Genomic DNA, 57671 nt, shown 5'->3' with positions numbered 1-57671 from the left:
CGGTGACCCTGGGACTGTTCCTGCTCGGCTGGCGGGGCGTCGCCGCCTACGCACTTCGGCGCAGCGATTCACACTGCCCCACCACCGACGCCGCCTGACATCGGCCGGTCACCGACACCGGGCGGCCACCTGGTGCGGAGCGGTCATTTGATGCGGAAGTACTTCTGCGCCACCTGAAGTGCCGCGGTCCCCGATTTCGGGCCCTCGGTGTAGATCACGATGACCTTCCCGCCCTGTACGCCGACGAACCATCCGGGTCCCTCGGGACCGTTGGTTCCGACCAGAGCGCGCAGGCCGGGCGCCCCGGTGAGATCGCTGGCGTCGCCGGTCTTGGCCGTGGTGGTCATGGCCTGCCAGATCGGCTTCGTCAGGTCGGCACCGAGGTCACCGAGCGCGCCACCGACGACCTTCGTCGGAACACCCTTGATGACGAACGGTGCGACCGAACTCCGCGTTCCGGTGGAACTACGCGCCATCGCCACGCCGAGCGCCGCCATGTTGGTCATCGACATCTTGGACGTCTCGGACTGCAGGTCGATGGTCGCGACACCCGGCCCGGAGGTCGGCGTACTTGCTCCCGGCACGGTGAACTGCACACCGAGGCCGAGCCGGTCGAGGACCGCCTGCGGGGTCTCCTGCGCGTCGCGGGCCGAACGGTCGACGGCCGTGAGCACCGGATCGAGTGTCGTACCGACCGGGTATGCGGTGTCGAGGGTGATCGCCCGGTCTGCTGCGTAGGAGTTTTGCGCCACGCCGAGGATGCCACCGGTGGTCGCATCGAGCGCCATGATGGTGGCAGGCTGTCCCACCTCGACCGCGGCGTCGCCCAGTGACAGCTGCACCCCCTGATCGACGGTGGTCTCGACGTCCGCGCCGGGCGGCCCCTGCTCGCCGTCGAGGCGTCGCGGCGCCATCCCCGGCCCGACCATCTGGACCTGCCATCCGGCGGTGGCGTCCCGGATCGCCTGCCAGTAGTTGGTGAGGCCGGCCTCCAGCGGAGAGTTGAGACGACGGTCGGCCATCACGAGCATGCCCGCCTTGCGGACGGTCACGCCGGGCACCGACGACGGGTTCCGGGTCATCACACCCATATCCGAGTCACGCAGGGTGACGGCGGTGATGGCCTTGCCCGGCGTCTCGGCCAGCTTCTGGTTGATCACATCCGCGGTGACCAGCGGCGCGATCGGTTGGAGGGTGACCGCCAACTGCCGCGCGGAGGCCGCGACATTTCGTGTCTGGGTGGGATCGAGAATGATCTCGTTGACCGGCTGCAGGTAGAGCAATGTCTTGCCCGAGCGGCTGTTGACCGTGGGAGCCGGAGTCGCCTCGGTACGGACCTCCCGAATCGACCCGCCGATGGGCAGGCCGGGGGCGATCACCGCCGGCTCCCAGGTGATCTTCCAGCCGGTCGACAGGTTCCGGGCGCCGGCGTTGCTGGTCGAGGTGAAGGTGTGGTCCTTGTCGAAGGTCCAGGTGGTGCGCAGGGAGAACGACGCGGTGCCGTCGCTGTACTCGACGGGCTTCTCGACGACCACGTCGACCTGCCGGGCGTTCATCCCCTGGAAGGTCTGGGTCAACGCCTCACTCGCCTGTCCCGGTGCGGTGGTGTAGGACGCCGCGGTCGCGGCGTCCTGCTTGCTCCACGCTGCCGCGAACGCATTCATCGCGGCCGTCGAACCGGTATCGGGATGGTTGGACACCAACTGTTTGATCCCGAACGCGGCGGCACACGCCACCACCACGCACGCGGCGAGTGCCGCCCATTTCACCCGAGAACCCATAGTCACAATTTTCACTCTAGTCACACGCGATTTCGATCCCGAACGCTTGCGGTCGGGATTCAGACCGGTCACGATCTCATCTCGCGCCGACGAATCGTCGGCTGTGACGTCGGTGTCGGGGTCGGTGACACCCGAATCGGCGGCGGGCTCCGGGTTGTCGGCGTCTGCCGGTTGCGACGCGGCCGCGTGCGTGGGCTTGCCCGAGGCGCCGGACTTGGACTTGCCCGAGGCGCCGGACTTGGACTTGCCCGGGGTGGCGGACTTGGCCGCTGCGGCGGCCCCGGCTTTGCCGGACGCGCCAAGTGTGGGCTTGCCCGACGCGGCGACCTCGGTCGTGCCCGATGCGGTGGTCTCGGCGTCGTCGGCGGCGGCAGGTCCTGGCCCGGTGACCGCGGGTTCGTCCGAACCCACCGGGCGTCGACCCGGCCGCACTGCGGGTCGGACGGTCGGTCGCTGGACGTCACCGGCGCGGACACGCGTTCTCACCACGCGTGGTCCCTGCGGGGTGGCCGGGATCGCGTCGGCCTCGCCGGTGCGCGAAGGGACCCACGGTGGGATCGACCCCGTGCGGGGTTGCGGCGCTTGCCCACCCCGGTTCGCCTGGCCTCGGTTCCGCTGCTCTCGACTCAGCGGAGCTCGATCGACCTCGGCGGGTCCTGGTTGTGGACGCGGCGCTTCTCGGTGTGGCGCTTCTCGGTGTGGCGCTTCTCGTCGTGGGGGTTGTCGGCGCGGCGGCGGGAACGTCGCGTCGGGCGGCTGCGGGCGTCCTCGGACCGGGGATCCTGGAAGGTCGCCGCGGGGACCCATCTGCGTTCTCGGCGTCTCGCGTCGGGCGGGGTCGGCGCGCCGTCCGAGACCGCGGGGGCGCGGCGGTAGGGTCGGCGGGGTGTTGCCGGCGGCACGTGGCGTCGGCGACGAAGATGGCGCCGGTGGCGGCCGTTCGGCCTCGTCGTCACGTGCACGATGCCGCCCTGAACTGGGATTTTGCACAGCAGAAGACCGGCCCGAAACCTCACCGTCCGCCGATGGCCATAATGGGTCATGGGCTTTTCGGTTACCCGGGCCGGAGACAGGAGCCTGACGACGACGGCCTGGCTCACCTCCTACCATTGCTTCTCCTTCGGCGATCACTACGATCCAGCCAACACCCATCATGGTGCATTAATTGCATCGAATGAGGAATTTCTTCCACCGAACTGTGGATTCGAATCACATCATCACCAGGAATCCGAGATCGTCACATGGGTGAGTTCGGGGACTCTCGTCCACCGCGATTCGTCCGGACACGCCGGAGTCGTCTACCCGGGACTGGCACAACGCATGAGCGCCGGCAGCGGTATCGACCATTCCGAGCGCAACGATCCGTGGCGCGACCTGCCCGGTTCCGGTACCGAGACCGTCCACTACGTGCAGATGTGGGTACTCCCCGATCGTCACGGAACCGAACCCTCCTACGCGCAGTGCGACATCTCGACGGAGCTGGCCGCCGGTTCACTCGTCACGGTCGCCTCCGGCGACCCGGATCGTCATGCCGCGATATCCATCGCCAATTCCGGGGCCACGCTGTATGCCGCGCGACCCTCTGGCAAGCAGACGCTGACGATGCCGTCGGCGCGCTTCACTCATCTCTTCGTCGTCCATGGCGCGGTGGTCGTTACCGATGACGAGGGCAACCGCCTCGAACTGGCCGCCGGCGACGCGGCTCGTGGCGTCGACACCGGCGGCGAAAGCCTCACCGCCCGGGAACCGTCGGAGATCCTGATCTGGGCGATGGAGCGCGCGCTGGGCGAGTTCTGACGCGGGATTGCCACAGGCCAACGCAGCGGAGGTCAGTAGCGGAGGATGCCTGCCCGAAGTCGATTGTTGTGTTCACTCGCCGCATTGCACGACCACACGATGCACCCGATCCAGATGAGGAACGAGGGGACCCCGAGAAGGAAGAAAGACAGGAACAGCCCGACCACGCTGACCCCAAGCATCACCAGCGCACCGGTCACCGTGGAGTAGAACATCCCCAGCGGGCCGAAGAAGAAGGCGAGCACGAATGCCAGCCCGACACTCTTCTCGCTGCCGACCACGACGACCGGCTGGTATGCCACACCGGGTTGCGCGACGGGATAGGGCCACGACGCCTGGGGTACGGGGAGCGGTGGTTGCTGCTGATAGGGAGCATGCAACGGCGCCGACGAGGGCTGTGACCACTGCTGCTGCGGCGGCGGCCACTGCTGCTGCGACCACTGCTGCTGCGGCAGCCACTGCTGCGGCGCAGGCGGACGACGATCGGGCGTCTCGGGGTACATGGCCGGGAATGTACCCGTCCGCGCCACCGGTGTCCCCGGCATTCGCCGACAACTCCTCCGACAACGTTCCGCGGGAGACACCGGCCGGCTGACGGATCGCTCCGGCGATGACAGGATGGACGACGTGACCGTGTCGAATACCGCAACGTCGAATACCGCAACACCCGCCTCCGGACTCGACCTCGACTGGGTCGATGATGCCGTCCGCATCCAGGATGACCTGTTCAGCCACGTCAACGGCAAATGGCTGGCCTCGCACGTCATTCCCGAGGACCGCTCGGTCGACGGCGCCTTCCACGTCCTGCGCGACCGCGCCGAGGAGAACGTCCGCGACCTCATCGCCGAGGCGGCCGCGGCGACGCCGCCGAGCGGCAGCGACGCCGCCAAGATCGGTGATCTGTACGGATCGTTCATGGACACCGACCACGTCGAGGCCCTCGGCATCGGGCCGATCACCGGCGAGTTGGAGAAGATCGCCGCCATCGCCGACACCACCGGGCTCGCGACCCGGATCGGACGGTTGCAGCGCCACGGAGTCGGTGGACTGTTCGGTTTCTACGTCGACACCGATGCCCGGGCGTCGGATCGCTACCTCGTGCACGTGATGCAGTCCGGCCTGGGACTGCCCGACGAGTCGTATTACCGCGACGACAAGCACGCCGAAACACGGCACGCATACCTCGCCCACATGGCACGGATGTTCACCCTGGCCGGCGTCGACGACCCCGAGGGCCGCGCGGCCACGGTCCTGCGGTTGGAGACGGCGATCGCCGGCCATCACTGGGATGTGGTCCGCCGCCGCGACGCGGAGTTGACCTACAACCTGATGACCCTCGACGAGTTCGGGGCGGCGGCGGCCGGCTTCGACCTGCATGCGTGGTTCGGCGGACTCGGCACCGTGGGTGAAACCACCTTCGCCGAGGTCGTCGTCGGGCAGCCGTCGTTCATCACCGACGTCTCGACCCTGGTCACCGAGTCTCCCCTGGAGGATTGGAAGACCTGGCTGACCTGGCGTCTGCTGCGCAGCGCGGCACCGTATCTGTCGTCGGCCTTCGTGGAGGAGAACTTCGACTTCTACGGCCGCACACTGACCGGGGCCGAGACCAATCGGGACCGCTGGAAGCGGGCGGTGGGTTTCGTCGAGGGCGCGATGGGGTTCGCCGTCGGAAAGCTCTACGTCGACAAGCACTTTCCGCCCGAGGCCAAGGCTCGGATGGACGAACTCATCGCCAATCTCGTCGAGGCCTACCGCCGCAACATCTCCGATCTGGAGTGGATGACCCCGGAGACCCGGCGCAAGGCACTGACCAAACTCGACAAGTTCACCCCGAAGATCGGGTACCCGGCCCGCTGGCGTGACTACAGCGCGCTGGCGGTCGATCGTGGTGATCTGATCGGCAATGTGGCCCGCGCGTCGTCGTTCGAGCAGGACCGCGAGTTCGCCAAGATCGGCGCGCCGGTCGACCGGGACGAGTGGTTCATGACCCCGCAGACCGTGAACGCCTACTACAACCCCGGCATGAACGAGATCGTCTTCCCGGCGGCGATCCTGCAGCCCCCGTTCTTCGACCCGGACGCCGACGACGCGGCCAACTACGGCGGCATCGGCGCGGTGATCGGTCACGAGATCGGACACGGCTTCGACGATCAGGGCGCCAAGTACGACGGCGACGGCAACCTCGTCAACTGGTGGAGCGACGACGATCGCAGTGAATTCTCGTCCCGGACACGCAAACTCATCGAGCAGTACAACGAGTTCACCCCCGACGGACTGGATGAGCAGTACAAGGTCAACGGCGAGTTCACCATCGGGGAGAACATCGGCGATCTCGGCGGCCTGTCGATCGCACTGGTCGCCTACCGACTCGCCACCGAGGGCACCGAGCCGCCGGTGATCGACGGCCTGACCGGCATCCAGCGGGTGTTCTTCAGCTGGGCGCAGATCTGGCGCACCAAAACCCGTGACGCCGAGGCGATCCGACGCCTGTCGATCGACCCGCATTCGCCGCCGGAGTTCCGGTGCAACGGCGTCATCCGCAACATCGACGCCTTCTACGAGGCGTTCGGCGTCTCCGCCGGGGACGACCTCTATCTGCCGGACGACGAGCGTGTCCGAATCTGGTGAGCACACCCGGCGGATGGTGGGAGGCGTAGAGGTCTCCACCCGGGAGATGGTCACCGCGCTGCTGCGCCCGATTGCGGCCGGAACCATTCTCCTGGTGGGCTACTTCCTGCTGCCGATCAACGCCGACAGCGACTTCAAGATGATCGGGTTCCTCTGCGGCTCACTGCTTCTCGTCGCATTCGTGGGTTACGAGATCCGGCACTTCATGCACTCGAAGTACCCGGTGCCCACCGCCCTGGAGATGCTCGTCGCGGTCGCGACCTTCTACATCGTCGCCTTCGCGACGCTGTACTTCATGTTCTCCGACTACGACCACGGGAGCATGAACGAGAGGCTGAGCCGCGTCGACGCCCTCTACTTCAGCCTGACCGTGTTCACCACAACGGGTTTCGGGGACATCGCACCCGACTCCCAAGGTGCCCGGGTCGCCGTGTCGGTCCAGATGATCAGCAGTTTCATCCTGCTGGGCCTCGGCATCCGCTTCCTCACCCTGCTCGTCGACCTCCGGCGCAAGCAGGTCTAGAACCGCGAGAACACATCGAGACCCTTTCCGGCGGAAAGGGTCTCGATGTGTTCAGCGATGGTCGCGAACGGCCGCGGCTCAGTAGTCGTCGTCGCCGTAAACGATCATGCCGCGAATGTTGCGGCCGGCCAGCATGTCGTCGTAGGCCTCGTTGATCTGATCGTGACGGTAGGTGGTGGTGATCAGATCCGACAGGTTGAGCCGCCCGGAACGATACTCGCGCAACAGGTTCGGAATCTGGATGCGCGGTCCGGTACCGCCGAAGATCGCACCCTGGACCCGCTTCTGCAGCAGGGTGAGTTCGAACAAGTTGAGCTTGACGTCCATGGACGAGAAGTTGCCCATGCCAGTGACGACGACCTGTCCCCCCTTGCCGGTGAGGCTCAGCGCGGGAGCAATGATGTCGCCGAAGATCTCACCGACGGTGATCACGGTGGTGTTGGCCATCTTGCCCCAGGTGATCTCGCCGATCACCGGTAACGCCTCGTCGATCGAGGCGAAGGTGTGTGTGGCACCGAGCTTTTCGGCCATCTGCAGCTTGAACGGCACCGGATCGATCGCGATGACGTGGCGCGCGCCGGCGGCCGCGGCACCCTGCACCGAGTTGATGCCGACGCCGCCGATGCCGATCACCACGACGGTGTCGCCGGTGTGGGTGTCACCGATCTCGACGGCCGATCCCCAGCCCGTCGCGACACCACAGCCGAGCAGCGCGGCCTCGCGCAGCGGGATGTCGTCCTCGATCTTCACCAGCGACGCCTCGTTGACGGTGATGTACGGGGCGAACGTACCCAGCAGGCACATGGTGGTCAGTGGCGTGCCGTCGGAGGTGTGCACCCGGTGGGTGTCGTCGGCGATGGACAGCCCGGTCAGCAGGCGGGCACCCTCGTCGCAGATGTTCTGCAGGCCCGACGAGCAGGGTTCACACACACCACACGCCGGGATGAAGGCGGTGACGACATGATCACCCTCCTTGAGGCGGGTGACGCCCGGTCCCACCTTGGTGACGACACCGGCACCCTCATGGCCACCGAGAACCGGCATCGGTGCGGGAGAGTCGCCGGTACGGAGATGATGGTCGGAGTGACACAGCCCGGATGCGGCCAGGCGGACCTGCACCTCGCCGGCCACCGGATCGCCGACCTCGATCTCCTCGATCTGCCACGGCTGTCCGGGCTCGCGCAGGATTGCACCTTTGGTCTTCATGGAGAGATACACCTTTCTCGGCACACCGCGTGCCCCCACGACCCATCGTGGAACATCCATGCGGCCGACCGCATGGAAATGCGCATCTTCCTTCTGGCACAACATCTTCGAGATCCTGGCAACACCCTCGCCCTGTCGCCATCCGCCGGCGCCGACGGCCGCGGCGTGCTGCTCACCGGCGACACCATCTTGCCCATTCCCGATCGCCGCTCGGTGGCATACATGCGCAGTTATCCCAATCATCTGCCCCCCAATCATCTGCCGCTGTCGGCCGCCGTCGTCGCCCGGATCGCCGACGATGACGGCACCCTGCACCTCGACCGCATCGTCGGCAACTTCGCGAACACGATCGACACCGACGGCGCGCGCGTCGTCGCCGACTCGGCCCGCCTGCACATAGCCTGGTCCGCGGAGACCACGACGATCAGACCTGAACCATCCGATCATCGGACGGCTACGAAGTGCCCGCGAGCCTCGGCACGCCGCTGGACGAAACCGGTTGGAGACAACCGGTTGGAGACAACCGTCTGGAGACCACACCGCCACCGACGACACGCCCCACCCGGCGAAGAATCAGGAAAGGAACCCACCAATGGCGACGCCCGCGCCGTCTCACCCGTCCCCCACTCGGCGCCGGCTCCGCTGGTTGATCCCCGCGCTGTTGTTGCTGGCCTGGGTGATCATCGGCGGGATCACCGGGCCGTTCGCCGGCAAACTGTCGTCGGTCTCCACCAACGACAACAGCGCGTTCCTTCCCGCCTCCGCGGAGTCCACCCAGGTCAACGACGTCCTCGGTCAGTTCCAGGATACCAGTGAGGTGCCGGCGATCGTCGTCGCCGAACGCCGGTCGGGTGTCACCGACGCCGACCGCGAGTACCTCGCCTCGGCCACCGGGGCGTTCGCCGGCAAGCCCGGATTCGGTGCGGCGATGTCCCCCGCCATTCCGTCGCAGGACGGCCAAGCCCTCGTCGTGTACATGCCGATCTCCACCGCGGGCGAACCCGGCGACACCGTCGAGACCCTGCGCGACGGCCTGGAGAATCCACCGGCGGGGCTGACGGTCAAGGTCACCGGGCCGGCCGGACAGATCGCCGACCTGAGCGAGGCCTTCGCCGGCATCGACGGTTTGCTGCTCGTCGTCGCCGGGTCGGTGGTGATCCTGATCCTGATCGTCGTTTACCGCAGTCCGATCCTGCCGTTCGTCGTCGTCATCTCCGCAGTGTTCGCCCTCGCTCTGGCCTCCGGTGCGGTCTACCTGTTGGCCGAGAACGACATCCTGGAACTCAACGGTCAGAGTCAGGGCATCCTGTTCATCCTGGTCTTCGGCGCCGCCACCGACTACGCACTACTGTTGGTGTCCCGTTTCCGGGAGGAACTGACCCACACCGAGGACAAATATCTCGCGATCCGGCGGGCCTGGCGGGCCACCATCGAACCGGTCGGTGCGTCTGCCGGAACGGTCATCCTGGGCGTGCTGTGCCTGCTGTTCAGTGACCTCAACTCCAACCGCAGCCTCGGACCGGTCGCGGCGCTGGGTATCGTCGCATCCTTCCTCGCGTCGATGACCTTCCTTCCCGCGGTCGTCGCCCTGCTCGGCCGGGCTGCGTTCTGGCCGTACCGGCCGGCGTTGTCGACCACAAGCGCCGAGGACGACGACGAGTCCGGGGCGACGCATCGCCTCTGGCACACGATCGCCGAGAAGGTCGCCGCCCGGCCCCGCGCGATCTGGATCGGCACCCTCGTGGTGCTCTTGATCGGCGCGTCGTTCGCACCGCTGTTCCGCTCCGACGGCATCGCCCAGACCGACTACTTCCTCGGCACCGTCGACTCGGTGACCGGTGCCCAGATCCAGGCCCGCCACTTCGACGCCGGTAGCGGCACCCCCACCTGGGTCATCACCGACGCCGATCGGGCCGACGAGGTACTCGCGGCGGTCACCTCCACCGACGGTGTGGCCTCGGCCGGTGTGCTCACCGCCGACGGTGCACCCGTCGTCCGGGACGGCCGGGTGGCCGTGCAGGCGACGCTGTCGGACAACGCCGAATCGCTCGCCGCGCAGGACACCGTGCAACGTATCCGGGACAAGGTGCATGCGATACCCGACGCGGATGCCGAGGTCGGCGGGACGACGGCGATCGACCTGGACACCCGCACCACCGCCATTCACGATCGCAACCTGATCATCCCGATCGTGTTGGTCGTCGTCTTCGCGGTCCTGGTGTTGCTGCTGCGCAGCCTGCTCGCCCCCGCACTGCTGCTGGCCACCACGGTGGTGTCGTTCGCCGCCACGCTCGGCGTCGCGGCACTGCTGTTCAACGGGCCCTTCGGTTTTGCCGGCGCCGACCCGGTGGTGCCGTTGTTCGCCTTCGTCTTCCTGGTGGCCCTGGGAATCGACTACAACATCTTCCTGATGACGCGTGTGCGCGAGGAATCGATCCGCCACGGCACCCGTGCCGGCGTAATCCGAGGGCTGACCTCCACCGGTGGCGTCATCACCTCGGCCGGCGTGGTCCTCGCGGCCACCTTCGCCGCGCTCGCGGTGATCCCACTGCTGTTCCTGGCCCAGGTCGCCTTCCTCGTCGCCTTCGGTGTCCTGCTGGACACCCTGGTCGTGCGGACGTTGCTGGTGCCGGCCCTCACCCTCGACATCGGCCGGCGCATCTGGTGGCCAAGTGCGTTGTCGCGCAAGAATACTGGCTCCGACGGCACCGACGAGATCACCGATCGACCCGCCGCAGATGTTTGATGTTTCCTGTGCGTTACGCCGATCGGGCCACAACCGACGGGTAACCGGATAGCGTCACCATCACCTGAGAAGGGACGGGTGGCCGACATGACTCTAGCCGAACACCGCCCGACGATCCGCGAGGATTTCTCCTCGCTGCGTCGCGGCGGATTGAACTGGAACGCACTTCCGTTGCGCCTCTTCGTCAAAGGCAACTCCCGATTCTGGGATCCGGCCGCCATCGACTTTCGCACGGACGCTCAGGACTGGGCCGAGCTGACCGACGAGCAACGACGGTCGGCGACCTTCCTGGTCTCCCAATTCGTCGCCGGCGAGGAGGCCGTCACCTCCGACATCCAGCCGTTCATGTCGGCGATGGCGGCCGAGGGGCGCTTCGGCGACGAGATGTATCTGACGCAGTTCTGCTTCGAGGAGGCCAAGCACACCCAGGTCTTCCGGATGTGGATGGACGCGGTCGGCCTGACCGCCGACCTCAACTCCTTCGTCTCCGAGAACCCCTACTACCGGCAACTGTTCTACGAGGAGTTGCCGCATTCCCTGCACCTGCTCGACTCCGATCCGTCACCGCTCAATCAGATCCGGGCCAGCGTCACCTACAACCACGTCGTCGAGGGGTCGCTGGCGCTGACCGGCTACTACGCGTGGCACACCGTGTGCACGATCCACGACATCCTGCCCGGAATGCGCCGGCTCATCGGGTTCATCAGCGACGACGAGCGACGTCATATGGCGTGGGGCACCTTCACGTGTCGTCGTCATGTGGCCGCCGACGATTCCCTGTGGGAGGCCGTCACCACCCGCATGGGCGAGTTGATGCCCCTGGCCCTGGGCCTGATCTCGTGGGTCAACGAACAGTTCGACGAACAGCCCTTCGGCCTCGACAACGACATGTTCCTCTCCTACGCCGCCGACCGCGCCACCCGACGACTCAACGCGATCGAGTCCGCCCGTGGCCGCGACGTCGCCGAGATCGATCTGGACTACTCCACCGCCGAACTCGAGGAGCGGTTCGGCGAGGAGGATGCGGCGTCGATGGGGGCGTGAGCGCCGGTTCAGGCAATCCCGACACCGACGCCGAGCTCGACGACATCGGCACAGCGTGCCTCGATCAGGGCGCGCTGATGACTCACCAGCACCATCGCCGCGCCCCGGTCGACGATCGACGCCAGGATCTCGATGACCACCCGTGCGGCCACCGGATCGAGCATGGCGGTCGGCTCATCGCAGAGAACGATGCTCGGCGACCCCACCACGAGCCGGCCCAGGCACGCCCGCTGGAGTTGCCCGTCGCTGACCTCGGCGGGAAACCGATCGAGCAGCTCCCGATCGAGGCCCACCTCGTCGGCGACCTCCGACACATCGATGTCCCGACCGGCGATGGTTGCCGGTTCGGCGACGATCCGCCGCAATGTCCAGCGCGGGTTGGCGACAAGGCGAGGATGCTGCGCGAGCATCCCGATCTCGCCGGGACGCCGATTCGGTTGTCCCCCATGGTCGATGGTCCCGGCGCACAGCGGTACCAGCCCGGCCAGAGCCCGAAGCAGGGTGGTCTTTCCCGCTCCGGACGGTCCGCTGACCCCGGTCATCCGGCCCGAGCGCGCCGTCAACGACACATCGTCGAGTACTCGTACACCCGCGAGTTCGACGCCGATACCGCTGGCACGCAACATGATCGGTGCAGTCACATCCTGGGCCACCGGGTCACCGCCTTCCTCATCGGACCGGCTCGAAGAAGGCACGAACGTAGGCGTCGTCGGCGGTCATGCAGTCGTCGGGTGACCCGTGGGCCACCAACGCACCTCGTCGCATCACCACGATGGACGAACACCTCTCGGCCCGGCGCAGGGCATCCATGTCGTGGGTGATCACCAGCACCGCGGCACCGTCGTCGGCGAGCTCACCCAGCAGATCCCAGATCCCCTGCGCCAGATCCGGATCGAGGGCGGAGGTGGGTTCGTCGGCGACGATCACCCTGGGGCTGCCGGTGATCGCTGCGGCGAGGGCCGCACGTTGCGCCATCCCGCCGGACAACTCGTGCGGATAGCATCCCAGCGCGTCGGCGGGCAATCGGACGCGGTCACACAGCTGCGCCGGGGTGCAGGTCGCGCGGTGGACCGAGATCACCTCGGCCAGTTGCGATTCGAGTGTTCTGACCGGGGTGAAGGAGGTGGCCGGGGATTGCGGAACCAGCCCGACGTGCCGACCGCGGAGATCCCGCCATCGCGGGTCACGCACCGACAGGACCTGATCGCCCACCCGGACCGTCCCGGTCACCGCCGAGCCCGGTGGGAGCAAACCCACCAGTGCGGAGGCAAGCATCGATTTGCCGCAACCGGACTCGCCGATCAGCGCGGTGATCTCGCCCTGCCGCAGCTCGAGGGTCACCTCGTCGAGAACCCGCACCACGTGGGGTTGCCACCGCCGGCGTCCGGCGATGTCCACGGTGAGACCGTCGACCGCAGCCGCGGATACACTACTGCGCGTATATGATTCGCGGGTATCCATCACCACACCTGCCCGGTCGGCGGTCTCGAGACGCGGCGCAGCGACGAGCCGGCCGCGGCACACGCGAGTGCCGTGACGATCAGCGCCAGGCCGGGAACCACCAGTGTCCACCACGCGCCGGTCAAAACGTCACCCCGCGCCTGCCCGAGCAGTGTCCCGAGACTGGCCTGGTCCGGCGACAGACCGACGCCCAGGAACGACAGGGTCGTCTCGTGCCAGACCGCGTGGGGCAACAGGATGGTCATGGCCACCAGCGCCTGACCGGTCACCGCGGGCAACAGGTGGCGTCGGGCGATGAACCAGCGGGAGGCGCCGGCCAGACGGGCGGTCTCGATCCAGCCGGCCCGCACATTGTCGAGGAGTTCGGCCCGGACCACACGTGCCACCGCGGGCCAGTGGGTGAGTCCGATCGAGGCGATGATCGCCACCGGGTCACCGCGCCACATCGCGGCGATCACCACCCCCACCACCAGATGCGGCAGCGCATTGACGCCATCGACGACCCGCATCACCAGGGCGTCGAACCACCCACCGATGGTCGCGGCGGCAAGCCCGACGACAAGTCCGATCACCGTGGAGACCACCGCGCAGATCGCCGCGATCACCAGTGAGATCCGCAGCCCCTGGGCGGTCCGTACGCCGAGGTCGTAGCCGGAGTGATCACTGCCGAACAGAAAGCCGTCGCCGGGTGCGCGGAGTGCCGAGGCGAAGTCGGCCGACTGGGGACCGGCGACGATCGGGACGAGAACTGCGCCGAGCGCTATCACCCCGAGAACAATCCACGGCCACGCGAACCCGAGGATGGCGGCGACTCGCGCCCATCGGGCCGCCGACGCAATGGGCATCGATACCGTACCGGTGGTGCTCAGGTCGGCGCTCATGCGGTCATTCCGATCCGCGGGTCGATCCACACCGCGGCCGCATCGGACAGCGCCGAACCGGCAAGCACCAGGGCGGCCGATCCCACCGACAACGCGGCCAGCAACGAGAAGTCCAGTGCCACCGCCGAATCCACCAGCGCCTGCGCCAGTCCGGGCCAACCGAAGACGGTTTCGACGATCGCCGCGCCGGCGATGAGTTCGGGAAGGCGCGTGCCGAGTAGCGCCAGCGTCGGCAGCACCGACATCGGCGCCACGTGTCCGCGCATCAGACGAGCGCCGCCGATGCCGCGCGCCCGGCCCGCCCGGACCGCGTCGGAGTCGACGGCCTCGATCACCGAGGCCCGCATCGACAGCAGCAGCCACGGAATCAACGACACGGTCAACGCGATGAACGGGAGCACCGCGTGCGTGGCGATGCCCTCGAGGGTGTAGGGGTCACCGGGCCGGCGTGCACCCGACGTCGGGAACCAGCCGAGTCCCACCGCGACCACGCTCACCAGCAGCAGCGACACCACGAACGGCGGAGTCGAGGCGAGAACCGCTGCCAGCGCGGCACATCCGCGATCGAGGATCCCGCCGCGACGCATACCGATGATGGCGCCCAACACAATTGAGATCAGGGCCGCGGCCACCAGCGCCGCGAGGGACATCAGCAGCGTGAACGGCATCCGGGCGGCGAGCACGTCGACGACCGGTTGGGACTGGGTCGACGACCAGCCCAGGTCACCGTGGAACATCTCGCGCCACCATCCCCACCATGCCGAGATCCAACTCTGGTCGAGCCCATAGGCGTCGGTCACGGCGTCTCGCTGCGATTGCGTCGCGGACTGGAATCGGTCACCCAGGTAGGCGGTGAGCGGGTCGAACGGTGACAGTGCCGCTATTCCGAAGATGCCCAACGACACCAGGATCAGGGTCGGGATCGCGATCAGCAGACGCCGCCCCAGCAGCGTCAGAGCCGCCCGGCCACGGGATCGCTCGCGACGTTTCACCTGAGCCGCCCCCGGTTCCGAGGCGGCCACGGCGGTCCGGTCGTCGACCGAGGTCATGACGTCGGCGCCCCGCCACCTGTCCTCCAGGACGGCAGATTCCACCACGGCCCCCACGACACCCCGTGCGAGTGCGGTTCCAGGATCGGGGCGTCATGTGTCCACTCGCCGCCACCGGGGTTACGGGAGGCGTAGGTGTGGTGCAGGAAGGTCAGGAACACCGACGACGGCTGCGCCGCGTAGACGCGCTGGATCTCGCGGTAGCGCTCCGTGTTCTCCGGCGACGGTGCACTCGCCCGGGTCTCGTCGAGCAGCTGATCGAGTCCGGGAGCGGTGAAGTTGCCCGGGTTCGAGTACGGCGACGAGTCGGCCACCCGGGTGTGCAGGGTGTCATACACCTGAGAATCGATGCTGTACGGCGTCGATCCACCACCGAGCAGTACGGCGTCCTGACCGAGTCGGGTGTCGATGTCATCCCAGCTCGTTCCGCGTGTGTTCACCTCGATACCAAGGCTTTTCATCTCGGTTGCGAAGGCCACCGCCAGGTCTCTGCGCAGCGTGTCGGCGGCGTTGTAGAGCAGCGCGAACGACGCCCGGTTGCCATCCTTGACGCGGATTCCGTCGGCGCCCGGCACCCATCCCGCCCGGTCGAGAATGGCCGCGGCCGCACCGGCGTCGAAGGTGAACGAGGCCGCGGCGTCGTAGGCGTCGCCGTAGACCGGGGCGATCGGGGTGCTCGCCGGTTCGCCGTTGCCCGCGAGAACGTCGGTGACCATGGCCTCGCGATCGACGCCGCGGTTCATCGCCAGGCGCGCCTGCGGATCGGAGGTGAAGGCATTGGCCGCCGGCAGCGACACCGCACGCCAGTCCGCCGATCGCACCGCCACCACCTCGACACCGTCACGATCACGCAGCGAATTGGCCAGCCGGGGAGGCAGATTGGCTCCGTCGACCTCATCGGCGGTGACCCGCTGCGCACGGGTGTTGTCGTCGGGCACATAGCTGTAGACGATGCGCCTCAGTTGCGGGGTGCCGCCCCAATAGTCGTCACGGGCCACCAGGACCGCCTGATCGGGGGAGAGTGTGTCCAGCTGGTAGGGACCGGTGCCCACCGGCTCGGTGTTGAGCGTCCATTCCGCGGCGGGAGCATCCTGCACCTTCTCCGAGGGCACGATGCCCAGGAGCAGATAGGGCGAGGGGTCGGCGGCCGTGTTCATCTGCACGGTCACCGCGAGCGGGCCGTCTGCGGTCATCTCGGCGATCGGCGCGGTGTCGGTGGAGATCTCGGAGGCCACCCGGGGATCACGCACCGCCCGGTAGGTGGCGACCACGTCGGCGGAATCGAAGGCGGTGCCATCGGAGAAGGTGACGCCCTCGCGCAGGGTGACCCGCCAGCGATTGGTGCCGTCGATGCGTTCCGGTTCCGAATCTGCCAGCGAGGGAACGAGGTCGGGAACGCGATCATCCGAATCGGCCTGCGGTCGGAGGAGGCCCTCATAGATCGGCGAGACACCGAGCTGCCCGTAACCCATCATCGGGCTGAAGTCGCCGAGCTCCTGGCCTTCGGCCAGCACCAGCTGGTCGTCCGCCTGCTCCGAACCGCCCGCACAACCGGCAATCACCACCGCGGCCGTCACGGCCGCTGCCACCACCGGCGTCACACGACGCAACATCTCTACCCCTGCCCCTGATTCGTGGACCATTTAGCTGATTACCTGAACATATGACCAGGTACTCAGCACAGTCTCCAATCCTCGCAATTCGGGCACCAGATGGGAAGGCCGACGGCTCAAGACTGCCCACCCGGACAGGGCCTGGCCAAGAATTAGAACAGGTTCTAATCTGATGGGGTGGATGTCACCTTCGATGCGACCCGACGAGAACTCGCCACCGAGCAGGGCGTGCTGCGCTATCACTTCACCGCACCCGGTGGTGACGACGACACCACCTCGCCACCGCTGATCCTGCTGCACGGTTCCGGCCCCGGGGTCACCGGCTGGCGCAATTACCGCGGCAACCTGGGCTTCTTCGCGCAGACGCACCGCTGCTACGTCGTCGAATTCCCCGGTTTTGGGGTCAGCGATCCGGTCGAGGGTCATCCGGTCCTGACTGCCGGCTCGTCGGTGATCCGCTTCATGGACGCCCTCGGCATCGAGCGGGCACCGATGATCGGCAACTCCATGGGCGGTGTCGTCGGCGTCAATCTCGCGATCAAGAAACCCGACCGTGTCGAGAAGCTCGTGACCATCGGCGGCGTCGGACCCAACGTCTTCAGCCCCAGCCCGAGCGAGGGTCTGCGTCTGCTGCAGGAGTTCACCGATGATCCCGACCGCGACAAGCTGATCCGCTGGCTGAACTCGATGGTCTTCGACCGTTCGCTGGTGACCGAGGAACTGATCGAGGAGAGGTGGGAGGCCGCGATCAACCCGGACGCGCAGAAGACCGCCCAGATGATGTATGGCTCAGCGGCTTTCGAGATGCAACAGCAGTTCATGGCCGCCTCCGACACCCCGCCGTACTGGTCGATGATGCACAAGATCTCCTGCCCCACCCTGCTCACCTGGGGCCGCGACGACCGCGTCAGCCCACCGGACATGGCGATGATCCCGATGCGGCTCATCCCCGACGCACAGCTGCACATCTTCCCGCGGTGCGGACACTGGGTGATGATCGAGGCCAAGGCGGCCTTCGAGTCGACGGTGGCGGCGTTCTTGGCGGGGTGATCTGGCGCGGCGGGCGGCGTTCCGGCATGTCACGATCCCGCTCGATCCAGCCCGGCCGCAACGTCCTGCAACCCTGTCGCCCGATGTGACCCACGCCATACTCTGCGGTCGTACCCACCCGCCTGGGCACATCCCCTGGGCACATCCAAGGAGTTCATTCATGAGCAACGACAGCACGATTCGCCCTCTCGACGGAAAGGTCGCCCTGATCACCGGAGCCGGCCGCGGGATCGGCCGAGGGATCGCCCTACGCCTGGCCCGCGACGGCGCAGACGTCTGTCTCGTCGACCTCGGTGCCGACGGCATCGCTTCGGTCGCCGCGGAGGTCGGCGAGATCGGTTCCAAAGCAACCACGTTCGTCGCCGACGTCAGTAAGCGCGACGAGGTGTTCGCTGCTGTGGAGCACGCGTCCTCGGCGTTGAGCGGTCTCGACATCATGGTGAACAACGCAGGCATCGCGTTGGTGGCACCAATCGCCGAGTCGACCGAAGACCAGGTCACCACACTGTGGAATGTCAACGTCAACGGGGTGCTGTGGGGAATCCAGGCGGCCGCCGCCAAGTTCCTCGAACTCGACCGTCCCGGCAAGATCATCAACGCCTCCTCTATCGCCGGCCACGACGGCTTCCCGATGCTCGGCGTATACAGCGCAAGCAAATTCGCGGTCCGGGCACTGACACAGGCGGCCGCCCGGGAACTCGCCGACAAGCAGATCACCGTCAACGCCTACTGCCCCGGCGTCGTCGGCACCGACATGTGGGTGGAGATCGATCAACGTTTCGCCGACCTGACCGGCGCCGAGGTGGGCGCGACCTACGACAAGTTCGTCTCCGGTATCGCACTCGGCCGCGCCGAAACCCCGGATGACGTCGCGGGTTTCGTCTCGTATCTCGCCGGGCCGGATTCCGACTACATGACCGGCCAGGCCGGCCTGATCGACGGCGGTCTGGTGTTCCGCTGAACGCCGGGATCACCTCCCGCTCAACCAATTGCTTCCCGCGCACTCATATGAGTACGCGGGAAGCAAACGAGTGCGCGGGAAATTCGATTGTGCAAACCGCTCCACCCTGGCAGAGTCTGTCCTCGCACGAGGAAGCAGCCGGTCGCGGGGTACCGCCGATCATGTTCTGCGCGTTGTATTCTCGTGCATCCATTTCAGGTATGGCTGCTGCTAACGGCTGAGGTTCGACTCCTCGACACGGCACCGCCCCCGGGATCACGGGTGGCGTCGGTCCTGCGGTCATGCGTGCGTTCGCCGTGCGTGCGACCCCACCGGCGCGCCCGCCCGCGGGCGGTGTCAGCGGAGCCATCGACGAAGTGGGACAACCGAACACACCACAGACATGTGCGCCCACGACCGGAAGGAGGTTCGCCATGTCCCTGATTCCCAAGCTCGAGAAGATCGTCGTCCCCGTCGGCAACTGTGCCCTCGAATACCGCAACGGGCAACTGACGCGGCCCCTCTCGCCCGGCACGCACCTGCGGCGTCGTCACGCGACCTACAGCTGGGTCGATCTGCGTGAACAGGTGATCGCGGTGGCGACACAGGAGATCCTGACCGCCGACACCGTCTCGGTGCGCATCACGATGGCGTTGCGCGTCAACGTCGTCGACGCGGTGGCCTTCGTCGAGCGCAGTCGCGATCCGTGGTCGGCGATCTATCTCGCGGCCCAGGTCGCATTGCGTGAGGTGTGCGCGTCGATCACCGTCGAGGACCTCCTGCGTCGCGGTGGCGTCGTCGACGTCGAGGCCATCCTCGGTGCGACGCGGGCGATCGCCGACGGCGTCGGCGTGGCCGTGCACGAGGTGTTCGTCAAGGACATCATCGCACCTGCTGAGATCCGCTCGGCTGCAACTGAGTTGGTTGTGGCGAAGGCGCGCGGTCTGGCGAAGCTGGAGACCGCCCGCGCCGAGACCGCGGCACTGCGCTCGCTGGCGAACGCCGGCCGACTGCTCGACGCCCACCCGGCGTTGGCGCAGCTTCGTCTGGTGCAGGAGGCGCCGTACGGCACGAAGGTGGTGCTGTCGGTGGGTGATTCCGCCGCGGCGTCCACCGAGCCGGCTGCCGAGGACTGACGAAACCGGGGGAAGAGTGGTTCTTCCCCCGGCCTTCGGTTCCTCCTACAGAAGCTGCTGGGGAGCGAAAGGGAAAGTGGGGGAGGAACATTCCTCCCCCATTTTCAGCAGGTAGCCTCGACGGGGTGAGTTACGACCACTGCATCCTGCCGGCCGAGTACTGCGCCGATGGAGGAACCGCCCAACAGCACATGTCCGAGCAGTTCGGCAAACAACCTCAGCCGGAGGCCGAGGCCATCGCCGAGCGGATCAGCGCGCGGGATCCCGAGCTCGATGAGGACGGATTCCTTTCGGCATCACCGCTCGACGCGGAGGGTGATTGCGTCTACGTCCCATCGCCGTTCCCCCGGATCCAACAGGCTCGTGACGTCGTGATCGAGGAGTCTCTACGGGACGGTTACGGCGTCTACGACCCCCAGTACGGGTTCGTGCTCGGTCCGCGCGAGATGGTCGACGGCGCGATGATCTCGTCGACGCACGGAACATTTCCGGCAGTCTGGTGGTCAACCGCAGAGAAGTTCGTCAACGATCTGAAGGTCGACAGCTTCCTCGTCGTCGAGACCGGTCCCGAGATCTACGTTCAGACAAAACGACTCGACGAGGACATGTTCGACGTCGAGTACCGCGACGGTTCCGCGGACCGACATTTCGCAACCCAGGTGACGTCGGCGGACGACGTCGTGCAGATCATGCGCGACTGGCGTGACGGGGATCGAGAAGCGTTGCAGCGCCGCGCATGGGACAAGCTGGAGCTCGGCTGACACCACGGCACCCGCCGAGACCGACGAAAAGTGGGGGAAGAACACTCTTCCCCCGGTTTCTGTTTCGCTCCCCAGAAACTCCTGTAGAGCGAAAAGAAAAGTGGGGGAGGAACATTCCTCCCCCACTTTCAGTAGGTCAGCAACTCAGCAGACTCAGTACTTCTCGCCCTTGGCGGCCTTCTCGACGAGCGAGGCCGGCGGCTCGAACTGCGGGCCGTACTTCGAGGCCAGATCCTTCGAGCGGTCGACGAAGCCCTGCAGGCCACCCTCGTACTGGTTGATGTACTGGATGACACCACCGGTCCAGGCCGGGAAGCCGATACCGAAGATCGAACCGATGTTGGCGTCGGGCACGGAGGTGAGCACACCCTCGTCGAAGCACTTCACGGTTTCGAGGGCCTCGGCGAAGAGCATGCGCTCCTTCATGTCCTCGAGCGGGATCTTCTTGCTGCCCGACTTGAACTGCTCACGCAGACCCGGCCACAGCTCGGTGCGCTTGCCGTCGGCGTCGTAATCGTAGAAGCCGGAGCCCTCCTTCTTGCCCGGACGGCCCGAGTCCACCAGAAAGTCGATGACGTCGAAGGAACCGTGGTGCGGGAACTCCGAGCCCTCGGCGGCGGCGGCATCCTGGCCCGACTTGCGAATCTTCTGCATCAGCACGAGATTCAGCTCGTCGGACAGCTGCAGCGGCGCGGCCGGGTAACCGGCCTGGGTGCCCGCGTGCTCGATGAACGCCGGCTCGATACCCTCACCGACGGCCGCGATGGCCTCGTTGATGAAGGTGCCGATGACACGGCTGGTGAAGAAGCCACGGCTGTCGTTGACGACGATCGGGGTCTTGCGGATCTGCAACGTGTAGTCGATCACCTTGGCCAGCACCTCATCGGAGGTCTTCTCACCACGGATGATCTCGACCAGCGGCATCTTGTCGACCGGCGAGAAGAAGTGGATTCCGATGAAATCTTCCTGCCGCTTCACACCCTGAGCCAGGATCGTGATCGGCAGCGTCGAGGTATTGGAACCGAGGATCGCATTCGGCTCGACGATGTCCTCGATCTCCTGGAACACCTTGTTCTTGACCTCAACCGACTCGAACGCGGCCTCGATCACCAGGTCGACACCCTTGAAGTCGGCGGCGTCGACGGTCGGATGAATCCGGCCCAGCAGCGCGTCGCTCTTCTCCTTGGTGGTCTTGCCACGCGAGAGAGCCTTCTCCTCGAGCTTCTCCGAGTAACCCTTGCCTCGCTTGGCGGCGTCGAGGTCGATGTCCTTGAGGACGACCTCCATGCCGGCCTTGGCCGAGACGTAGGCGATGGCCGCACCCATCATGCCGGCGCCGATGACGCCGACCTTCTTGGCGGTGTACTTCGGGATGCCCTCGGGACGCGAGCCACCGTTGTTGATGTGCTGCAGATCAAAGAAGAACGCCTTGATCATGTTCTGCGCGACCTGACCGGTCACCAGATCCACGAAGTAGCGGGTCTCGATGATGTCGGCGGTGTCGACGTCGACGTAGGCGCCCTCGACCGCGGCCGCGAGGATGTTGCGCGGTGCCGGCATGTTGGCGCCCTTGATCTGCTTACGCAGCAACGACGGCAGGGCCGGCAGGTTCGCGGCGAACTTCGGGTTCTTCGGGTCACCACCGGGGATCTTGTAGCCCTTGACATCCCACGGCTGCACGGCCTCGGGGTTGGCCTTGATCCACACCTTGGCGGCGGGCACGAGCTCGTCGACCGATGCGACGACCTCGTCGACGAGGCCGATCTCCTTGGCCTTGGTCGGGTTCAGGCGCGGGCCCTGCAGCAGCACACCCATCAGGGCGTTCTGGATACCGAGCAGACGGACGGTACGGACTACGCCGCCACCGCCGGGGAGCAGGCCGAGGGTGACCTCGGGCAGACCGAGGACGTTGCCCTTGACGTCGGCCGCGATGCGGTGGTGGGTGTGCAGCGCCAGTTCCAGGCCGCCACCGAGGGCGGCACCGTTGATGGCCGCCACGACTGGGCGACCCAGCGTCTCGAGGCGACGCAGCACCTTCTTCATCCCGTTGGTGCGCTCGGTGATCGCGGTGGCGATCTCCTCACGGGTCTGGGTGCGCTCGGCCGTCATGTCCTTGAGGTCGCCGCCGGCGAAGAAGGTCTTCTTCGCCGAGGTGATGACGACACCGGTGATGTCGTCGCGCTCCGCCTCGAGGCGGTCGACGATGGCCGCGACCGATTCCATGAACAGATCGTTCATGGTGTTGGCGCCCTGGTTGGGGTCGTCCATGGTGAGGACGACGATTCCGTCGCCGTCCTTCTCCCAGTTGAACATGTTGTCACTCATTGTTTTTCGAATGTCTTTCTGTAAGGAGGTTCGGTCCCTGAGGTGCGCCCTTCGATACGCTCGCAGGCTCGCTACTTCAGGACCTGCGGAGCGATCTTCGAAGGGTCAGACGCGCTCGATGACGGTGGCGATGCCCATGCCGCCGCCGATGCACAGGGTCACCAGGCCGTAGCGGCCGCCGGTGCGCTCGAGCTCGTCGAGGCAGGTACCGAGGATCATCGCGCCGGTCGCGCCGAGCGGGTGGCCCATCGCGATGGCGCCGCCGTTGACGTTGACCTTCTCGTGCGGAACCTTGAGGTCCTTCATCCACTTCATGACGACCGACGCGAACGCCTCATTCAGCTCGAAGACGTCGATGTCGTCGACGGTCAGGCCGGCACGCTTGAGGGCCAGTTCGGTGGCCGGGGTCGGGCCGGTGAGCATGATCGACGGCTCGGAACCGACCTGCGCGAACGACACGAAGCGGGCGCGCGGGGTCAGGCCGTTGCGCTTGCCCGCCTCCTCGCTACCGATCAGGACCGCAGCGGCACCGTCGACGATGCCGGAGCTGTTACCACCGGTGTGCACGTGGTTGACGCGCTCGACCTCGGGGTAGCGCTGCAGGATGACGTCGTCGAAGCCGGCCATCTCGGCCAGCCCGGCGAACGCCGGCTTGAGCTTGCCGAGCTGTTCGGCGGAGGTGCCGGGGCGGCGGTGCTCGTCGTGGTCGAGCACGATGACGCCGTTCATGTCCCGGACCGGAACCACGGACTTGGCGAAGAATCCACTGGTCCAAGCCTTTTCGGCGCGGGCCTGCGACTCGGCGGCGTAGGTGTCGACGTCCTCGCGGGAGAATCCCTCCATGGTGGCGATCAGGTCGGCGCCGATGCCCTGCGGGACGATGTAGTTCTCGTAGGCGGTCATCGGGTCGGTGAACAGTGCGCCGCCGTCGGAGCCCATCGGCACGCGCGACATCGACTCGACACCACCGGCGATCACCAGGTCGTCGAAGCCGGAGGCGACCTTCGCCGCGGCCAGGTTGGTGGCCTCCAGGCCCGACGCGCAGAAGCGGTCGATCTGGGTGCCGGGGACGTTTTCGGGCAGGCCGCTGTTGAGGGCTGCGGTGCGGGCGATCACGCCGCCCTGCTCGCCGACCGGCGAGACGACACCCAGGATGACGTCGTTGACCTGCGAGGCATCGAGGCTGCCGTGACGCGACAGGACCTCATTGATGATGCCGCTGGCCAAGTCGACCGGCTTGACACTGTGCAGCGCTCCACCGCGCTGCTTACCACGGGGCGTACGCAGCGCCTCGTAGATGAATGCTTGATCGGCCACGAGTGTGTTCCTTTCACATGAACCATCAGACGGTTACCCAGACAGGCTAACGCGGAATAACTTGTTTGACCATACCCCGAGTTCAAGACTTGATCTGATCCGGGGAACGTGCGCTATGGTCGATTCACCATGTCACCCTCCAGATCACCCCGACGCGCCCGCCCGGCCGATCGTAAGCAGCAGCTGGTCGACCACGCGGCGACGCTGTTCACCGAGCGCGGCTACGCCCAGGTCTCGCTGGCCGACATCGCGCGCGCGGCCGGGGTGACCGCGCCGAGCGTGTACCGGCACTTCGCCGACAAACACGCGCTGCTTGCGGCCGCGGTGATGGGCGGGGTCGACGAACTCGAATCCTGCACCGACCGCGTCCTGGCCGACGACACCGCGACCCTCGACGATCTGATCTCAACGGTCTGCGCCCTCGGCGTGCGCAATCCCGCCTCGACATCGCTGTGGCGTTCGGCGAGCCAGCATCTCGACGACGACGAGAACCGTGAGGTGGTGCTGCGCATCCGCGGCGTGGTGCACCGATGGGCCGGTGTCCTCGCCACCACCACCGCGATACCCGACCGCGACGCCGTCGAGGTGTGCTGGGCGACGCTGTCGATCGTGGGCAGCCTCGGTGTGCACAGAACCCGGCTGTCCACCACCCGCGCCCTGGCGAGCATCGAATCCCTTGTGCACCAACTGATCACCCTGCGTCCGGATACCGCACCGCCGCTGGCGCCGACACCCTCGATGGGCATCGGCGAGCGAACCCGACGCGACGAGATCCTCGACGCCGCGGCCGATCTGTTCGCCCGGCGGGGTTACACCGGAGTCGGCGTCGACGACATCGGCGCGGCCGTGGGGATCACCGGCCCGAGCGTGTACCGGCATTTCAGCTCCAAACTCGCCATCCTGCTCGGCATAGGTCAGCGCAGCGCCACCCGGCTGGAGGCCGGTGCCATGGCGGCGTACGGCACCACCTCCGACCCGGCCAAAATACTTGCACTGCTGGTGGATTCGTACGTCGGCGTGATCACCTCCAGCCCGGATCTGTCGGTCGCGTTCAACACCGCCGCCGTCCTCGCCGGCCAATCGAGCGCCAACGACCTCCTCGATGTGCAACGCCGCTACGTCGCGCGCTGGGTGGAACTGATGACCCAAACCCATCCCGACATCCCCCGCGAACAGGCCACGGTCGCCGTGCATGCCGCGTTGTCGATCGTCAACGACGCCGTACGCGTCCGCCGCGGCACGTCGCGGCCCGAATTCCCGGGCCGGATGGCGTATCTGATGAAGGGCGTGTTGGGGATCTGAGGCTCGGCGCGAGTCCCGCATGCCGTCCCCGTGGGCTTGCTAAACTCACCCGCGACCACGACGACGGGAGACCGCCCACGATGAGTACCGCGGACGACGAGCCCCGCTACTCCCGCGACGAGCTGATCGACTACCTCGGCGTCTCCCCCGAGTACGCACAAAAACTGTGGAACGCTTTCGGTTTCGCTCATCGTCACACCGACGACAAGATCTTCACCGAGAACGAGGCCGCGGCGCTACGGCTGTTCGCGAGCTCCGAGGAGACCCTGCCCGAGGGCGCCCAGATCGCCACCGCGCGGGCGATCGGCCAGACGATGGCACGCCTGACCGATTGGCAGGCCGATCAACTCCTCGAACTCGACCGCAACCCCGATGTCCCGTGGTCGCAGGAGCAGATGATCACGGCGATGGACGCGATCCAGCGCCTCATCTGGCGACGCCATCTGAAGCTCGCGCTCGAGGCCGACATCGCACGCGAGTCCGACGAGGAACTCGACCTCGTCGTCGGCTTCGTCGACATCGTCGGCTACACCAGCCTGTCCCGCCGCATCGGGATGAGTGAGCTCGAGAAGCTCCTCGAGACCTTCGAGTCCCGAGTGTTCGACATCGTCACCGATCGTGACGGTCACGTCATCAAGACCCTCGGGGACGCGGTGATGTTCAGCTTCTCCGGCGGCGTCGACGCCGCCGACGCCGCGCTGGAGATCCAGAAGCTCAGCGACCACGACCCCATTCCCCCGTTGCGGGTCGGGTTGGCCAAGGGGGCCGTCCTGACCCGTCTCGGCGATCTGTTCGGCGAGCCGGTGAACATCGCTGCGCGGCTGTGCGGTTCGGCCCGCCCCGGTACCGTGCTGGTCGACGAGGCACTCGCCGGGCACCTCGTCGACGCCGAGCCGTTCTATCTGAAATCGATGTCGTCGCTGTCGGTCCGCGGATACCGTCGCCTCAAGGCATATGTGTTGGAGGCCAACAAGTATTACTCACCGGACGGTTCCGCGAAGCCCGGCCCGGTCGCCGGTGACGCACCCACCGCGCCGTAGACCCGCACCTCGGTCGCCTTCACCGTCAGGTACACCGGCACGCTGGGCCCGAGGCCCAGTTCGGCAACCGACTCCCAGGTGACCTCCGCGGCGATGACGTGCCCGTCGCACCGTGCACGGACCACCGCCCGATCACCGCGCGGTGCGACCTCGTCGATCTCCGCGCGCCAGGTGTTGCGCGGACTCCCGTGTGGTTCGTGCGGATACAGCGCCACCGCGCGGGGGGAGAACGCGGCGGCCGCGGGAGAACCGGCGTCGAGGTCATCGATCGCGGTGCCGACCACCCGCAAACCCTCTGCGCCGACGACGGTGGCCGGCTCGGTGAACCGTCCGGTCACCAGGTTGACGCCGGACAGGGTTGCGGCGAAATGTGTTTCGGGATGAGCGAGGACCGTCGTCGTCGGCCCGGATTGCACGATCGCGCCGTGATCGATGACCGCCAGCCGATCGGCCAGACCGACGGCATCGACGAGATCATGGGTGACCAGCAGCGTCGCTCCCGCCCGTTCGGCGATCAGCCCCCGCATGAGTGATCGCATCTGTTGGGCCACATCCACATCCAATGCAGCGAACGGCTCGTCGAGGAGGAGCACATCGGGTTCGGTGGCCAGTGCTCGCGCGATCGCGACGCGTTGTGCCTGCCCTCCGGACAATCCGGCGGGCATGCGGTCGGCAAGGTCGGCGACGCCGACCGCTGTCATCCACCGCCATGCCCGCTCCCGCACCGCGGGTTTCGGTAATCCCCGTGCTGCCGGGCCGAATTCGACGTTGCGACGCACCGACAGGTGCGGGAACAGCCGGGCTTTCTGCTCCAGCAGCACCACGTTACGACGGTGCGGCGCGACAAACACACCGTCGCCCTGCAGGATTCGATCGCCGAAGTACACCGTGGAGCCGGGGGTGCGACGCAATCCGGCCAGCACCGACAGCAACGTCGACTTCCCGGCGCCATTCGGCCCGAGGATACCGAGCGTGGTTCCGGGAGCCACCTCGATGTCGGCGGTCAGATGCGGGATATCGCAGCGCACTCGGGCCCGAAGAACCGGCCCGGTACCATCGGGATCATCTGAGCTGAAATCCTTCTCGCTCAAGCGAATCGCCCCGATCCGCGTCGCAGGTGAACCCCGATCACCACCAGCAGTGCCACCACCATCAACACCAGCGCCAGCGGCAGCGCCTCGAGCGGGTCGTTGATCGAGTCGAGGTAGATCTTCAACGGCGCGGTCTGCGTGGTTCCCGGCAGGTTGCCCGCGAAGGTGATGGTGGCCCCGAACTCGCCGAGGGCACGGGCGAAGGCGAGCACACCGCCGGCGATCAGCGCCGGCACCACCAAGGGCAACGTCACCCGCCACAGGGTTCTCGTCGGCGAGGCCCCCAGCGTGGCGGCGACCTTCTCGAAATCGTCGCCGGCACTGCGTAATGCGCCCTCCACACTGATCACCAGGAAGGGCAGCGAGACGAAGGTCTGGGCGATGACGACGGCGGGTGTGGTGAAGGCGATGGTGATCCCGGCCCGGTCGAGGTACTGCCCGACGAGTCCGTATCGGCCCAGCGCATAGAGCAGCGCGATACCACCGACGACCGGCGGTAACACCAACGGCAGCAACACCAGGGCGCGGACGATGCGCACCACCATCGAGTCATATCGGGCGAACACGATGGCCATCGGCACCCCGAGGCAGACACAGATGATCGTGCTGATCACCGCGGCGACGACGCCGAGCCGCAGCGCCGCAAGCGAATCCGGCGAGGTGACCGACTCCCAGAAGATTCCCCATGGCATCCGCACGATGATCGCGATCGGTCCGATGAGGATCAACCCGACACCGATGAGGGCGGGAATGTGGATCCAGACGGGAACGCGACGCACGAACGACCGGGGCCGACTCAGGCCGGCGAAGCGAAGCCGGCGTCGGTGAGGATCTTCTGCCCGGTGTCTCCGAGTACCAACTGGACGAACTCCTCGGCCAACTGCTGATGGGTGCTCGCCTTCAGTGTGGCGATCGGATAGTTGTTGACCACGTTGGTGAATGCGGGATCGCCGACCGCGGTGACCTTGGCGCCGGCGGCCTTGGCGTCGGTGACGTACACCAACCCGGCGTCGGCCTCACCGGAGGTCACCTTGGTCAGAACCGCGGTGACCGACGACTCCTCGCTGACCGGCGTGATGTCGACGCCGGTGTCGCGTTCCACCTGGGCGGTCGCCGCACCGCAGGGCACCTCGACCGCGCACACCACCGTCTTGATCGCCGGATTGGTCAGGCTCGCAAAGTTTTCCACGTGTGTGGGGTTCCCGGGCGCGGTGACGATCACCAGGGTGTTGCGGGCGAAGACCTGCGGTGAGTTCACCTTGCCGCCGAGCTTGGTCATCGTGGCCTCGTCCGCGGTGGCGATCACGTCGACATCGGCGCCCTGATTGATCTGGTTGACCAAGGCCGACGACCCGGCAAAGTTGAGTTTCACGTCGACATCGGGATGCTGCTGCTCGTAGGCCTTCTCGATCTCGGTGAAGGTCTGTTTGAGGGATGCCGCCGCATACACATTCAGCGAGGTCGTCGAACTGCTGTCGTCATTCGACGAGCATCCGGCGGCCGCGATGGTGACCGCGGCAATCGCGACCAGTACACCGATGACTCGACGCGTTTCTCCGAACCTGGACATGCACTCTCCTGTCATGATTGCCGACCGCCTCCTCAGAGGTCGGCCGCGTTGCGTTCGACGATGACCGTGGTGGCCTTGACGACGGCGGTCGCCACCACCCCGGGCTCGAGTCCGAGTTCGCGGGCGGCCTCGGCACTCATCAGCGAGGTCACCGAGAACGGACCGCATTGCATGCCGACCTTGGCCATCACGCCGTCCATCTCGACATCGGTGACCAGACCGGTGAATCGGTTGCGGGCCGATCGCAGCACCGGCGAGTCGTCGGCGGCCGTCCGCGCGCGCTCCACGGCGAGTTCGGCGAGGCGTGCGCCGTCGACCGTCGTCACCGAACCGTCGGCGGAGGACTTGTCGGTGGTCGTCGGTAACCTTCCGGCCGCAATCCATCGACGCACGGTGTCATCACTTACCCCGAGCAATGCGGCGGCGTCACGGATCCGAATGGAGGACATGCGCTCACCCTATCCGCAACTGAGAGATAAGTGGGGCTCACGGCACGCAGATGCGGCTAGATCACGATTCGCGCCGTCACCGATGAGTTCGGGCACCGGCCCGAGTCGGTCTCTGCGGATTGCACGACAACCGAAAAATTCACTGGCCAAACCACCCCTACCGTCGATTAGCGTGGAGACTCATGAGCGCACACCCCACACCTTCCGCCTCGCCCGCGATCGAGGCGATCGATCTCGTCAAGACGTTCGGTGATTTCACGGCCGTCGACGGGGTGTCATTCTCGGTGCCCACCGGCACGGTCCTGGGCCTGCTCGGCCCCAACGGCGCCGGCAAGACCACCATCGTCCGGATGATGACGACGCTGTCGCTGCCCACCAGCGGCACCGCCCGGATCGCCGGGTACGACGTCGTCGACTCGCCAGAAGCGGTGCGGCGCAACATGGGCCTCACCGGGCAGGCCGCCACGGTCGACGAGATCCTCACCGGCCGTGAGAACCTCAAGATGATCGGTGGTCTGTACGGCATCGGTCGGCGTGACCTGACGCGGCGCAGTGAGCGACTCCTCGAGCAGTTCTCACTCACCGAGGCCGGCGACAAGCAGGTGCGGTCGTATTCCGGCGGTATGCGCCGCCGCCTCGACCTCGCCGTCTCACTGCTGGCAGCACCCCCGGTGCTGTTCCTCGACGAACCCACCACCGGGCTCGATCCCCGCAGTCGCAACGAGCTGTGGGATGTGTTGCGCGAGTTGGTCGATGCGGGCACCACCCTGTTGTTGACCACGCAGTACCTGGAGGAGGCCGACCAGCTCGCCGACGACATCGTCGTCATCGACCGCGGTTCGGTGATCGCGCACGGCACGCCGATGCAGCTCAAGGAGCAGGCCGGCGCCGCCAGCGTCGTCATCACCCTGTCCGACGAGGACGCCCTCCCGCAGGCCCGAGAGTTGCTGGCCCGCACCGGCAACGAGGTGTTCGTCGACGCCGGCGCACGCACCGTCACCACCGCCGCGTCGGGGCTGTCGGATCTGACCCGCATCGCCGGCTGGTTCGACGAGTCGCAGATCGCCGTCGACGACCTCGGCCTGGTCCGCCCCAGCCTCGACGACGTCTTCCTGACCCTGACCGGCCACCGTGCCGAAGACACCGCCGACGACGCGTCGGAAACCGAAGGAGCAGCATGACCACCACCGCCTCCACCTCGTCCACCGCGCCGTCGGCCACCGTCGACCGACCGGCCGTGCACCAGACCAATCTCGCACAGCAGTCATGGATCATGGTGCGCCGCAATCTGATCCACACTCGACGCATGCCGGAGATGCTGTCGGACGTGACGATCCAGCCGATCATGTTCGTGGTGCTGTTCGCCTACGTCTTCGGCCCGGCGATCAGCCTCGGAGTACCGGGCGTCAGCTACAAGGAGTATCTGCTGCCCGGCATCATGGGGCAGACCATCGTATTCACCGCGTTCATCGTCGCCACCGGCATCACCGCCGACCTCGAGAAGGGCATCGTCGACCGCTTCCGGTCGCTCCCCATCCGACGGTCGTCGGTGCTCGTCGGGCGCAGCGTCGCCAGCCTCATCCACTCGTCCATCGGCATTGTGGTGATGGCGATAACCGGTTTGATCATCGGGTGGCGCATCACCACATCGGTCGGTGAGGGCATTCTCGGATTCGCCCTGGTGCTGCTGTTCGGGTTCGGCATGATCTGGTTCGGCATCCTCATCGGGTCGTGGCTGCGCAGCGTCGAGGCCGTCAACGGTTTCATGTTCTCGGTGCTGTTCCCGCTGACCTTCGTCTCCAACGCCTTCGTGCCGACGCAGAACATGCAACCGTGGCTGCGCGCGATCGCCGAGTGGAACCCGATGTCGGCCATGGTCCAGGGCATGCGCGTGCTGTGGGGCAACGGACCCGACGCCCCCGCCGACGCCGCCTGGCCACTTCGCCACCCGGAGCTCGCCACCCTCATCTGGGCGGTGATCCTCACCGCCGTCTTCGCCCCGTTCGCACTGCGCAACTACGCCAAGCGCACCGCGGACTGAGGCCACAGGTGCTGGCGCTGCCCGAGTACGTGTCCGACGTGTCGCCCAGCGGCCTGTACGGCATCCACCGGGGACGGCCGGTCCCGGTGACCTGGGTTCGTGGGACGTTGTACCTGGTGGCGTGGGCCGATTCGCCGATGCCCGAGGGTTTCGACCCGATCGACGGGGTCGACCCGGCGACGGTCATGCCGAGGGGTCAGGCGATCGGGCGACGGGAGGTGTCCGAGGACGAAGTGTCCTCGCTGGTTCAGATCACCACCGTGTGCCAGTGGAAGAACACGAGCTGGAGCATCATCGGCATCAGCGACACCCGGTGTCACCTGCAGCGCGGCAATTCCTCCGGTGACACCGTGGACATGGCATGCCGGCCGGGTCCCGGCCGAGGAGCCTGGTATCACCGCTGGCCGGGGGTCGAGGCGATGAGCGAGGACCTGGCATTCACCACCATCGACCATGCCGAAGCGGCTGCGGTGCGGGTCAAGCGCCGCCCATGGCGCAGCTCGGGCCTCGCGACGGAGACGTTCTTCGTGCGGTCGCCTGCCAGGTCGCCGTACCTCGACCACGGCAGCGCCCTCGACATGGCTCGGCATGACGCCGGCGTCGACACCGTCGAACGCATGCGGGATGGCTGGTGCTCGGTCGACGGCTCGGGTGTGGTGGTGTTCGCGGTCGCCGACACAGCAACGGTGTTGACGCCGGGCCGGTCTCGTGCGGAGACCGAGGCCCACGCGACCACCGTCTGCGTTCCGTAGGTGCCGTGACGTCCCGTGCGCTGAGCTCACATTCGCTCAGGTCCCATTCGCTCAGGTCCCATTCGCTCAGGTCACAGCAGATGCAGTAGCCCGAGAGCGGCGATGCTCAATGCGTCGCGCAGTTGGCCGGTGTCGAGTGCGCGGGCAATGTCATCGGCGGTCAGCCAGACGTACGCCCGAGACGACCGTGCACGGGTGTGCGGATCGACCTCGGTGACCTCATCGGCCAGAAAGATCCGGCAACGCATCTCGGTCAGGTGCGGCAGAGCTTCCAGGTAGACCGTGTGCACCGGCCGCGTGGACGTGAGTCCGAGTGCCGTCATCCAGCAGGTGTTGTCGACGGCACGCGTCCGATCGGTCACCGTCGGCGTGCCGCCGCTGCCCAGATCGACGACGGTGATCGGCACCGTCAGCCGTGGTCCGGCGCACGGATAGAAGGCTGTGTCGGTGACCATCAGGACGCGCTGATGAAGGTCACGCGCGAGGTTGACCATCGCGTCCGGCGCTTCGACGACGCCATACGCTCGGTCGTTGCCGAACTCGTCGAGAACCGTATCCGCGCGGACGAGCAGATTGTTGGTGGCGTAGACGGGTCTCGAATCGACATGCGACAACATGCGCGTCAGTATCCACGACGCGCGTGCAGCCCAGCCCTACTCCGTCGCCGCCAACGCCGCGAGCGGGTCGCTGTAGATCGCGTCCAGCGCCACCGCACCGGCCGCCTGCTGCTGCACCGTCGCACCCGAATGTGACACCCGCACATCCCGATTCGGGATCACCGAGGTCTTCCGGAGCGCCGCGGCGACGGTCGGCAGGGTGGTCGGATAGTCGGTGAAGGCCTGGCCGCCGAGGATGACGTGATCGGGATTGAAGATGTCGGCGATCAGCGCGACGGTGCGCCCGAGCACCTGCGCACGCTCATCGAGCAGGGCGCGGGCGGTGGCGTCACCGCCACGTGCCAGCGCGAGGATGCCCTCGATGTCCTCGACGGGAAGGTTCAGCGACTGCGCGGCCTCGACGACGCCGGTGTCGCTCACCGTCGGCTCGAGTCGACCGGTGCGGTTCGGGTCGAGCAGAGTCGTGCCCGCGGCCGGGAAGTGACCGATCACCGGCGGACCGCCGGCCGGGGTGTGCACGGTACCGTCGACGCTGAACGCGATGCCGACCATTTCGCGGGCGTAGAAGTAGAGGAAGCTCGACCGCTGGTCGGCGTCGGCCTCGGAGGGATTGACGACGAGTTCGGCCGCCGCCATCGCCTCCACGTGTGAGGCCACCGACACCGGCAGACCCACCGACTCGGCGATGACGCGTCCCACAGGTGCCTGATCCCAGCCCAGTCGCGGATGGTCGACGAAGCCACCCGGCGACACGCGACCACCGATGGCCACGCCCGCCCACAGGATGCGGCGGTTGGTCCAGCGGCCGAGGAACCGTCGGGCGCTGTCGCCGATGGCCGACAGCGTCTGCTCTGGTGATTCGGCGACCGGGGTGGGGATCTGGATCGCGCCCACCACCCGATGCAGCAGATCGTGAGTGGTGATCGAGGTGACCTTGAAACCGATGTGGATACCGAGGGTGAGGTAGGTCGCGACATTGAGTTCGAACGGCAGCCGCGGGCGTCCGATGGCCCCGGCCGGTGCGAGATCGGCGCGTTCGCGCAGCAACCCGGCCTTCAGCAAGGCCCCGACCTGCCGGTTCACCGTCGAGATCGACAGGCCGGTCAGTTCGGCGGCCTCGTCGCGGAACACCGGGCCGGACAGCCGGGCGGTGCGCAGCACCAGAGCGGCGGGCTTGTTGGAGAGTTCGAGTTGCGGAGTCGCTACCTGAATGGCCCGACCCCCTTTACGGTGCGCCCGCTCCGGCGCCGGACCCGGAACCGGCCGCGGCCTCGTGGTGCGGATGGGGGCCGTTGCGGTGCGGGTGCGGTGATCGATCGTTGCGGTCATCAGAGTTGTGTCCTCGTGAATGTGCCACAGGCACCGAACGGCGTCCAACGAACGTTGATCGGCGTGGACCACACCGGAACGCGCGCACTCGGGGCTGTGGGATGGAAGTTGTCGCTGAAGGGTGGAATCAAGCCGGGCGTCGGATTCGCAACCGACGCATCACAGGGCGATTCAGGGCATTCGGCGACAACAACACAGGACACGAGCGAACGGCAGACGACATCCCAGGGCGGTGATCATGTAGGTCACCTCCGGGATACGGGTCTGCTCACTCGAAGCCATGAGAGAGAAGCTAGCAACGGCAGAGGCCACGAGGCAACCCTCACGGGAGTTCGTCACACGACATTTCGGTGGTCTGACCTGCGAACATACGCGTTCACCGGCGACAATAGGCCCGTTCGGCGTACTACACCCCGGTTACACGCACGGCGCGCAAAACTCGTCGGTAGAAGCTGTCGGTGGCACGACGTAGCCTTGATCACATGTCCGGCACCACCGCGACCCCCACGCCCTCGGCCACCTCCGATGCGGAGTTCCTGCAGGCCATTGAACCGTTTCGACGCGAGATCATCGCGCACTGCTACCGCATGATGGGTTCCAATCACGACGCCGAGGACCTCGCGCAGGACACCTTCCTGCGGGCCTGGCGCGCCTACGACAAGTTCGACGGCCGCTCGTCGGTGCGCACCTGGCTGCACAAGATCGCCACCAACACCTGCCTGACGGCCCTGCAGAGCCGGCAGCGCAGGCCACTGCCCTCCGGTCTGGGCGGCGACGCCTACGGCCCAACCGACACCCTCGCCCAGGACCACGAGGTGCCCTGGCTCGAGCCGTACGCGGGCACCGTCAACGAGATCACCCCCGGCGACGACGCCGACCCCGCCTATGTCGTCGGGGCGCGTGAGTCCATCCGGCTGGCCTTCATCGCCGCTCTGCAGCATCTGCCGGAGCGTCAGCGCGCGGTGCTGATCCTGCGCGACGTCCTGCAGTGGAAGGCCGCCGAGGTGGCCGACACGATCGGCGTGAGCACCGCAACCGTCAACAGCCTGCTGCAACGCGCTCGTGAACAGCTGAAAAATGCCCGCCCCGAACAGGATTCACCGGCGCAGCTCGACGACGCCGCGCAACGCGAGTTGCTGGCGAAGTACGTGTCGGCCTTCGAGCGGTACGACGTCGACGCCATCGTCGACATCTTCACCGATTCGTCGATCTGGGAGATGCCGCCGTTCACCGGGTGGTATCTGGGTGCCGAGGCCATCGGCACGCTCATCCGCGGCAACTGTCCGGCGGAGAAGGCCGGGGATCAGATCCTGCTGCCGACGGTCGCGAACGGGCAACCCGCATTCGGTCTCTACATGCGCGAACCCGACGGCATCCACCGCCCCTTCCAACTACAGGTCCTCGAACTCGATCCGGTGTCCGGGAAGGTCGCCCACGTCGTCGCCTTCTTCAGTGACACGATGGTCGAGGACTTCGCCCGGTTCGGCCTTCCGCCGGCACCATATGACGCCCCGCCCGCCGACGGGCCCAGCGCGTATCACCAGGTGGGGCGGGACTGAGAGCCGGCGGACATCGAAACCGCCTCAGCCTGCCGGAATCCGCGACCCGTCCATCCAGACGACCTCCCAGGCATGCCCGTCGAGGTCGCAGAAGCTGCGTGAGTACATGAATCCGAGATCCTCGGGTTCTCGCAGTACGGTGCCGCCACCGGCGAGTGCCCCGTCGACGTAATCGTCGACGTCTCGACGTGTCGGCGCGGAGAACGCGACCACCGTCTCCCGGGCCTGCCCCGGATCGCAGATCGGCGTCGCGGCGTATCCGGCGAAGCGGCCCCGCGCGTGCAGCACCACCATCGTCTGCCGGTTCACCCGCATACATGCGGTGTGCTGATCGCAAAACAGCGCGTCGAAGGAGAAACCCAGCCGGCCGAAGAACGCGCGGGAGCGGGCGACGCCGACGACCGGCAGGTTGACGAACAGCATCGGTTCCACGCGACCTCCTTTCGGCCTCTCACCGGGTACAGACCTGAGGGGCGCCTCAAATTCATCGATGCGGGCCCAATAGGCTTCACCGCATGGGTGTCATCTATCTGGTGCGTCACGGGCAGGCCGATCCGAAGGCGTATGGGGTGGTGGGCGCGGAATCGGCGAGCGCATCCGGTGAGGTCGGCGGATTGACCGAGGTCGGACTGGTGCAGGCCCGACTGACCGGGGCACTGCTGGCCGGACGGACCGCAGCGTTCACCGCCGCCGTCAGCGGCGATCTCCCCCGGCAACGCGACACCCTCGCCGGTGTGACGAGCGCCTTCGACTCGACGCCGGCGCCGGCCGTCGATCCGCGCTGGAACGAGTACGAGATGCCCGCGCTCGTCGGCGAGGCGAGCGCGGCGGAGTACGCCGACGGCCGTGGTTATCAGCAACGCCTCGACGCGTCACTGGCGCATTGGATCGATCAGACGGGACATCCCGACGCGACCTCTGACGGCAGTGGTGGGATCGCCGTCTCCGACGGTAGTGGCGAGACGTACGCGCACTTCCGCGCCCGCGTCGACGCCGCCGGACGCGACGCCGCCGCGCTGGCCGGCAGCGGTCAGACGGTGCTGGTGGTGTCGTCTGCGGGTGTGATCAGCCAGTGGATCGCCGATCTGTGGGGCGTGCCCCCGGAGAAGTGGCCGGCGGTGTCGCGGGCGATGGTCAACGCGTCGGTGACCAAGCTGATCGTCGGCCGACGCGGGGTGTCGGTGGTGTCGTTCAACGAGCACGCGCACCTCGACGACCGCGACGGCGGTGTCGCCACCTTCCGGTAGGGGAACGTCAACGCGCCGGGGTTATCCGAGGTAGCGCAGCCCGTTGGCGATGAACTCGGCGGTGGCCTCCGACGCCTTCTCGGCGCCGGCCTCGGCCGACGCGCCGACGCGGGCGCGATGACTGATCCCCTCGGCGATGACGCCGAGCTTGAGACTGGCGAGTCCAAGGTAGAACTTCCAGTCGCCCAGGTCATTTCCGGTGGCGGTGACGTATCGCTGGGCGATCTCGTCGGCCGAGGGATACCGGGGCGAGGTCCACGCGGCGTCGAAACCGAGGACGACGTCGAACACCGGCTCCCGGTACACGCACATCAACGCCACGTCGGTGATGGGGTCGCCGAGGGTTGACATCTCCCAGTCCACCACGGCGGCAACCTTTCCCGGATCATTCGGATCGAGGATCGTGTTGTCGACGCGGTAGTCGCCGTGCACGATGGTGGCCCGCGCATCGTCGGGCACCCGCTCGGACAGCAGGGTCACCAGCTTCTCGACGTCGGACAGTTCCCGGGTCTTGACGATCCCCCACTGACGCGACCACAGTTTCACCTGTCGCGCGGCAAAGCCTGCGGGACGGCCGAATTCGCCGAGTCCGACCGCCGCGTAGTCGACGGCATGCAGCCGCGCCAGCGTCGTGACCAGGCCGTCGAGGTTGCGGGCGACGTCGTCGTCGGAGAGTTGGTCGAGTTCATCGGCGGTCCGGATCACCGATCCGTCGATGAACTCCACGATGGTGCACGGCGCTCCGAGGACGTCGCCGTCGGCGTCGAAGGCCACGGTGGGCGCCACCGGCACGTCGGTCTGCCCCAACGCCCGGGTCACCGTCCACTCGCGAGCCATGTCGTGCGCCGACGGCGTCAGTCCCCCGGTGGGTGGACGGCGCGCGATCCACCGCGTCACCCCGTCGGTCACCGAGAACGTCAGATTGGACTTGCCACCGCTGATCAGATCGATGCTGAGGTCGCCGGCGACATCGACACCGTTGTCCTCCAGGAACTTCCGGAGAACATTCGCGTCGAGAACCTGCCGCGGATCCACCGACGTCGCGCTCATCGCTTCGCCTCGGCGGCGGCAGCGGCCTTGCGGGCGCGGCCGATCGCCCGCCGCGCGATGGCCCAGCGGTGCACCTCGGAGGGACCGTCGTAGATCCGGAACGGGCGCAGTTCGCGCTGCAGGCGCGCGAGCGGCAGGTCATCGGAGACGCCCATCCCGCCACACATCTGGATGCTGCGATCGGCAATACGGGTGAATGCCTCGGCGGCAAAGGTTTTGGCGATCGATGTCTCGTTGGACGCATGCTTGCCCAGATCGAGTTCGGCGCACGCCTTCACCAGCAGGGCACGTGCGGCGGCCAGGTCGATCTCGTTGTCGGCCACCATCTGCTGGATCATGCCGAGATCACCGAGGGTGCCACCGAAACCCTCACGGCGGGAGACGTAGTCGACGGCGACGTCGTGACAGCGCACCGCCGAACCCATCCACCGCATCACGTGCGTCATCCGGGCGGGGCCGAGACGCACCTGCGCATACCGGTAGCCCTCGTCGACCTCACCGAGGACGTCGTCATCGGGGACGAAGACGTCGGTGAAGGTGACCTCGCAGTGCCCCCCCACCATCGACCGGTCGGTGGTGTGGATGTGTCGCCCGACCACGATGCCCTCGCGATCGGCCGGGGCCAGGAACATGGTGGCGCCGCCCCGATCACCGGGCGAACCCGCGGTGCGGGCCATGATGATGAAGAAGCCCGCGCCGTCGGCGCCGGTGATGAATCGCTTCTCGCCGTTGATCTTCCAGCCACCGTCGACCTTGACGGCCGCGGTCCGCAGGGCATTGGGATCACTGCCGGCACCGGGTGACGGCTCTGTCATCGCGAACGCCGACCGCACGTCACCGGTGGCGAGCGGCGCGAGATACCGATGCCGCTGCTCCTCGCTCGCGATGTGGGCGAGCATGTGCACATTGCCCTCGTCCGGCGCGCCGATGTGCAGGGCCACCGGGCCGAAGGTCGAGTAACCGGCGGACTCGAAGACCGGTGCGCGGTCGGACATGTCGAGTCCGAGTCCACCGAACTCCACCGGCGCGTGCGGTGCGAAGACGCCGGCCTCCTTGGCCTTGGCGTTCATCTCCCGGCGTACGTCGTCACCACCGGCCGCCTCGATGTCGCCGCCGAACTTCTCCTCGATCGGCAGCACCTCCTCGCGGATGAACTGCGACGTCTTCTCGACGAGGTCGACGACGTCGGGGCCGTAGCTCAGGTCGATGGGCATGGGGTCTCCTCACTGGAGCCCGGCCGACCACCGCGCTGGACTCGCGCTCGCCGACCGAGCGTTCGCTCCGTCGAGCAGACACACTGCCATCCCGGCCCACGGCGGTCAAGTACCTCGTCGACGACCGTCGACGAGAGCGTCAGCCCCGACCGTAACCGACGATGTCGCGCGCGATCTTCAGATTGCGCTTGATCAGCTCGTCGGCGTCGAGTTCCCCGTCGAGTTTGAACCAGGTGGACACCCCGACGCACATGGTCGCCACCGCGCGACTGGCGTCCTTGGGGTACTCGGTCGCGAAGTCGCCGGCGGCCACCCCGGCGAAGACGATCTCGTCGACCATCCGCTGCTGACGATCCCGGTGCCCGATGTAGGTCGACTTGTAGGAATCGTCGAGGCTGCGGATCTCGGTGGAACCGACAAACGCCTGCTCCCGGCGATACATGTGGAACCGCAACAGCGATTCGACCACCGCGTCGAACTGATCGACGGGTTCGTCACCGGCCTCGACGATGGCCTGCGCCGAGCGCGCGAGCAGATCGGTCATGGTGCGTTCGAGCAACCCCTGCAACAGGGACTGCTTGGACGGGTAGTGATGGTAGAGCCCGGGCACCGACAGGTTGGCGCGCGCGGCGATCTCCCGGACGGACGTGCCGTGATAGCCGTGCTCGGCGAATGCCGCCAACGCCGCGGCCAGCGGAACCGGCAGTTCGGGCTCGCCGAAATCACGCCATGACGCCGTCGTTCGCGCGGCTCCGCCGGCCTCGACTCCGTCAGTCATGAGTCCAACATATCCTCACCGGGCTCAGTGGCCACACTCCTGGTGACCACCTGCACCAGCGACATCATCAGGCCGACACTGAGCTCGACCACCTCATCCCGATCCAGTGGGATCTCGCCGTCGAGCCACGTCGACAGCAGTCGGCCCAGGCCACCGACCTGAAACTGGGCCGCGGCGATGGCCCGCGGGCCCGCCTCGGCGTCGAGCGCGTCGCTGGCCGCATGCAGGGTCAGCATGGCGAACAGCGAACTCGACTCGCTGCGTTTGGCCGCCAGCACCGGCGACAACAGCGACGGCGAGAACAGCAGAGATCCCTTGCGTCGGTCGTCGTCGATCACGTCGACGATGGCCCCGACGGCCCCGGACACCTTGTCGTCGATGCCGATGCCCGCGGCGAAGGCGGTCAGCGCCGAATCCGAGATCTCCTCGATCACCTGGTCGAATGTCGCCTCGACCAGCGCGTCGGCGGATTCGAAACTCTCGTAGAAGTATCGCGGATTGAGGCCCGAGGCCCGGCAGACGCCGCGCACGGTCACCGCCCCCTCGGTGTCGAGGAGCCCCAGAGCGGAATCGATCAGGGCCTCCCGCCGACGCGACACCCGCTCGTCGCCGTCGACGCCCCCGTAGGACCGCAGGACCGAGGACCGCTCGCCCTGGGTGGTTCCACGAGGATCGGGCGCCGGCCGGTCGCCAACAGACGGGTCATTCACGCGTCCCATCTTGACACCTCCGGCATCGGCAAGGTTCAATCATGGCAATCAGGAAACATTCGTTTCCAGATAATCCGACGGCCTGAGGGGTGCCGACGGATCGATCGCACAACCGGAGGTCGGGACATGACAGTGCAGAACTCTGCCGCCGCGCGACAGGAATCGCCGGACGATTCGCTGAGCGCCAACCTGGCGGCCGAACAACCCGACACCGAGTTCCTGCCCCACGTGGCACGGATGTCGCGCGCCGAGCTCGACGCCCTGCCCGCCTCGAACATGGAGATGCTGGGCATCGCGACGCTGGCCGGACCGGCGAACGTCATCATGCAACTCGCGCTGCCCGCGGTCGGTTACGGCGTCTACGAGAGCCGCGTCGATTCCGGAAATCTCTTCAAACACCCGGTCAAGCGCACCCGGACCACGCTGAGCTATCTCGCCGTCGCCGCGAGTGGCGACACGAAGATCCGCAAGGCCTACCGTCGCGCGGTCGGCCGTGCGCACGCCAAGGTCCGGTCCACCCCGGAGAGCCCGGTCGAGTACAACGCGTTCGACCCGAATCTGCAGCTGTGGGTGGCGGCCTGCCTGTACAAGGGGTGGGAGGACGTCCAGCGCATCTTCGGCGATCCCGCGGTCATCACCGAGGAGGCCTACCAGGCCGGTGCCGTCATGGGCACGACCCTGCAGATGCCCCGCGAGATGTGGCCGGCCTCCCGCGCCGACTTCGACGTCTACTGGAACGGGATGATCGACTCGCTCGAGATCGACCCGGTGATCCGCGAACACCTGATGCGGATCGCCCGGATGGGCTTCGCCGGTTCGACGATGTCGCGGCTGTTCGGATGGCATTCGGAGATCTTCGCCATCGGCTTCCTCGACGAGGGATTCCGCCGGGCGATGGGTGTCGAGTTCAAGCCGTGGCAACAGCGTTTCTTCGACGTTCACAACACGGTCGCCCGGGCGATGATCGCGCACTTCCCGAAGTGGTTGCGCGCCTTCCCGTTCAATCTGCTACTCACCGACGTCAAGTGGCGCATCCGCACCAAGCGGCCGCTGGTCTGAGCATCACGCAAGCCACCTCGCCACTGTGAGGCCCTCGGTCATCCGTCCGGCGGGCCTCACAGTCGTTTCAGCACACCGGCATCGAGTTCCGCGACGCTGGTGTGCCCGGACAGTCCGAGGGTGAGGTCGAGTTCGGCGATGATGTTGGCCACCGCATCCTTCGCACCGGCGGCACCGGCGATCGCCAGTCCGTACATGTGCGGGCGTCCGATGCAGACGGCGTCGGCACCGAGCGCGAGCGCCTTGAAAACGTCTGCGCCGGTATAGATCCCGGAATCAGCGAGAACAGTGCACCGCCCGTCGACGGCGGGTGCGATGTCGGCGAGCGCATCGATGGAACTGATCTCACCGTCGATCTGACGGCCTCCGTGATTGGAGACGATGATGCCGTCGATGCCGGCGTCGACGGCCATCCGCGCGTCGTCGGGATGCAGGACACCCTTGAGGACGATCGGCAGCGACGTCCGCTCCCGCAGCGACGCGATCTCGGTCCAGCTCAGCGACGGCCGCGAGTAGATGTCGAGGAAGGTCTGCACCCCAACGCGGGGCTCCGGCGCAATGATGTTGCGTAGCAACGATCCCGGCGTGTTCCGCGCGATGGAGAACAGGGTCTTGAGAGCACCGAGGGAGATCTCGGGCTTCTCCGACGGACCGGCGGCGCGCTCGGCGACGATCTCGGCGAAGCGCGGATCGGAGGTGTACTGCGCGATCCCCTCGGCCCGGGCGAAGGGCAGCGAACCGAGGTTGAGGTCCTGAGGCCGCCAGCCGAGCATCGTGGTGTCGAGAGTGACGGCCACCGCCTGCGCACCACACCGCTGTGCACGTGCGAGCAGCGAGTCGACGAGGTCGTCGTCGGTCGACCAGTACAACTGGAACCACCGGGGCGCCCCGGGTCGCACCCGGTCCATCTCGGCGGCCACCGTCTCCATCGGGGCGCTGCCCTGATTCGAGAAGATATAGGGCACACCGAGTTCGGCGGCGGCGTGCCCGATGTGGACGTCGGCATCACGCAGCGCGAGCCCACCGGCACCCACCGGTGCGAACAGGATCGGTGCCGGCAGCCGGGTACCGAAGAGGTCGACCTCCAGGCTGCGCTGCGACACATCACGCAGCACCCGCGGCACGATCGCCCACCGATCGAGGGCACTGCGGTTGGCGGTCATCGTCCGACCCTCACCGGCACCGCCCGCGATATAGGCCCATGCCCGTTCCGACATCGCCTTGCGGGCGCGGCGTTCGAGTTCGGCGAAGTCGGTCGGCACGACCGGCCGACGGTTATGGATACCGGCGGTGTAGATCTCGTTCTGACGTTCGCGTCCGGCGCCTGCGGTCATCGTCGACCTCCTGCCTCGATGATGGTGTGCGCACCGATCACACCACGGCATCGACGAACAGCGTGACATCGGGGCAGGACACCGGGGCAGGACATCGGGGCGGTGGCCCCAGTGCCGGGGCACCAGGGCGGTGACACCAGGGCAGGCATCGGGGTGCGCGTGTCACACAGACGCGATCAACGCGGCGCCCATACCGATCATGATGACGGCGACGACGGCGTCGAGGATGCGCCACGCGTGCGGTTTCGCGAACAGGGGAGCCATCCGCCGGCTTCCCCCACCGAGGATGGTGAACCACAGGATGCTCGCCATGCAGGCGCCGATGGCAAAGGCCCACTTGCCGTTTCCATGTCCGTTGGCGATCGCGCCCATGGTCAGCACGGTGTCGAGGTAGACGTGCGGGTTGAGCCAGGTAAGTGCCAGGGCGGTACCGATGGCCATCCAGCGCGACGTGTTCGCCGCCTCGCCGGTATCGGTGGTCATCCCGGTGCCGCTGCGCAGGCTGCGCTTAGCGGCCATCAGTCCGAGCACGATCACGTAGGCGCCGCCGAGGAGTGTGGCCACGGTGATCAGCGTCGGATGTGCGCTGACCAGGGCACCCAATCCGGCGACGCCCGCGGTGATCAGCACGACGTCGGACACCGCGCACACCGCCACCACCTGGGCCACGTGGGCTCGGCGCACCCCCTGCCGCAACACGAAGACGTTCTGCGGGCCGATCGCGATGATCAGACCCGCTCCGGTCAGTAATCCGGCCAGGGCCGGCATCCAGAATGCGCTCATGTCTTCGACGCTACGAGCGCGCCGAACCCGCGTACAGCGAATCTTTTTCAGGAATCATTAGAATCACTTATGTGGAGTTGGAACCGGACGGTCTGGAGACGCTGTCGGCGGTACTGCGTGAGGGAACCTTCGAGGCCGCCGCCCGGTCTCTGCACATCACACCGTCGGCGGTCAGTCAGCGCATCAAGGCGATGGAGCACGGCGTCGGACGTGTCCTGCTGAGACGGACGAAGCCGGTGCAGGCCACCCGCGACGGCGAGGTCGTGATCCGGCTGGCCCGACAGTGGGAGTTGCTGCGCACCGAGGCGGAGCTGGAGCTGGTCGGTTCGACCTCCGGCGACCACCCGCCCGACGATCCGGCCGCCGCACCGCAGTTGATCCATCTGCCGATCGCGGCCAATGCCGATTCGCTGGCCACCTGGCTGCTGCCGGCGCTGGCGCGTTTTCATCACTCGAATCCGGGTGCGGTGGAGGTGATCCGCGACGACGAGAGCCGCAACTCCGACTACCTGCGCAGCGGTGAGGTGCTCGGCGCCATCACGTCACTCCCCGATCGCATCCGCGGCTGCCACACCCAACCGCTCGGCTCGATGCGCTACATCCCGGTCGCCACACCCGATTTCCTCGCCCGCTGGATGCCGCAGGGCCCCACCGATGCCGCGTTGGCGCGGGCCCCGATGGTGCACTACGACCGACGCGACAACCTGCAACGCGAGGCGTTGCGTCTGCTCACCCGGATACCGAGCGATCCGCCCGCGATCTACATCCCGGCATCCACCGAGTACCACCGCGCCATCGAATTCGGGATGGGATGGGGCCTGACACCGCGCGTCCAGATCGCCGACGCCCTCGATCACGGCAGGCTGGTGACCATCACCGACCGGCGCGTCGAGGTCCCGCTCTTCTGGCAGTACTGGAAACTCGCCTCGCCGTTGCTGTCGGCACTGACCGAGGAGATCACCCGATCCGCCGCCGAGCACCTCACCGACGACTGACCCGGGGTGCCGCAGAAACTCAGGGCGCGGCGGGCGGGTCGTCCCGATCCTCCTGTGACACAACAGTATCGGGCTCGACGGTATTCGGCTCGACGAACGCCGCACCGGTCATCTCGTCATGCACCACCGCCGCCGCAACCGCCTGCGCCTCGTCGGTGAGCGGATGAGCCACCTCGTCACGCCAGAGCCGGGCGGCCAGATAGAACCCGACGGCGACGGGGACCGGGATGAGTCCGCACAGCACGAAGGTGGTGGTCACGCCGATCGCGTGACTGACCGGAGCGACCAGCGCCATCGACACCGGCATCAGCACCACCGAGACGAAGAAGTCGAGGCTGGCCACCCGGCCCAGCAGCGCCGGCGGCACCCGACGTTGTAACAGCGTGCCCCACAACACCATCGGGCCGTCGTACAGGATGCCGGTGAGGAATCCGGCGACGATGAACACCCAGGTGTGTTCGGCCACACCCATCAGCACCAGCGGCACCGACGACAGACTCCAGATGCCGAACATCAGAGTGAGATATCGGCGCGGCATCGGAATCGACGCGAACACGAACGAACTCACAGCGGCCCCGACACCGAATGCCGCGAGCACCAGCGAGTGATCGCCGGCCCCACCATTCACCCGCTCGCGCAAGGCAAACGGGATGAGCACCTCGATCGGTCCCATCGTGGCCAGCACCAGCACGGTCGCGAAGAACAGCGTCGCCCACAGCCACGGCGTGCGCCACATGTACACGAATCCCTCGGCCAGGTCGGTGAGCACCGAACGGACCACCGGACCACGCAGGGTGGCCGGGTCGCGACGGACGGCGACCGGCCGCATCAGCAGATAGCACAGTGCCGCACCGACACTCGCGATCGCGGCGATGATGGACGCCTGCGCCGGGGCGGCCACCGAGATCACCGCACCGGCGACCATCGGGCCCACCGCCTGAAACAGCACCGGCCGCGCGATTCCCTCGATTCCGTTGGCCGCCTGCAGCTGTGCGGGTTCGACGATCGCCGGCAACAGCGCCGAGTACGCCGGGTAGTACATGCCGGTGGTGATGCCACCGAGAATCGCGGCGATCACCACGATCGGCAACGTCAGCACCCCGGTGAGTGCGCAGATCGCCACCATGCCGAACGCGATCATCTTGACGATCTCGAGGCCGACGATGATCGACCGCTGGGAGACGCGGTCGGCGAGTACGCCTCCGAACAGCGTCGAGATCACCATGCCGGTGGCCGCCAGGCCCGACGCCAACGACACCTGCCCGGGGCCGCCGCCGATCTCGATGACCTGCCACACCACCGTCACGGTCCACACGCCGTCGGAGAACAACGCCAGCATCAACCCGAACACCAGCCGCCGGTACTGGGCACCGGAGAACGGGCGCAGCACCCGGGGCAGCGACGAGGTGGACACCGAGGAACTCACCTCACGAGCTTGCCTCACACGTTCGGATCAGGACAGTCGATTTCCGGGCGCCGGGCCGGCGCAACCTCCGCGGCACCACCACCGCGGCACACCCTCGCGCCGGTCAGCTCGCCCGCCGGGAGGCCTTCTTGGCGGGCGCCTTCTTGGCCGCGGTTTTCTTCGCCGGGGTTTTCTTGGCGGGCGCCTTCTTCGCGGCGGCCTTCTTGGCCGGGGCCTTCTTCGCGGGCGCCTCGTCCCCGTCGGTATCGGCCGACCGGTCCTTCACCGACGCCCGCAGCGCCGCGAGAAGGTCGGCGACCTCGGAGTCCTCGTCGGTCTCGGAGTCGTCGTCGGACTCGGGGAAGGCCTGCTCACCGCCGGCCTTGGCGTCGATGAGCTTGCTCAACTCCTCCTGGTAGGTGTCGGAGAACTCGCTCGGGTCGTAGTCCTGGGCCATCGAGTCGATCAGCGACGACGCCATCTGCAGTTCCTGATCCCGGATCTCGATGTCCTCGCCGAGGAAACCGAAGTCGGGTGTGCGGACCTCGTCGGGCCACAGCAGGGTCTGCAGGGTCATCACGCCCGGATCGATGACGCGCAGCGCCGCCATCCGCGTCCGGTTGCGCAGGGTGAACGACGCGATCGCCAGGCGCTCGGTCTCCGCGAGCGCCTTCGCGAGCAGCACATACGCCTTCGGGGATTTCGAGGACGGCTCGAGGTAATAGGGCTTGTCGAAGTAGATCGGATCGACCTGATCGACAGGGACGAACTCCAGGATCGAGATCTCCGGGCTCTTCTGCACCGGCAGCGACGACAGGTCGTCCTTGGTGAGAATCACCGTGTCCCCCGCCGACGACTCGTAGGCGTTGGCGATGTCGGAGAACTCCACCTCGGTGTCGGTGCCCTCACGCACCCGCCGATAGCGGATGCGGGTGCCGTCGGACGAGTCGACCTGATAGGACTTGCGGTCGTGACTCTCCGTGGCGGAGTACACCTTGACGGGCACGTTCACCAGGCCAAAGCTCAGATCGCCCTTCCATATCGAGCGCATGGTCGCCATTGTGCCATCCCCCGACGGCATCCGCGGCCTGCCGCGCGTAACAGATCGACGTGGCACGCTTGATTCATGGTGGGTGGACAGAGCCTCGAGGTGGACGGTCGCACGATCACGGTGACCAATCTGTCCAAGGTCCTCTACCCGCAGACCGGGACCCGCAAGTTCGATGTCATCGACTATTACGCACGCATCGCGCACGTCATGCTGCCGCATCTCGCACGACGTCTGATCACCCGGAAACGCTGGCCCAACGGTGTGGATTCGACACCTTTCTTCGAGAAAACGGTGCCCGAAGGGGTACCCGACTGGGTGAGTCGGCACGGCGTCGAACACAGCAGCCGGATCATCGAGTACGTCATCGCCGACTCCCCCGCGACCCTGGTGTGGCTGGCGCAGATGGCCGCCCTGGAACTGCACACACCGCAGTGGCGGCTTCCCGAGCACGGACCCGCCGACGCCCCGGATGCGTGCAAGGCCAATCGGGTCGTCTTCGATCTCGACCCCGGTCCCGGTGTGCCGCTGCGTGAGGTCGCCGAGGTGGCCGGCGCCGTCCGCGAGATGCTCGACGACGTCGGAATCGCCTGCTATCCGGTGACCAGCGGCGGCAAGGGAATTCACGTGTACGGCCGGTTCAACACGCCGGTCTCGCCGGATTCGGCGCGCAAGGTCGCCCACCGGGTCGCGTCGACGCTGGAGTGGGAGCATCCCGACGCGATCACCGCGTCGATGTCGAAGGCCAAGCGCGACAACAAGATCTTCATCGACTGGAGTCAGAACAGCGCATCCAAGACCACACTCTCACCGTATTCGTTGCGCGGCCGCGAACAGCCGTGGGTGGCCGCGCCCCGCACCTGGGCCGAACTCGCCGACCGCGACATCACTCAACTGCTCTACACCGACGTCCTCGAGCGCGTCGAGGAGGACGGCGACCTGCTCGACGGACTCGACGACCCGTACGACGATGCCGACAGCACCGTCGCCGGCCACCACGATGACGACGACGCGGATGATGCCGACACGGGCGGCGGCACGGACGGCGACACGCCGCGTTCCGGCCAGGTCATCAACCTGCGCGATTACCGGCGCAAGCGTGACTCGTCGGCCACCCCCGAACCGTTCGGCGACGAGAACACGGCCCGGCGTCGCGCCCAGTCGACCGACACCGCCGCGGCGGAGCCGATCTTCGTGATCCAGGAGCATCACGCCCGCCGGCTGCACTACGACTTCCGCCTCGAACACGATGGGGTGCTGGTCAGTTGGGCGGTGCCGAAGAATCTGCCGACCGATTCCGACCAGAATCGGCTCGCCGTGCAGACCGAGGATCACCCGTTGGACTACGCCGATTTCGCCGGTGACATCCCGACAGGCGAGTACGGCGGCGGGCATGTGGAGATCTGGGATCGGGGCACCTTCGAGACCGAGAAGTGGCGCGCCGACGAGATCATCGTGCGACTCAAGGGCGATCGCATCCAGGGCCGCTACGCGCTGATCCGCACCGGCGACAAGAACTGGCTCGCCCACCTGATGAGCGACGAACCGCGCCCGATCCTCCCGGACAGCCTGCGTGATCCACGGCCGATGCTGGCCACCGACGAGCCGATCGACGGCCTCGACAACGAGAAGTGGGCATTCGAAGGCAAGTGGGACGGGTACCGGCTGCTCATCCGCTCGATCGGTGGCGAGTTCCGCCTGACGTCGCGTTCGGGCCTCGACATGACCAAGGACTTTCCCGAACTCGCCTCCATCGCCGATGATCTCGGTCTCATCGACGCGGTTCTCGACGGCGAGGTGGTGGCGCTGGACTCGTCGGGCCGCACCAACTTCACCCTCCTCGCCGGACGTAACGCCACCGACGCGGACTACACCCTCAAGCTGTATCTGTTCGACGTGCTGTATCTGAACGGAACGTCGTTGCTGCGCAAGCCGTGGTCGCAGCGGCGCGAGCTCCTCGAGGAACTCGCGCCCGCTTTCCGTCATTCGCGCTACGTCGAGGTGCCACCGCTGTTGCCGGGTCCGGGTGCGGTGGCCGCCGAGTACAGTCGCGAACATCAGATGGAAGGCGTTGTGGCCAAACGTCGTTCGTCGGTGTATCAGCAGGGTAAGCGATCGTCGTCGTGGCTCAAGCACAAGAACTGGAGTGACATCGAGGTCGTCATCGGCGGCTGGCGACCGGGGCGTGGCAACCGTTCACATACGATCGGTTCGCTGCTGCTCGGCCTGCCCGAGGAGACCGGGCTCCGGTATGTCGGCCGGGTCGGAACCGGGTTCACCGAAGCCCAATTGTCCTCTCTTGCCGAGGAACTCGAGCCGCTGACGATCAGTCGCTCACCATTTCTGGACAAGATCGACCGTCCGGTCGCGGCCAACGCCGTGTGGGTGCTCCCCAAGATTGTCGGCGAGGTGCGATTCATGGACTGGACCAGCACCGGCCACCTTCGCCATCCCAGCTGGCGCGGTATCCGGCGCGACAAACTTCCCGGGGATCTCTGACCTCCCGGTTCACATCACCGTTCGAAAGGAGACATCGATGTCCGCACCAACCAGCGAGATGATCACCCTGGCCATGCCCGACGGCACAGCCGAAGCCTATGTGGCACGCCCGGATTCCGCGCCGGACGGGTCCGTCCGGCGGGGCGTGTTGTTCTTCATCGACGCCATCGGGTTGCGCCCACAGACCCGCGCCATGGCCGACCGCATCGCCTCCTGGGGATACGTCGTGTTGGTACCCAACGTCTTCTACCGCAGCGGCACCGCCGCGCAGACCTCCCCGTCAGAGCCGCTGTCGGATGCCGACGCCCGAGCGGCGTTCATGGCCGAGGCGATGCCGCGGGTGCGTGATCTGACCCCCGATCTGGCCACGGGTGACATTGAGGCGTATCTGGATGCACTGCACGCACTTCCGCGTGTGGCTTCGGGACCCGTTGCGGTGACCGGCTATTGCATGGGCGGACGCCTGGCCCTGCTGGCGGCGGCAACCCGGCCCGATGACGTGGCCGCGGTCGGCATGTTCCACACCGGGCGACTGGTCACCGACGATCCGGACAGCCCGCATCTGCACCTGGACACCGTCACCGCCGAGATCCTGGCGATCCACGCCGACCACGACCGGTCGATGGATCCGGAGGCGATCGCCAAACTGGAACATGCGCTCACCTCGGTAGGTGTCACCCATCACACCTCCGTGTATCCCGGTGCGCCGCACGGATACACGATGGCCGACACCCCGATGTACAACCACGATGCGGCCGAGTATCACTTCGTCGAGCTGGAGAGACTCCTAGAACGCACACTGGGGTGATGCCCGGCAGCTCCATGTCGGCGCGAACATCGGCGGGCACGGCGATGTCCGGGTCGGCGATGTCCTGTGTCGGCGATGTCCGGGGACAACGGCAGCCGAGTAGGGTCGGCCCTGCGTGAGCTGCGCCGGTACCCCTCGTCGAGCCGAGGAATCCATTGCGGCGTCTCGTAGGTGACCGGCTCAAGTGTCGCCATGTCTCCGCGACAGCGACAAATACTGCAGAAGTGTCGCCATCATGCCCGCCCGTGCCGCGATCGAACCTTCGCGATCCCTACAGACCCTGCCGTTTCCGTTGTCCGGCAACGAACCTCGCGGCCATCGTCTGCATCAGGCCCGGTGCGAGCCGGGAGAACCGCCACGCCATCCGCGCCTGGACGGGCACCACCAGCAGTGGGCGATTGCGCGTGATGGCATCGAGTGTCTCCGCAGCCAGCCGCGCCGCCGGATACGGCGTCGAGATCCCTTGTCCGGAAAGATAATAAGCGCGTCCGTCGAAGCCACCGACGCCGTCGGCGTCGAGCATCGGTGTCTCCACCGCGGCCGGACACACGGCCAGCACCCCGACTCCGTGCGCGGCCGCCTCGGTGCGCAGCGCCAGCGACAGCCCCACCACCGCATGCTTGCTCATCACATAGCTGGTCAACAATCCCGCGGCGGTCAGCCCGGCCATCGACGCGGTGTTGACGATATGACCCGATCCCTGCCGGATCATGTGGGGATAGGCCGCCGCGACACCGTGGATGACCCCTCGAATGTTGACGTCGACAACGGTGTCCCACTGCTGCACCGTCAGCATCTCGGTGTTGCCGCCGAGGGCGATTCCGGCGTTGTTGAACATCAGATCGAGGTGCCCATGGCTCTCGACCACCGAGTCGACGGTGGCGCGGACGGCCGCCGCATCGGTCACATCGAGGTGTGCGGCGCCCACATCACCGGGCAGCGCGGCGCAGGCGTCGGCCACCCGTTGCGCGGCCGTGAGGTCGATGTCGGTGCACACGACGTCGACGCCGGCGACGGCCAGTGCCGTCGTGAATGCCGCGCCGATCCCCGACCCACCCCCGGTGACGATCGCGGTCCGACCAGCGAAGGTGTCGCTCGCGCGTCGTCGTCGGACCATCGGCCAACTCTGACAGTGAGCCACACCACTGTCAATGTCGGCAGGTTGTCCATATCGCACTACGGGTGTCGCCCGACCCTCGGCGTGCCCGCACCAGGTCATACCGTTAGCCTCATGTGAGTCGAGGACCAAGGAGCTCGTGTGTTCGTTGTCGCCCACATCAGCGACCTTCACTTCAATGGGACGCGGTTCAACCGCGCCCGTATCGAGTCGGCCCTGAGATACATCAACGCACGCGCCGACGGACTCGATGTCCTCCTGGTGACCGGCGACGTCGCCGACGAGGGCAGTCCCAGTGAGTACGTCGAGGCCTACCGCGTGCTGGACTCGCCCCTGCCGATGCTCATCACCGCGGGCAATCACGACGAGCGCGGCAACTTCAGCGCCGAACTCGTCGGAGAACGGACCACCAGCGCCATCAACTCGTCGCTGCTCGTCGACGACGTCCTGCTCTTGTCGGTCGACAGTTCCATCCCCGGCCGCAACGACGGCTACCTCGACGACGACACCCTCGCCTGGATGTCGGTACAGATCGAGGCGGCGCCGCCGGACACCCGCGTGCTGGTGGCGTTTCATCACCCTCCGGTGACGATCGGTATGACGTTCATGGACACGATTCGTCAGACGGGCGAGGAACGTCTCGCCGAGCTCGTGGTGCGGTACCCGAACATCGTCGGATTCGTCTGCGGTCACGCCCATTCGGCATGCGTCACCCGGTTCGCCGACCGACCGCTGTGCATCGCACCGGGTGTGGCCTCCACGCTGAACCTGCCATTCGAGGGCACCGAGATCATCAACCGTGGTCAGCCGCCGGGGATCGCATTCCACCTGATCGACGGCGACCGGTTGATCACGCACTTCCGTGCAATCATGTTCTGACCCGTTCGGCGCTACTCGCCGTTCTGGGACTCCACGATGTACTCGCGGAACCCGAGTAGGTTCTCATCGTCGGGCGCATGCACGAGGGCTTCGTCGAGATGGGCGAGCGCCCGCGCGGTGTTGCCCTGTTCATGTTCGAGTCGGGCGCCGATGCGGCATGCGGCCACCACGACGGGCGTCCAGTCATTGGTTGCGCCAAACTCTTTCGCCCCGTCGATGAGGCTGCGTGCACCGTCGGGGTCGGAGAACTTGCGAACATCGGCGATCACCAGGTCGACCCGCACGCGCAGGGCGACGGTGTCGACGTCATCGGGCAGGGTCGCGAGGATATGCCCGGCCCGCGCCAACCGCGCTTCGGCGGTGGCGTGATCACCGATGTAGAAGGCGGCCGCACCCGCGCCCCGCAACGCATCAGCGGCGTCAAGTGATTCGCCGGCCTCCTCGAAAAGCACTGCCGCAGCGGTGTAATCGGCTCCCGCCGCGTCGTCGAGGTCGACCAGATCGTTCTCGTCGGCCCGGAACCGCAGCATGGAGGCCCGGATCGCGGCGGGGGTGTCGTCGGCCAGCGCATCGATGACCGCGGAGATCGTGGCGACCGCCTCGGTGTGCAGCCCGGCGCGCGCTTGGGCCGTGGCGATGACACGACGCCCGCGATCCGCAGATTCCAGGTCATCATGTGAGAGCAGCCGCTCGGTGGCCGGCACCGCGATATCGAGCACCGACCGCGGATCGTCTCCGCGGTCGAGCATGGTGCCCGCGAGATCGATGGCCACCGCGTCGGCCGGGTGGGCGAGGCCTTCCACGGTGAGCACGGCCTGTGCCTGCTCGGCGTCATCGATGGCACCGTCGAGATCACCTGTGGCCGCACGGATCTGGTGCCGGTACATCAGCACTTCGGCGCGCTGCACATAGCGCGAGTGGGCCAGCGCCTCGTCGAGCAGCGGCAACGCCCCCTGGAGATCGGTCTGCTGCTGTTCGGCCGTGGCCGAGCGAAGCACCTCGACGAGGCCGGTGCCGGCTTCGAGTCGTTGATCCGGAGTGGCGGCCGTGGCCAACGCGCGACGCGCGGCGACGACCGCGGCATCACTGTCCCCACCGGCGTCCTGCCCGGCGGCGTTGCGCAGATTCGCGCGCGCCCGCAACAAACCCGAGCGTATCGTCCATGCATCGCTCACCGGCGAGTCGTCCTCGTCGGTCAGTGCCTTCGCCTCGTCCGGGTCCCCGAGCGCGTTCAGGGCTCGATCGACGGAGTCCATCGCCCGGTCGCGGTCCCCGAGATTCGCGAAGACCATGGCTGCCACCTTCCAGATATTGGCCTGTCGTTGCGGTTCCCAACTCGGATCGGGACCCTGGAAATCGTCGAGGTCCTCGCGGGAGGCGGACCCCGATTCGATGGCCAGCGCGGTGGCGAGAAGGCGTGACTGCACCGCCCAATGCGGACGGCCCACCGCGACAGCACGATCGGCCGCGGCATGCAGTGCGGCGATCGCCGTCTCGGGATTCCCGCGCTCCTCCCAGGCAAAGTGGTTCTCCGCCTGCACCACATCGACGGGATCGAGTTCGTCGAGATGGTCTCGCAACCGTCGGGCACATTCCTCGGCGCGACGCATGGAGGAGTTGCGGAACGCGAATATCCCCGACAGCAGGCCACGCGCGTCGCGCCTGGAGACCGGGATGACGTCGGCGGCGGGGTGCCCCGTCGCCCGAATCGCCAGCACCATCTCGGTCTGCTCGGAGACGACGGTGCTGTGGTTGCGGACGTCGAACCGGGCGGCCAATGCGCGGGCCCGCCCGGCGAGGTCGTCGGCGAGCTCGGCCACCGGCCGCTTCTGCGGCGGCTCTGACAGCGACAGTCGTTGCGGCACCGTGGTATCCGGGTCGACCGCAGCGAGCGAGGCGAAGGTGGCCGCCAGCGCTGCCGCCTTGCGCAGCTCCTCCATCGGGCTGTACGGATTCACGAGGTCGTCAATGCGGCGCACCGCCAGTTCGTGTGCCGCGGCGAGTTCGTCGACGAGCAGCAACCCGACGATCGCGTCGGCGACGGTGGCGGGTGGTTGCGGCAGTCGACCGTAGACCTCGTCGATCGCGCGGGCCGCCCGGATCACGTCGCCCCGGCGGCCCTGCCGGGCGTAGGGCACGATGAGCGGTGCGTAGGTTTCGGCGGGAAAGAAGTTGCAGCGATTCCCGTCGTCGACGAGATCGGCCTCGACGAGGGCGATGGCCAACTCGTCGCGACCCATCCGGGCGTACAGTTCGGCGATCTCCGCCCGGGCCCCTGCCGCGCAGGTGTTCTCCGGTGCCGCGAGATACTGCGCATCGGCCAGCATCTCGATGGCGCGATCCGGATCTCCTTGGTACATGGCCATTCTCGCCTGGGTCAGACGCACCACCGATGCCGCCTCGTGCCCGTCGGCGGTGGCGCGCCGGGCCCAGTCGTCGGTGAGCGCGTGGATCTGTTCCACACTCATCTGCGGCAGTTCGTCGATCTGCTCGACGAGTCCGGTCAGGCGAATGTGCAGGGTGGCGATGTCGTCGGAATCCAGTTCCAGTGCAGGGCCTTTCGTGTCGATCTCACGAAGCAGCCAGGCGGACAGGGTGAGGACATCGGTCAGCCGGCCCGACCACTGAGCCGAGGCAACCGCCTCCAGGCGTGCATAGAACATCCAGTACGGATCGCCGATCGCGTCGGCGCGGGCGATCAGTGAGGGAAAAGGGGTGAAGTCCTCGTATCCGAACCGGGGGTCACCGTAGCGGGCGTACCAGAGGTCGCTGCGGAACTGGTTCAGATCGTCGGCGGCGTCGAGGGTCAAGACTTCTCCGTTCGGGTGGCGAGTTCGGCGAGGGTGGTCAGGGCATCGTCGACCTCGGCGGCCACCGAACCGCGAACCGGTCGTCGGGTGCGGATGGCGGCCTGTCCGTACAGGGTTCGCAGGACCGCGCCCTGCACCGTGGTGTCCGCAATGTGGTTGAGGCGTTTGATCAGCGGATTACCGGTGTTGAGCACCAACGCCGGCCGGGTGTCGACGGCGGGGGCGTCGTCCTCCAGGGAGGACAGCGCCGACAGCCAGGCGTCGGGTTCGCCGTCGACCTCGGCGAGCATCTGCGCACGATCGTTGGCCAGTTGCGCCGAGTCGTCGGTGATGAGCAGCGAGGCAAGGGTTTCCGGCTCGAAGGAGCCCAGTTCCACGCGGCATCCGAACCGGAGGAGCGCGGTGCGGGCGGCGTCGAGGAGGCGGGCATACTCGTCGCGGACGTCGGGTGTCGGGGTGGCGATCGTATTGAGCAGATACTCCTGGCCGATCACCTCGCAGGACAGATCCGGGTTGGCGCGCACCAACTCTCGGAGAACACCCGACTCGAATGCGTGTCCGGCGTTGATGAGTCCGACGCCGCGGTGGGCGAGGATGTCGCCGAGCACCCGGAAGTCGTCGACGCTCGCCGTGTACCGCATCGTGGTGAACCTGGCCCGGAAGGCCGACGGAGCCATCGCACCGAAGTTGGTCTCGAACAGGCAGTGCCGGTCGACGAACCGTAGGAGCTCCGGTGTGCCGGTGGCGATCGCCTTGATGCCCATCTCGTGTACCGACAGGAAGCGTTCACGCACCGAGGTGTTGGTGCCCAGGCCGATCAACCACTCCTGGACCTGGGCGGCCAGGCTGTCCCGCACCTCGGTGAACAGTTCGTCCTTGACCAGGCCCTCGCGAGATGCGGTCAGCGAGAGCGCCGACGCGTCGACGACCAGTCGGACGAAGTAGGCCCAGTCGGGCAGCAGGTCCGGGACATCACCGACGGCCAGACCCTTCACATAACATCGATGGCCGGACCGGTGGGACGTGCCGGATGATCCCGGCCGCACGAACGCGACGCCGCGCAGTCCGGCCTGCCCGACCTCCACCTCGAACGATTCGAGCGGCGTGAAGCCGAATTCGTCCTGGCAGAACCCGATTCGACGGGCAGCGAGGTCACCGGCGTTCGTGCCAGGTCCAAAGGGGTTGGCCGGCATGGTGAGTGGCTCACCGTTGACCCGGATGGGAGTCGGGTGCAGACCCGCGTATTCGGTGGCGAGGGATCGCACGGCATCGGCACTCACCCACTTGTCCGAACCTCGCCGAACCCGAAGGGTGATGGTGGTCCCCGGTTCGGTCCGGTGTCCGGCATCGACCTCGAACGACCCGGTCATCGATCCCGTCCATCGCACCGGCGGGTGACCCGGCGCAAGCGAATCGACCGCTACCTCGTCGGCGACGAGGAACGCGCTGAGCATGCCGACACCGAATTGGCCGATGGTGTCCTCGGTGGAGAATCCGAGCTCGTCGCGTTTGGAGCTGCGACCGATGGTGCCGAGCAGGTCACGAATGACGTCGGGCGACATCCCCGTTCCCCGGTCCGTCAGTGTGAAGGTGTCGCCATCGACGTCGATGTCGATGGCGCTGGTCGACTTTCCGGCCACGGTCTGTGCGTCGATCGCGTTCTGCAGTAGTTCGCGGACGTAAACGCCTGGATTCGAGTAGAGATTGGTCCCCAACACATCGATCAGGGAGCGCAGGTCCACGTCATAGCCACCCCGAATGGTCATGCGGGCCATCCTAGGGGGTGGCCGCACCGACGCCCGATCGGCGTCCGTTCACCCGAATGAACCCACCGAGCTGTCGGCGCGCCGTCGGAGCCGCCGCATCCCGCCGGTCGAGCCGCCCACCCCCGGTCGAGCCGCCGCCGCCCATTCGCCGGTCGAGGAGC

At 67.0% G+C, this 57671-nt stretch carries 51 protein-coding genes (1 of these 51 only partly in view); 23 read left to right on the top strand and 28 right to left on the bottom strand.

What is annotated here, in order from left to right; all coding sequences use genetic code 11:
* On the top strand, positions 1-98 hold the end of the coding sequence (locus ACWDPV_RS09300) for a DUF3054 domain-containing protein (RefSeq protein ID WP_449742739.1). It extends 358 nt beyond the left edge of the window; only the last 98 of its 456 coding nucleotides appear in the window; its start codon lies off the left edge, out of view; the stop codon is at positions 96-98.
* A 45-nt stretch (positions 99-143) separates the two neighbouring features.
* On the opposite strand, the gene ACWDPV_RS09295 is transcribed toward ACWDPV_RS09300, so the two are convergent.
* Positions 144-1781, bottom strand: coding sequence for an NTF2-like N-terminal transpeptidase domain-containing protein (locus ACWDPV_RS09295; RefSeq protein WP_449742738.1), 1638 nt, complete (start codon positions 1779-1781; stop codon positions 144-146).
* A gap of 582 nt (positions 1782-2363) precedes the next feature.
* On the opposite strand from ACWDPV_RS09295, the gene ACWDPV_RS09290 reads away from it, so the two are divergent.
* Together ACWDPV_RS09290 and ACWDPV_RS09285 are read left to right on the top strand one after the other, a co-directional pair.
* Positions 2364-2657 (top strand): hypothetical protein, encoded by a 294-nt coding sequence (locus tag ACWDPV_RS09290; RefSeq protein WP_449742692.1) that lies wholly within the window; start codon positions 2364-2366, stop codon positions 2655-2657.
* 165 nt (positions 2658-2822) lie between these two features.
* Positions 2823-3578 (top strand): pirin family protein, encoded by a 756-nt coding sequence (locus ACWDPV_RS09285; RefSeq protein ID WP_449742691.1) that lies wholly within the window; start codon positions 2823-2825, stop codon positions 3576-3578.
* A 32-nt stretch (positions 3579-3610) separates the two neighbouring features.
* On the opposite strand, the gene ACWDPV_RS09280 is transcribed toward ACWDPV_RS09285, so the two are convergent.
* Entirely contained in the window at positions 3611-4081 is a 471-nt protein-coding gene (locus tag ACWDPV_RS09280) for a hypothetical protein (RefSeq protein WP_449742690.1), read from the bottom strand.
* A 115-nt stretch (positions 4082-4196) separates the two neighbouring features.
* Between ACWDPV_RS09280 and ACWDPV_RS09275 the strand changes: the two genes are divergently transcribed.
* Positions 4197-6206, top strand: a complete 2010-nt coding sequence (locus tag ACWDPV_RS09275; RefSeq protein WP_449742689.1) for a M13 family metallopeptidase — start codon at positions 4197-4199, stop codon at positions 6204-6206.
* Between the two features lie 13 nt (positions 6207-6219).
* Complete coding sequence (locus ACWDPV_RS09270; RefSeq protein WP_449742688.1) at positions 6220-6729, top strand: potassium channel family protein; 510 nt, start codon at positions 6220-6222, stop codon at positions 6727-6729.
* A 78-nt stretch (positions 6730-6807) separates the two neighbouring features.
* Here the strand turns inward: ACWDPV_RS09270 and ACWDPV_RS09265 are convergent, their stop codons facing one another.
* Positions 6808-7935, bottom strand: coding sequence for an NDMA-dependent alcohol dehydrogenase (locus tag ACWDPV_RS09265; RefSeq protein WP_449742687.1), 1128 nt, complete (start codon positions 7933-7935; stop codon positions 6808-6810).
* A 592-nt stretch (positions 7936-8527) separates the two neighbouring features.
* Between ACWDPV_RS09265 and ACWDPV_RS09260 the strand changes: the two genes are divergently transcribed.
* Entirely contained in the window at positions 8528-10681 is a 2154-nt protein-coding gene (locus ACWDPV_RS09260) for an MMPL family transporter (RefSeq protein WP_449742686.1), read from the top strand.
* Between the two features lie 87 nt (positions 10682-10768).
* Entirely contained in the window at positions 10769-11725 is a 957-nt protein-coding gene (locus ACWDPV_RS09255; RefSeq protein ID WP_449742685.1) for a R2-like ligand-binding oxidase, read from the top strand.
* Between the two features lie 8 nt (positions 11726-11733).
* Here the strand turns inward: ACWDPV_RS09255 and ACWDPV_RS09250 are convergent, their stop codons facing one another.
* Genes ACWDPV_RS09250 through ACWDPV_RS09230 form a run of 5 tightly spaced genes read right to left on the bottom strand, consistent with a single transcriptional unit; the run spans position 11734 to position 16729 of the window.
* Positions 11734-12378 carry an ABC transporter ATP-binding protein gene (locus ACWDPV_RS09250; protein ID WP_449742684.1) on the bottom strand — a complete coding sequence of 215 codons (645 nt, stop codon included), beginning with the start codon at positions 12376-12378 and terminating at the stop codon, positions 11734-11736.
* A gap of 16 nt (positions 12379-12394) precedes the next feature.
* The gene (locus ACWDPV_RS09245; protein ID WP_449742683.1) at positions 12395-13186 is read right to left on the bottom strand and encodes an ATP-binding cassette domain-containing protein; all 792 of its coding nucleotides are present in this window, start codon (positions 13184-13186) and stop codon (positions 12395-12397) included.
* Entirely contained in the window at positions 13186-14031 is an 846-nt protein-coding gene (locus tag ACWDPV_RS09240; protein WP_449742737.1) for an ABC transporter permease, read from the bottom strand. Before ACWDPV_RS09240 ends, ACWDPV_RS09245 begins: the two co-directional genes overlap by 1 nt.
* A 32-nt stretch (positions 14032-14063) precedes the next feature.
* Positions 14064-15116 carry an ABC transporter permease gene (locus tag ACWDPV_RS09235; protein ID WP_449742682.1) on the bottom strand — a complete coding sequence of 351 codons (1053 nt, stop codon included), beginning with the start codon at positions 15114-15116 and terminating at the stop codon, positions 14064-14066.
* Positions 15113-16729, bottom strand: a complete 1617-nt coding sequence (locus ACWDPV_RS09230; RefSeq protein ID WP_449742681.1) for an ABC transporter substrate-binding protein — start codon at positions 16727-16729, stop codon at positions 15113-15115. Before ACWDPV_RS09230 ends, ACWDPV_RS09235 begins: the two co-directional genes overlap by 4 nt.
* 177 nt (positions 16730-16906) lie before the next feature.
* On the opposite strand from ACWDPV_RS09230, the gene ACWDPV_RS09225 reads away from it, so the two are divergent.
* The 4 genes from ACWDPV_RS09225 to ACWDPV_RS09210 all read left to right on the top strand — a co-directional run bounded on the left by ACWDPV_RS09225 (position 16907) and on the right by ACWDPV_RS09210 (position 20616).
* Entirely contained in the window at positions 16907-17779 is an 873-nt protein-coding gene (locus ACWDPV_RS09225; RefSeq protein WP_449742680.1) for an alpha/beta fold hydrolase, read from the top strand.
* Between the two features lie 160 nt (positions 17780-17939).
* The gene (locus ACWDPV_RS09220; protein ID WP_449742679.1) at positions 17940-18740 is read left to right on the top strand and encodes an acetoin reductase; all 801 of its coding nucleotides are present in this window, start codon (positions 17940-17942) and stop codon (positions 18738-18740) included.
* Between the two features lie 413 nt (positions 18741-19153).
* The gene (locus ACWDPV_RS09215) at positions 19154-19855 is read left to right on the top strand and encodes a slipin family protein (protein ID WP_449742678.1); all 702 of its coding nucleotides are present in this window, start codon (positions 19154-19156) and stop codon (positions 19853-19855) included.
* Positions 19856-19980: 125 nt separating this feature from the next.
* On the top strand, positions 19981-20616 hold the full coding sequence (locus ACWDPV_RS09210; protein ID WP_449742677.1) for a hypothetical protein: 636 nt from the start codon (positions 19981-19983) through the stop codon (positions 20614-20616).
* Between the two features lie 153 nt (positions 20617-20769).
* Here ACWDPV_RS09210 and ACWDPV_RS09205 read toward each other — a convergent pair whose 3' ends face one another.
* Together ACWDPV_RS09205 and ACWDPV_RS09200 are read right to left on the bottom strand one after the other, a co-directional pair.
* Complete coding sequence (locus tag ACWDPV_RS09205; protein ID WP_449742676.1) at positions 20770-22941, bottom strand: 3-hydroxyacyl-CoA dehydrogenase NAD-binding domain-containing protein; 2172 nt, start codon at positions 22939-22941, stop codon at positions 20770-20772.
* Positions 22942-23046: 105 nt separating this feature from the next.
* Positions 23047-24258: an acetyl-CoA C-acetyltransferase gene (locus ACWDPV_RS09200; protein WP_449742675.1), complete on the bottom strand. Its 1212-nt coding sequence runs from the start codon at positions 24256-24258 to the stop codon at positions 23047-23049.
* Positions 24259-24387: 129 nt separating this feature from the next.
* On the opposite strand from ACWDPV_RS09200, the gene ACWDPV_RS09195 reads away from it, so the two are divergent.
* Both ACWDPV_RS09195 and ACWDPV_RS09190 read left to right on the top strand, forming a co-directional pair.
* Positions 24388-25560, top strand: a complete 1173-nt coding sequence (locus ACWDPV_RS09195; protein WP_449742674.1) for a TetR/AcrR family transcriptional regulator — start codon at positions 24388-24390, stop codon at positions 25558-25560.
* An 80-nt stretch (positions 25561-25640) separates the two neighbouring features.
* Positions 25641-26600: an adenylate/guanylate cyclase domain-containing protein gene (locus ACWDPV_RS09190; RefSeq protein ID WP_348806488.1), complete on the top strand. Its 960-nt coding sequence runs from the start codon at positions 25641-25643 to the stop codon at positions 26598-26600.
* Here ACWDPV_RS09190 and ACWDPV_RS09185 read toward each other — a convergent pair.
* Genes ACWDPV_RS09185 through ACWDPV_RS09170 form a run of 4 tightly spaced genes read right to left on the bottom strand, consistent with a single transcriptional unit; the run spans position 26537 to position 29710 of the window.
* Positions 26537-27691, bottom strand: a complete 1155-nt coding sequence (locus tag ACWDPV_RS09185; protein WP_449742673.1) for a sulfate/molybdate ABC transporter ATP-binding protein — start codon at positions 27689-27691, stop codon at positions 26537-26539. The genes ACWDPV_RS09190 and ACWDPV_RS09185 overlap by 64 nt on opposite strands.
* On the bottom strand, positions 27688-28470 hold the full coding sequence (locus ACWDPV_RS09180) for an ABC transporter permease (RefSeq protein ID WP_449742672.1): 783 nt from the start codon (positions 28468-28470) through the stop codon (positions 27688-27690). The genes ACWDPV_RS09185 and ACWDPV_RS09180 overlap by 4 nt, the downstream gene beginning before the upstream one ends.
* A gap of 17 nt (positions 28471-28487) precedes the next feature.
* Positions 28488-29261: a molybdate ABC transporter substrate-binding protein gene (gene modA, locus ACWDPV_RS09175; RefSeq protein ID WP_449742671.1), complete on the bottom strand. Its 774-nt coding sequence runs from the start codon at positions 29259-29261 to the stop codon at positions 28488-28490.
* Positions 29262-29293: 32 nt separating this feature from the next.
* The gene (locus ACWDPV_RS09170; RefSeq protein WP_449742670.1) at positions 29294-29710 is read right to left on the bottom strand and encodes a TOBE domain-containing protein; all 417 of its coding nucleotides are present in this window, start codon (positions 29708-29710) and stop codon (positions 29294-29296) included.
* 182 nt (positions 29711-29892) lie between these two features.
* On the opposite strand from ACWDPV_RS09170, the gene ACWDPV_RS09165 reads away from it, so the two are divergent.
* Genes ACWDPV_RS09165 through ACWDPV_RS09155 form a run of 3 tightly spaced genes read left to right on the top strand, consistent with a single transcriptional unit; the run spans position 29893 to position 32503 of the window.
* Entirely contained in the window at positions 29893-30891 is a 999-nt protein-coding gene (locus tag ACWDPV_RS09165) for an ATP-binding cassette domain-containing protein (RefSeq protein WP_348806493.1), read from the top strand.
* On the top strand, positions 30888-31751 hold the full coding sequence (locus tag ACWDPV_RS09160) for an ABC transporter permease (RefSeq protein ID WP_348806494.1): 864 nt from the start codon (positions 30888-30890) through the stop codon (positions 31749-31751). Before ACWDPV_RS09165 ends, ACWDPV_RS09160 begins: the two co-directional genes overlap by 4 nt.
* Positions 31752-31759: 8 nt before the next feature.
* On the top strand, positions 31760-32503 hold the full coding sequence (locus ACWDPV_RS09155; RefSeq protein WP_449742669.1) for a hypothetical protein: 744 nt from the start codon (positions 31760-31762) through the stop codon (positions 32501-32503).
* Between the two features lie 71 nt (positions 32504-32574).
* On the opposite strand, the gene ACWDPV_RS09150 is transcribed toward ACWDPV_RS09155, so the two are convergent.
* Together ACWDPV_RS09150 and ACWDPV_RS09145 are read right to left on the bottom strand one after the other, a co-directional pair.
* A complete protein-coding gene (locus tag ACWDPV_RS09150; RefSeq protein ID WP_449742668.1) occupies positions 32575-33120 on the bottom strand; it encodes a hypothetical protein in 546 nt (181 codons plus the stop codon).
* Positions 33121-33156: 36 nt separating this feature from the next.
* On the bottom strand, positions 33157-34449 hold the full coding sequence (locus ACWDPV_RS09145; RefSeq protein WP_348806497.1) for an ROK family protein: 1293 nt from the start codon (positions 34447-34449) through the stop codon (positions 33157-33159).
* A 482-nt stretch (positions 34450-34931) separates the two neighbouring features.
* On the opposite strand from ACWDPV_RS09145, the gene ACWDPV_RS09140 reads away from it, so the two are divergent.
* Positions 34932-36008 carry a sigma-70 family RNA polymerase sigma factor gene (locus ACWDPV_RS09140; protein ID WP_449742667.1) on the top strand — a complete coding sequence of 359 codons (1077 nt, stop codon included), beginning with the start codon at positions 34932-34934 and terminating at the stop codon, positions 36006-36008.
* A 24-nt stretch (positions 36009-36032) separates the two neighbouring features.
* On the opposite strand, the gene ACWDPV_RS09135 is transcribed toward ACWDPV_RS09140, so the two are convergent.
* Positions 36033-36440 carry a VOC family protein gene (locus tag ACWDPV_RS09135; protein WP_449742666.1) on the bottom strand — a complete coding sequence of 136 codons (408 nt, stop codon included), beginning with the start codon at positions 36438-36440 and terminating at the stop codon, positions 36033-36035.
* A gap of 83 nt (positions 36441-36523) precedes the next feature.
* Here ACWDPV_RS09135 and ACWDPV_RS09130 point away from each other — a divergent pair, with 83 nt between their 5' ends.
* Complete coding sequence (locus ACWDPV_RS09130; RefSeq protein ID WP_449742665.1) at positions 36524-37255, top strand: histidine phosphatase family protein; 732 nt, start codon at positions 36524-36526, stop codon at positions 37253-37255.
* Between the two features lie 21 nt (positions 37256-37276).
* Here ACWDPV_RS09130 and ACWDPV_RS09125 read toward each other — a convergent pair whose 3' ends face one another.
* From ACWDPV_RS09125 to ACWDPV_RS09110, 4 genes are all read right to left on the bottom strand, one after another.
* Positions 37277-38305 carry a phosphotransferase family protein gene (locus ACWDPV_RS09125; protein ID WP_449742664.1) on the bottom strand — a complete coding sequence of 343 codons (1029 nt, stop codon included), beginning with the start codon at positions 38303-38305 and terminating at the stop codon, positions 37277-37279.
* Positions 38302-39519, bottom strand: coding sequence for an acyl-CoA dehydrogenase family protein (locus ACWDPV_RS09120; protein WP_348806502.1), 1218 nt, complete (start codon positions 39517-39519; stop codon positions 38302-38304). The genes ACWDPV_RS09125 and ACWDPV_RS09120 overlap by 4 nt, the downstream gene beginning before the upstream one ends.
* Positions 39520-39658: 139 nt before the next feature.
* The gene (locus ACWDPV_RS09115; RefSeq protein WP_449742663.1) at positions 39659-40297 is read right to left on the bottom strand and encodes a TetR/AcrR family transcriptional regulator; all 639 of its coding nucleotides are present in this window, start codon (positions 40295-40297) and stop codon (positions 39659-39661) included.
* A complete protein-coding gene (locus ACWDPV_RS09110; protein WP_449742662.1) occupies positions 40294-41016 on the bottom strand; it encodes a TetR/AcrR family transcriptional regulator in 723 nt (240 codons plus the stop codon). The genes ACWDPV_RS09115 and ACWDPV_RS09110 overlap by 4 nt, the downstream gene beginning before the upstream one ends.
* A 117-nt stretch (positions 41017-41133) precedes the next feature.
* Between ACWDPV_RS09110 and ACWDPV_RS09105 the strand changes: the two genes are divergently transcribed.
* Entirely contained in the window at positions 41134-42066 is a 933-nt protein-coding gene (locus ACWDPV_RS09105) for an oxygenase MpaB family protein (RefSeq protein ID WP_449742661.1), read from the top strand.
* Positions 42067-42122: 56 nt separating this feature from the next.
* On the opposite strand, the gene ACWDPV_RS09100 is transcribed toward ACWDPV_RS09105, so the two are convergent.
* Both ACWDPV_RS09100 and ACWDPV_RS09095 read right to left on the bottom strand, forming a co-directional pair.
* Positions 42123-43400, bottom strand: a complete 1278-nt coding sequence (locus ACWDPV_RS09100; RefSeq protein ID WP_449742660.1) for an alpha-hydroxy-acid oxidizing protein — start codon at positions 43398-43400, stop codon at positions 42123-42125.
* A 162-nt stretch (positions 43401-43562) separates the two neighbouring features.
* Complete coding sequence (locus ACWDPV_RS09095) at positions 43563-44183, bottom strand: LysE/ArgO family amino acid transporter (protein WP_449742659.1); 621 nt, start codon at positions 44181-44183, stop codon at positions 43563-43565.
* Positions 44184-44254: 71 nt separating this feature from the next.
* Here ACWDPV_RS09095 and ACWDPV_RS09090 point away from each other — a divergent pair, with 71 nt between their 5' ends.
* A complete protein-coding gene (locus tag ACWDPV_RS09090) occupies positions 44255-45178 on the top strand; it encodes a LysR family transcriptional regulator ArgP (RefSeq protein WP_449742658.1) in 924 nt (307 codons plus the stop codon).
* Positions 45179-45197: 19 nt separating this feature from the next.
* Here the strand turns inward: ACWDPV_RS09090 and ACWDPV_RS09085 are convergent, their stop codons facing one another.
* Both ACWDPV_RS09085 and ku read right to left on the bottom strand, forming a co-directional pair.
* Positions 45198-46604 carry an MFS transporter gene (locus tag ACWDPV_RS09085; RefSeq protein ID WP_449742657.1) on the bottom strand — a complete coding sequence of 469 codons (1407 nt, stop codon included), beginning with the start codon at positions 46602-46604 and terminating at the stop codon, positions 45198-45200.
* 103 nt (positions 46605-46707) lie between these two features.
* Positions 46708-47634, bottom strand: coding sequence for a non-homologous end joining protein Ku (ku, locus tag ACWDPV_RS09080; RefSeq protein WP_449742656.1), 927 nt, complete (start codon positions 47632-47634; stop codon positions 46708-46710).
* A gap of 75 nt (positions 47635-47709) precedes the next feature.
* On the opposite strand from ku, the gene ACWDPV_RS09075 reads away from it, so the two are divergent.
* Positions 47710-50130: an ATP-dependent DNA ligase gene (locus ACWDPV_RS09075; RefSeq protein ID WP_449742655.1), complete on the top strand. Its 2421-nt coding sequence runs from the start codon at positions 47710-47712 to the stop codon at positions 50128-50130.
* A gap of 37 nt (positions 50131-50167) precedes the next feature.
* Positions 50168-50938: a dienelactone hydrolase family protein gene (locus tag ACWDPV_RS09070; protein ID WP_449742654.1), complete on the top strand. Its 771-nt coding sequence runs from the start codon at positions 50168-50170 to the stop codon at positions 50936-50938.
* A gap of 271 nt (positions 50939-51209) precedes the next feature.
* Here ACWDPV_RS09070 and ACWDPV_RS09065 read toward each other — a convergent pair whose 3' ends face one another.
* Positions 51210-52055 carry an SDR family NAD(P)-dependent oxidoreductase gene (locus ACWDPV_RS09065; protein ID WP_449742653.1) on the bottom strand — a complete coding sequence of 282 codons (846 nt, stop codon included), beginning with the start codon at positions 52053-52055 and terminating at the stop codon, positions 51210-51212.
* A 141-nt stretch (positions 52056-52196) separates the two neighbouring features.
* Here ACWDPV_RS09065 and ACWDPV_RS09060 point away from each other — a divergent pair, with 141 nt between their 5' ends.
* Positions 52197-52934 carry a metallophosphoesterase gene (locus ACWDPV_RS09060; RefSeq protein WP_449742652.1) on the top strand — a complete coding sequence of 246 codons (738 nt, stop codon included), beginning with the start codon at positions 52197-52199 and terminating at the stop codon, positions 52932-52934.
* Between the two features lie 11 nt (positions 52935-52945).
* On the opposite strand, the gene ACWDPV_RS09055 is transcribed toward ACWDPV_RS09060, so the two are convergent.
* The gene (locus ACWDPV_RS09055; protein ID WP_449742651.1) at positions 52946-55744 is read right to left on the bottom strand and encodes a hypothetical protein; all 2799 of its coding nucleotides are present in this window, start codon (positions 55742-55744) and stop codon (positions 52946-52948) included.
* Positions 55741-57510, bottom strand: a complete 1770-nt coding sequence (locus ACWDPV_RS09050; RefSeq protein WP_449742650.1) for an HSP90 family protein — start codon at positions 57508-57510, stop codon at positions 55741-55743. The genes ACWDPV_RS09055 and ACWDPV_RS09050 overlap by 4 nt, the downstream gene beginning before the upstream one ends.
* Positions 57511-57671 lie beyond the last annotated feature (161 nt).

This window comes from Gordonia sp. NPDC003504, from assembly GCF_053587995.1.
Note: the sequence above shows the minus strand (reverse complement) of the source record. Positions and strands in the feature narration are given on the sequence as shown.

Coding starts and splice junctions, on each gene's coding strand:
- ACWDPV_RS09295 (WP_449742738.1), bottom strand. CDS start 1,781: ATGGGTTCTCGGGTGAAATGGGCGGCACTCGCCGCGTGCGTGGTGGTG.
- ACWDPV_RS09285 (WP_449742691.1), top strand. CDS start 2,823: ATGGGCTTTTCGGTTACCCGGGCCGGAGACAGGAGCCTGACGACGACG.
- ACWDPV_RS09280 (WP_449742690.1), bottom strand. CDS start 4,081: ATGTACCCCGAGACGCCCGATCGTCGTCCGCCTGCGCCGCAGCAGTGG.
- ACWDPV_RS09275 (WP_449742689.1), top strand. CDS start 4,197: ATGGACGACGTGACCGTGTCGAATACCGCAACGTCGAATACCGCAACA.
- ACWDPV_RS09270 (WP_449742688.1), top strand. CDS start 6,220: ATGGTGGGAGGCGTAGAGGTCTCCACCCGGGAGATGGTCACCGCGCTG.
- ACWDPV_RS09265 (WP_449742687.1), bottom strand. CDS start 7,935: ATGAAGACCAAAGGTGCAATCCTGCGCGAGCCCGGACAGCCGTGGCAG.
- ACWDPV_RS09260 (WP_449742686.1), top strand. CDS start 8,528: ATGGCGACGCCCGCGCCGTCTCACCCGTCCCCCACTCGGCGCCGGCTC.
- ACWDPV_RS09255 (WP_449742685.1), top strand. CDS start 10,769: ATGACTCTAGCCGAACACCGCCCGACGATCCGCGAGGATTTCTCCTCG.
- ACWDPV_RS09245 (WP_449742683.1), bottom strand. CDS start 13,186: ATGGATACCCGCGAATCATATACGCGCAGTAGTGTATCCGCGGCTGCG.
- ACWDPV_RS09240 (WP_449742737.1), bottom strand. CDS start 14,031: ATGCCCATTGCGTCGGCGGCCCGATGGGCGCGAGTCGCCGCCATCCTC.
- ACWDPV_RS09235 (WP_449742682.1), bottom strand. CDS start 15,116: ATGACCTCGGTCGACGACCGGACCGCCGTGGCCGCCTCGGAACCGGGG.
- ACWDPV_RS09230 (WP_449742681.1), bottom strand. CDS start 16,729: ATGTTGCGTCGTGTGACGCCGGTGGTGGCAGCGGCCGTGACGGCCGCG.
- ACWDPV_RS09220 (WP_449742679.1), top strand. CDS start 17,940: ATGAGCAACGACAGCACGATTCGCCCTCTCGACGGAAAGGTCGCCCTG.
- ACWDPV_RS09215 (WP_449742678.1), top strand. CDS start 19,154: ATGTCCCTGATTCCCAAGCTCGAGAAGATCGTCGTCCCCGTCGGCAAC.
- ACWDPV_RS09205 (WP_449742676.1), bottom strand. CDS start 22,941: ATGAGTGACAACATGTTCAACTGGGAGAAGGACGGCGACGGAATCGTC.
- ACWDPV_RS09195 (WP_449742674.1), top strand. CDS start 24,388: ATGTCACCCTCCAGATCACCCCGACGCGCCCGCCCGGCCGATCGTAAG.
- ACWDPV_RS09190 (WP_348806488.1), top strand. CDS start 25,641: ATGAGTACCGCGGACGACGAGCCCCGCTACTCCCGCGACGAGCTGATC.
- modA (WP_449742671.1), bottom strand. CDS start 29,261: ATGTCCAGGTTCGGAGAAACGCGTCGAGTCATCGGTGTACTGGTCGCG.
- ACWDPV_RS09170 (WP_449742670.1), bottom strand. CDS start 29,710: ATGTCCTCCATTCGGATCCGTGACGCCGCCGCATTGCTCGGGGTAAGT.
- ACWDPV_RS09165 (WP_348806493.1), top strand. CDS start 29,893: ATGAGCGCACACCCCACACCTTCCGCCTCGCCCGCGATCGAGGCGATC.
- ACWDPV_RS09160 (WP_348806494.1), top strand. CDS start 30,888: ATGACCACCACCGCCTCCACCTCGTCCACCGCGCCGTCGGCCACCGTC.
- ACWDPV_RS09150 (WP_449742668.1), bottom strand. CDS start 33,120: ATGTTGTCGCATGTCGATTCGAGACCCGTCTACGCCACCAACAATCTG.
- ACWDPV_RS09145 (WP_348806497.1), bottom strand. CDS start 34,449: ATGACCGCAACGATCGATCACCGCACCCGCACCGCAACGGCCCCCATC.
- ACWDPV_RS09140 (WP_449742667.1), top strand. CDS start 34,932: ATGTCCGGCACCACCGCGACCCCCACGCCCTCGGCCACCTCCGATGCG.
- ACWDPV_RS09130 (WP_449742665.1), top strand. CDS start 36,524: ATGGGTGTCATCTATCTGGTGCGTCACGGGCAGGCCGATCCGAAGGCG.
- ACWDPV_RS09125 (WP_449742664.1), bottom strand. CDS start 38,305: ATGAGCGCGACGTCGGTGGATCCGCGGCAGGTTCTCGACGCGAATGTT.
- ACWDPV_RS09120 (WP_348806502.1), bottom strand. CDS start 39,519: ATGCCCATCGACCTGAGCTACGGCCCCGACGTCGTCGACCTCGTCGAG.
- ACWDPV_RS09115 (WP_449742663.1), bottom strand. CDS start 40,297: ATGACTGACGGAGTCGAGGCCGGCGGAGCCGCGCGAACGACGGCGTCA.
- ACWDPV_RS09110 (WP_449742662.1), bottom strand. CDS start 41,016: ATGGGACGCGTGAATGACCCGTCTGTTGGCGACCGGCCGGCGCCCGAT.
- ACWDPV_RS09105 (WP_449742661.1), top strand. CDS start 41,134: ATGACAGTGCAGAACTCTGCCGCCGCGCGACAGGAATCGCCGGACGAT.
- ACWDPV_RS09100 (WP_449742660.1), bottom strand. CDS start 43,400: ATGACCGCAGGCGCCGGACGCGAACGTCAGAACGAGATCTACACCGCC.
- ACWDPV_RS09095 (WP_449742659.1), bottom strand. CDS start 44,183: ATGAGCGCATTCTGGATGCCGGCCCTGGCCGGATTACTGACCGGAGCG.
- ku (WP_449742656.1), bottom strand. CDS start 47,634: ATGCGCTCGATATGGAAGGGCGATCTGAGCTTTGGCCTGGTGAACGTG.
- ACWDPV_RS09075 (WP_449742655.1), top strand. CDS start 47,710: ATGGTGGGTGGACAGAGCCTCGAGGTGGACGGTCGCACGATCACGGTG.
- ACWDPV_RS09070 (WP_449742654.1), top strand. CDS start 50,168: ATGTCCGCACCAACCAGCGAGATGATCACCCTGGCCATGCCCGACGGC.
- ACWDPV_RS09065 (WP_449742653.1), bottom strand. CDS start 52,055: ATGGTCCGACGACGACGCGCGAGCGACACCTTCGCTGGTCGGACCGCG.
- ACWDPV_RS09050 (WP_449742650.1), bottom strand. CDS start 57,510: ATGACCATTCGGGGTGGCTATGACGTGGACCTGCGCTCCCTGATCGAT.